The sequence below is a fragment of the Microlunatus panaciterrae genome (assembly GCF_016907535.1).
Classification (GTDB): Bacteria; Actinomycetota; Actinomycetes; order Propionibacteriales; family Propionibacteriaceae; genus Microlunatus; species Microlunatus panaciterrae.
Genome location: NZ_JAFBCF010000001.1, coordinates 1,546,503 through 1,604,173, shown reverse-complemented (window position 1 = coordinate 1,604,173; position 57,671 = coordinate 1,546,503). Strand labels below are relative to the sequence as shown.

Below are 57,671 nucleotides of genomic sequence, written 5' to 3'. Positions count from 1 at the left end.
GGTGACGGTGACCCCGTTGCAGCCGTCCGTGACTCCGGCGGCGACGTAGCTGCTGCCGTCCGCCCCCAGTGCCGAGGCGCCGGCAACGGTGCCGATCGTGTTCCAGGACTTGCCGGAGTCGGCGGTCGTCAACACCGAACCGTTCGAGCAGAGCACGGCCGCGTGCTGGTCATCGGAGGCCGCAAGGTCGTTCAGCTGGTCCTTGCACGGCCGGGAGCGGTCTCCGCCGGCCGCGTGCACCTGCGTACGGTCCCGCGGGGTGAGATACCAGGAGCCCCTGAGGTTTGCGTTGCGGCCCTCCCACTCGGCCCCGTTGGAATAGGAGATGAGGAACTCGGCCTTGCAGTCGGTCATCCCGCCGATCGCGAACAGGGTGTTGCCGTCGAGCGCCTTGATCCGGGTCACCGGACCCAGCTCGGGGCTGGTGGTCCTCGTCCAGCTCTGGCCACCGTCCTCGGTGACCTCGACCCGTCCGGGGGTGTCGCAGTCGCCGATCGTCGCCCGCCAACCCTGGCTGTCGCTCGCGACCGAGATCAGTCGCTTGGTCCGAGCAGTGGGGGTGGCGCCGTCCGACGGCTCAGCGGCCGCACTCGGTTGAGGGCTGGGGGAGTCGCTCGGCTCGGCCGACGCGCTGTCGGACGGATCGGACGAACTCGAGGGGTCCGCCGGACCGGCGGACACGGGAGCCGCGGGGCGCCCCAGCAGGAGCGCGATCAGTACAACGTTGAGGAGCAGCAGCGCAGCAATGGCGATGATCGGCCCGACGTTGTCCTTGGCCCAGTTTTTCACAGGGGTGAGCATAGCGGGGTGGGATCTGGCTCGGTCGCGCCTTGCGGCCACCTAAGGTTAATACGGTCACGTATCGTGACGCCGCCGACGACCGCAGAGGAAAGCCTTGTCCACTGGAACTGACCTGGAGCCCGAATTCTCTGTCCTGACCGTCTGCACCGGCAACATCTGCCGGTCTCCCGCGGTGGAACGTCTCCTCGCGGCGTCGCTCGGACCCACGGTGTCGGTCGGCTCCGCAGGTACCCAGGCGATGGTCGGTCAGCCCGTCTCGCCTCCGATGGTGCCGTTGGTCGAGGCCGAGGGCGCCTCGACGGCCGGGTTCGCCGCACGCCAGCTGACCGAGCAGCTGATCCGCCCGGCAGGGCTGGTGCTGGCGATGACCCGGGCCCATCGTGGAGCCGTGGTGGAGATCTGGCCGGGCGCCGTCCGGCGCACCTTCACCCTGCGCGAGTTCGCCCGCCTGCTCGAGGGCGTCGATCCGGCCGCGTTGCCCACCGGAAGCGTCGCCGAGCGGCTGCGGGCCGCCATCCCGCTCGCCGCGGGCCAGCGTGGCCGCGTCAAGGTCGCGCCCGCCGATGACGACGTGATCGACCCCTACCGTCGGGGCGACGAGACGTACGCCCAGTCATTCGCCCAGCTGCTGCCCGCGGTGCAGACCATCGCCCGCATCATCGCTGGCTGAACAGGCTGGTTCGGTACGCTGCGGCCCGTGGCGTTCGTACGACATGGATAGGTCCTCGGACCCACTCCCTCCACAGCGAGGGTCGGCCGATCCTCGGGCGGGCGCCGCCCCAGGAGCGGATCCATCTGTCTTTCGCCTCCGGCCCTCAAGCCCTGTGAGTCCTCACCGCTGGTATCCAATGGCGTTCTCCCCCTCAGCAGTCCGCACTCTGCTGACGTTCCTCATCCCGGTCGGGCTGGCCACCACCTTGCCGGTCACTGCGCTGACGGGGCAGACCGAGCCCGACTCGCCTTCGCAATAGCCGCACTCGTCGTCGTCTTGGCCGCCCTGACCCTGACCCACTGGCTGGTGGCCATCCGTCGCTACGCCAGCGCCAGTTCCTAGGTGAGATCCTACGGTCGTGGAAGACCCTGTGATCTCGACGTTCGCCGAGCGGCCCGAGTACATCGAGCGGGTCGCCCAGATGGCCGACGCCTGGCCGGGGTTCATGCGGCACGGCATCGTGTCCAACGCCCTCTTGTGGCAGGTGGTGCCGTCGTTCCCGGAGCTGTGTGTGGTGGCCACCGTCGACGACGTCCCGATCGCCCGGGCGCGGGCCGTGCCGTTCGCGCTGCGGGCCGCGGGCCGGGGCGAGCTGCCGGACGACGGCTGGGACCGGGTACTGAGCTGGGCGTTGGCCGACAAGATCACCTCGATCCGGCCGGACACCGTGAGTGCTCTCGAGATCGCGGTCGACCCGGCGCATCTGGGTCAGGGTCTGTCGATGGCGATGCTGGCGGAACTGCGTACGGCCGCCGCCCGAGCCGGCTTCAACGAGCTGGTCGCGCCGGTCCGGCCGACACACAAGCACCGCCAGCCCACGATGCCGATGGACGTCTACGCCGCACAGCTGCGTGGTGACGGGCTCCCGCTCGATCCGTGGCTGCGGGTGCACGTCAGGGCCGGCGGTCGGATCGAGCGGGTGGCCCATACATCGATGGTGATCGCCGGTTCACTTGCCGCCTGGCGTGGCTGGACCCGGCTCCCGTTTGACCGCTCCGGTGAGGTGGTGGTGCCGCAGGCGTTGGTGCCGGTGCGGTGCGAGGCGGAGCACAACTATGCCGTCTACGTCGAGCCCAATGTCTGGGTCAGGCACACCCTGATCAACGGTTGAGGTGTGATCAACAGGCGAGTTGATCAACAGGCGAGTCGATCAACAGGCATGGCGAGCGGCGACTGAAGGACAGGTCAGCGTGCTGGCTCAAGGCCGTTCCAGACAAGGCAGGACCAGCCGGACGAGTCCACCTCGATCATGACCGTCGCTCCATCTGCCAACGGATGTCGCTGCACCAGATCCGGCGAGATGTTGCGGCACCGGCCGGTGAGGGCGCGGGTGATCACGCCTCGGTGAGTGATCAACACCACCGTCTCACCACGGTACTGGTCGGCGATCTCCTCGACGAGCGCCGCCACTGGCACAGGGTCGCCGTACGGCACGTCGCGGTGGTCGTCGCGCTCCCGGAGCCGGTCGTCAGCGTGCACCGGCAACTGCAGGACCTCCGACACGATGGACGCCGTCTCCGCGGCCGGCGAATCGGGGCCGGCCCATAAGCCGGCCACCGAGGTCGGACGCAGCGACTCCGCCAGCTGCCGAGACTGGACACGTCCACGCTCCGACAACCCGCGTTCCCCTCCGCCTGGTCCGAGGACTTCGCCGGGACAGCCGAAGATGATCTTGGCAGGACATTGCAGGTCGCTCATCGGTCGCCGCCCGACCGGCTGCGCATCATGCGCCCATCATGACAGGTGGGCAGTGCGGGACCGATCATGCCGCCCGTCCGGTGCTCGCAACTCGCGCGGCGGCTAGCCTGGTCCGCTATGGAGCAGATCTCGTGGCCAGGCCGGGGGTTCGACACGCTCGTGGGGCGCGCCACCGCGCTGCTGCAGCGCCCCGGCCGCGCCGTACTGGGCATCGCCGGCGCCCCGGGGAGCGGGAAGTCCACGCTCGCCGACGAGCTGACGGCCGCCATCGATGACGACTTCCCCGGCCAGGTGGTGCAGGTGGGCATGGATGCGTTCCACCTGGCGCAACGGGTGCTGAACCGACACGGACTGGCCCACGTGAAGGGTGCACCCGAGACGTTCGACTGCTACGGCTACATCGACCTGCTGGAGCGGATCCGAGAGCACACCGACCATCCCGTCTATGCGCCGGAGTTTCGTCGGGAGATTGAGGAGTCGATCGCCCACGCGGTGGAGATCGCCCCCGCGGTGCGGCTGGTGGTGACCGAGGGCAACTACCTGCTGCTCAACGCCGAACCCTGGGACGGGGTGCGGTCCCGACTCGACGAGGTCTGGTTCGTGCACCTGCAGGACTCGATCCGGCGGAGCCGCCTGCAGGCTCGGCACACGCACTACGGCCTCGGAACCGATGCGGCCGAGACCAAGACCCTGGGCAGCGACGAGGCCAACGCGCGGCTGGTCAACTCGTCCCGCGGCAACCCGGATGTCTGGGTCGAGGTCAACGCCGATGCCCCGGTCGACCTCTGAGCCTCTCCGCGCCCTGAGCCTCTCCGCGCCCTGAGCCTGTCGAAGGGCTCTTCGTGGTGCCTTGGGGGAGGGACGCTTCGACAGGCTCTGATCCGAGCACAGTGGCGTGCCGTGCACCGAGACGCCCGCGGCCGTGAAGGGGATGCTCCTGGCGTCATGTTGTGGGGTAGGTCGGGCATTGGAGGACGGCAGCCTGTCCGGCGACGTTGTGCAAAAACTCGCGTTCTGTCGAGTTCTTGGTCGGGATCGGCGCTTGGGTTCAGGGGGTCAACGCAACGCTCTTTCTGTTGGGGGTGTTGTGATGGCTGGTGTTGGGCGTCCGAGGATTGCGGTGGAGGTGCAGCGTCGGTTCTGGCGTCTGGTGCGTGGGGGTGTGGCGGTGGAGGTGGCGGCGGGGAGTGTGGGGGTGTCGAGGGGCACTGCCGGTCGGTGGTTTCGTCATGCTGGCGGGGTGATTCCTTCGGTCGTCGGGGAGCCTTCGGGGCTGCGGTTGTCGTTTGCTGAGCGTGAGGAGATCGCGTGTCGTCGGGCGGCTGGTGGTGGGGTGCGTCAGATCGCTCGGGAGATCGGGCGCGATCCGGCCACGGTCAGTCGGGAGCTGCGCCGTGGTGCGGGCTGGTCGCGTAGTGGTTATCGTGCCTCGGTGGCTCAGGGTCAGGCGGATCGGCGGGCGGCTCGGCCGAAGGTGGCGAAGCTGGCAGCCGGGGCGCGGCTTCGAGATGAGGTGCAATCTAGGCTGATGGCCAAGCACAGCCCGGCCCAGATCGCGGCCCGGCTGCGGGAGGACTTTCCCGACGATGCGGAGATGCGGGTGTCGCACGAGACGATCTACCAGTCGCTGTATGTCCAGGGCCGTGGGGCGCTGAGGCGAGAGCTCACCGGGTGTCTGCGGACCGGGCGGGCGCTGCGGAGGCCGCGCCGTGACCCGTTGGTGCGGCGTGGCCGGATCGCGAACATGGTCAACATCAGCGAGCGGCCCGCCGAGGTCGCCGACCGGGCCGTGCCGGGCCACTGGGAGGGTGATCTGATCATCGGGGAGAACTCCGCCTCGGCGATCGGCACCCTGGTCGAGCGGATGACCGGCTTCGTGTTGTTGCTGCACCTGCCCGGCCGGCACGGCGCGGTGGAGGTGGAGCAGCAGATGATCGCCACGATCGGGCAGCTGCCGAAGCTGCTCGCCAAGACCGTCACCTGGGACCAGGGAATCGAGATGGCCAACCACGCCAACATCACCCTCGCCACCGACATCGCCATCTACTTCTGCGACCCGGCCTCACCCTGGCAACGCGGCAGCAACGAGAACACCAACGGGCTGCTGCGCCAGTACTTCCCCAAAGGCACCGACCTGTCGGGCTACCACCCCGACTACCTCGACTACGTCGCCAACCAGCTCAACGACCGCCCCCGCAAACGACTCGACTGGAAAACCCCCAAAGAAGCCCTCAACGAACTACTCTCACAACCGATCGATCCACACGGTGTTGCGTTGACCAGTTGAATCCACCGCGCTGTTGGGCTGCAGAAGTCGCGTTCTGCCGAGTTCTTGGCCGGGATCGGCGCTGTTGGGCAGAAGTCGCGTTCTGTCGAGTTCTTCGTCGGGATCGACGCTGTGGGCCGGCAGAAGTCGCGTTCTGCCGAGTTTTCGATCGGGATCGACACCTTGCCGGTCCAAGGGTCGGGCCAGCGCAGGGCCGCCCGTCCGTGGGGCGTCGGACGCGACCCGCACGAGCTGAACACAGGTCGGCAACGGACGAATCGGCGCGTCAGCGGGGTGCCCGTCAAGTTCCGCCGCTCAGGGACGCTGGTTGCTCCGGCGATGATGCGCCGATTGGTGTGTTCGTCACCGTCCAACAGGTGGTGCCTGCCCACGCACACAGGGTGAGGCTGTCGAAGGGCTCTTCGTTGGTGCTTGGGAGCCGCTCTTCGACAGGCTCAGAGCTCGTGGGTTGAGTCGGTGCCCTGAGCTTGTCGAAGGGCTCTTGGTAGAGCGGGGGTCGCTCCTCGAGGGGCTCAGAGCGCGTGGGGTCGCTCCTCGCCGGGCTCAGAGCGCGTGGGTTGGGGTGTGGCGGTGGTCACTGGCGAAAATCTGGAAGATTGTGTGGGGCGCCTACATGAGGGCGTATCGGTTTGGTAGTGTTCAGTTCTGTACCGGTGAGCCATTGGGTACACATTCGGGGGAATTCGGGGGAATTCGCATGATCTGCGGTTATTTGGCACGTTCTTTTGACCTGCTGAACGTACGCGACTTGGATCTGATCGCGCAGTCGAGGTCTCTCTGCGACAGTCTGACGCTGGCAGTGCTGCGCGACGACACGGTCGAGAGATATCTGGGGCGCCCGCCGGTGGTGCCACTCACTGAACGTCTTGAGCTGGTCCGCCACCTACGTGGCGTCGACGAGGTGGTCGTCCACCATGATCATGAGTTCGTCGAGAATCTCGACCGGTTCACGGTCTTCGCTGTCGAAGGGGAGCCGGTCTTCATTGACCACCCGGTCGCCCCGGTGCTGCTCACCGCTGAGCGCCAGACCGACAGCTGGATGTTGCAGGACGCGCTCCGGGTCGACCCTCAGTCTTCGGTCGCATGATGACCGCCGAAGCAGCAGAAGCGACCGGCTTCGTCGCCGCGCTCGACCAGCTGCGCAGTGCGCAGAAGGGGTCGAAGGGCGCGCCGCCCTACTCGCTCTACGTCAACCGGCCGCTGGGACGCTATCTCGCGGCCGCGGCCTACCAGCTCGGCATGACGCCGAACCAGGTCACCGCGGTCAGCGCCCTGTTCACGTTCAGCGCCATCGCGGAGCTCGCAATCTTCAAGCCGACGTTGTGGACCGGGCTGCTCGTCTGCCTGGGTCTGGTACTCGGCTATGCCCTCGATTCTGCGGATGGGCAGCTGGCCCGGCTGCGCGGCGGGGGCAGCACGGTGGGTGAGTGGCTGGACCACATCATCGACTCGGCGAAGGTCTCCGTGCTGCACCTGGCCGTGCTGATCACCGCCTTCCGGCACTTCGACCTCCCGGGTGAGGCCTGGCTGCTGGTCCCGATCGGGTTCACGCTCGTCTCCGCGGTGCACTTCTTCGGCATGATCCTGAGCGAGCAGCTGGCTCGGGTGCACCGCGCCAAGCTGGGACTTCCGGCCCCGGCGAAGGTGGCCACGACACCGCTGCGGTCGCTGTTGAAGCTGCCGACCGACTACGGCGTGCTGTGTGCGCTCTTCCTGCTGTTGGCGGTGCCGACTCTCTTCCTCTGGGTCTACACCGCGCTGGCGGTCGCTTCGGCCGGGTACCTCCTGCTCGTACTGGTCAAGTGGTACCGCGACATGGTCGCGCTGGACGGACCGAGGAGGGCCGCCTGATGGACTCGACAACACCGGTCACCGGCTACGTCCCGGGTGCGTGGGACATGTTCCACATCGGGCACCTCAACATCCTGCTGCGCGCCCGTGACCTCTGCGACCACCTGGTGGTGGGAGTCGTCACCGACGAGGTGTTGCACGCGGCCAAGGGCAAGTGGCCGGTGGTGCCGCTGGCCGAACGGATCGAGGTGGTGGAGGCGCTCGACATCGTCGACAAGGTCGTCACCGACTACTCCAGCGACAAGCTGGACGCCTGGCGCCGCTACGGGTTCGACGTGCTCTTCAAGGGAGATGACTGGCGTGGCACGGCGAAAGGGGAGAAGCTCGAGCGGGACATGACTGAGGTTGGAGTACGGGTGTGCTACTTCCCCTACACGGTCCATACCTCCAGTACGGTGCTGCGCAGCCTGATCGCGGATCGCAGTTGATGGAAACTTAGGTACACTCTTCCCCGACCGCACACAATTGATCTCCGCGGGTCGGCGGAAAGGACTCAACCATGCGCATCGCGCTCATCGGTACGCGAGGCGTGCCCGCCCACTATGGCGGCTTCGAGACGGCTGTCGAGGAGGTTGGACGGCGTCTGGCCGATCGTGGACACGAGGTGGTCGTCTTCTGCCGACCGACCGGTGACGGCGACCGGGCGGATGAATATCTGGGCATGCGCCTGGTGCACCTGCCCGCCCTGCACCGCCGTTCGCTCGAGACGCTCAGCCACACCGCCCTGTCGGTGGTGAACCGCGCGATGCGCGGGGTGGACGCTGCCGTGCTCTTCAACGCCGCCAACTCCCCCCTGCTCCCGGTCATCCGGGCCCGCCGGATCCCGGTCGCCACCCACGTCGACGGGCTGGAGTGGAAGCGCGCCAAGTGGGGGCCGGTCGGCCAGCGCTACTACCGGGCGGCCGAGTCGCTGGCGGTCCGTTGGTCCGATGCGCTGATCGCGGATGCGCAGGGCATCGCCGACTATTACCGCGAGGAGTTCTCCGCGCCCACCAGTCTGATCGCCTACGGCGCCCCGATCCTGACCGACGGCGAGAGCGACCGGTTGGAGGAACTGGAGCTCGCCCCGGGCAAGTACCACCTGATGGTGGCCCGGTTCGAGCCGGAGAACCATGTCCACGAGATCGTTGCCGGCTACTGCCGCAGCTCGGCGACGCTGCCCCTGGTCGTCGTCGGTTCAGCGCCCTACTCCAACGAGTACACCGCCAAGATCCACGGTGCCGCCGACGGCCGGGTGCGGTTTCTCGGCGGGGTCTGGGACCAGGCCCAGCTCGACCAGCTGTACGGCAATGCGCTCACCTACCTGCACGGTCACTCGGTGGGCGGCACCAACCCGTCGCTGCTGCGGGCGGCCGGCGCCGCCACCTTCACCATCGCCTTCGACGTGGACTTCAACCGCGAGGTGCTTGGTCAACCGGCGGCCTACTTCAACTCCGAGGACGACATCGCCGAGGCGCTGGTGGCAGCGGAGGAGGACCCCGCCGGCACGCAGCAGCGAGGCAAGGCCCTTCAGGAGGCGGTCAGGCGCTACGACTGGGACGACGTCGCCGGCCGGTACGAGGAGCTCTGTCGGCTGCTGGCCGCCGGCGAGTTCTCCCGCCGCCGTCCGAGCGGCCGACGCTCACACACTGCCCGCGGGCATGCTGCCCAGGGGGAGCTCCGGCCACGTCGCCGGTCGGACGCCCGCTGAGCGTGGTGACCGTTACCTGTTCGTTGCCGAAGCGGCATAACGAAGCAGGTTTACTACGATAGGCTGACTTTCGTTCCTTACATCCACGAGCAAGGGGTAGGGAACGTGTACGGGGGAATCTTAAGAAGTAGGCGTCTCGATCGTGTCCAATTTTGGGCGATCGACGAGTTCGACTTACCCATTTCGGCTTCGCCCGGCGGCTGAATCAGGCCCGCTGCGAGCGGGAAGCGACATCGGGGGAAGTCGAATGACCGGGAAACCAAGCACGACTGTGCTGATCGCCAACCCTGCCGCCGATGTCTACGGCTCTGACCTGCAGATGCTGGCCAGCGTGTCCGCGCTGCGTGCCGAAGGCTGGCGAGTGGTGGTGGCAGTTCCCGCTGACGGCCAGCTCGTACCGCGCCTGCGCGACCTGGGTGCCGAGATCGAGTTCGTGGACTTTCCCGTGCTGCGTCGCGCCTCTGCCAACCCCACCGGACTGGCCAAGTTGGCAGCCGCGGTGACGAGGGCACTGCCCCGCATGCGTCGGCTGATCAAGCGGGTCGACCCGGCGCTGGTCTACGTCAACACCACCACCCTTCCCTGGTGGTTGCTGGCTTCCCGCTCGATGCGGGTGCCGGCCATCTGCCATGTGCACGAGGCCGAAGACAAGGACAGCCGCATGGTCCGAAAGGTCATCACCTGGCCGCTGCGGCTGGCGTCGGCCGTCGTCGCCAATGGACGTTCGGCCTTCGACACGATGGTGGCTGTCGAGCCCCGGCTGAGCGGGAAGGCCCAGATCGTCTACAACGGTGTCCCGGCGGCGTCGCACGAGCCGGAGGAGCCGGCTCGAAGGGACCCGGCCCGGATCGTCGTCGTTGGCCGGCTGTCCCCTCGCAAGGGCGTTCATGTCGCCCTGGAGGCCGTCTCCACCTTGCGTGCCCAGGGCAGGGACGTGGAGATCGAGCTCTGCGGGTCCGCTTTCGAGGGCTACGAGTGGTACGTCGACCAGTTGCGCGCCCGGGCGCGCGACCCGCATCTCGCCGGAGCCGTCACGTTCTCGGGCTACTGTTCGCCGATCTGGCCGGCGCTGGCCCGTGCCGACCTGGTGGTCGCACCGTCCTTCGGTGAGTCCCTGGGGAACGCGGTGGTGGAGGCGCAGTATGCCCTGCGCCCCGTGGTGGCGACGTCGGTCCAGGGGCATCTCGAGACCGTGACCCACGAGCAGACGGGTCTGCTGGTCCCGGTCGATGACGTGGACGCCCTGGCAGCAGCCATAGCCAGACTGTTGGACGACAAGGAGCTGGCGGGCAGGCTGGCCGCCGAGGCACTCAGGCAGGCGCGTCGCCGGTTCTCCACCGAGCGTTACGACCAGGAGATCACCGGGCTGGTACGCCGGGTGGCCGACAGCCGGAGGGCGCTGGCGCACTGAAGCGACAGCACAAAGACGTCAACGAAGAGCAGTAACAATCTCATGGGGGTAAGGATCATGGCAGTACACGAGGCCGCGGGTGCGAGCACACCCGGTCAGGCAAATCTGAGGGACCACAGCGTCATCCTGGGGCTGGGCTACGTCGGGCTACCGCTCGCCCAACAGGCGGTGCGGAGTGGGGTGAAGGTCGTCGGCCTGGACCTGTCCGAGCGCGTCGTCAACGGACTCAACGCGGGTCGCTCGCACGTCGACGACCTGAGCAGCGCAGACATCGACGAGATGCGCGAGAAGGGCTTCTCGGCCACCACCGACCCGAGCGTCATTGTCGACGCCGACACCGTGGTGATCTGCGTGCCGACGCCGCTGTCCGACGACGGCGGCCCTGACCTGTCGGCCGTCCAGTCGGCGGCCGAGACGGTCGGTGACCATCTGCGCAGCGGCACACTCGTCGTGCTGGAGTCGACCACCTACCCGGGCACGACCGACGAGTTCATGCGACCCATCCTGGAGTCCCGCTCGGGTCTGGTGGCGGGCCGTGACTTCTCACTCGCCTTCAGCCCGGAGCGGATCGATCCGGGTCGGCAGGACTTCGGGGTCAAGAACACGCCCAAGGTGGTCGGTGGCTTCAGCCCTGAGTGCACGCGGCAGGCGACCAAGTTCTACTCGCGCTTCATCGACACCGTTGTCGAGGCCCGTGGCACCCGCGAAGCGGAGATGGCCAAGCTGCTCGAGAACACCTACCGGCACGTCAACATCGCCATGGTCAACGAGATGGCCCAGTTCTGCCACGAGCTCGACATCGATCTCTGGAACGTGATCGAGCTGGCCAAGACCAAGCCGTTCGGGTTCCAGGCGTTCTATCCGGGGCCGGGTGTCGGCGGGCACTGCATTCCGATCGACCCGAACTACCTGTCGCACCGGGTCAAGCAACGGCTGGGCTATCCGTTCCGGTTCGTCGAGCTGGCGCAGGAGATCAACGCCTCGATGCCGAACTACGTCGCTCAGCGGGCGCAGAACCTGCTGAACGCGGACAAGCTGGCTATCAACGGCGCGACCGTGCTGCTGCTGGGCGTGACCTACAAGGCGAACATCGGTGACCAGCGGCAGTCTCCGGCGGTCCCACTGGCCAAGCGGCTGCAGCACCTCGGAGCCCAGGTCGTGTTCCACGACCCGCACGTCGAGCAGTGGAATGTCACCGGGGTCACCAAGGCCGACCCGGACCCGATCGCGGCCGCAGCAGCCGCCGATCTCGTCATCCTGGTCCAGAACCACCGTGAGTATGACGTGGATGCCCTGGAGGCGGCATCGACCCGCTTCCTCGACACCCGAGGGGTACCGGGCAGTTCCAGCCGGCTCTGAGACGACAGAAGAGGGCCGCGACCAGTGTCGCGGCCCTCTCCAGCCGTTACCTTTTTCGTGTCCGAAATGTGACCTAGCCGGCGACCCTCAGGATCCGGATGGCGCGGCCGTTGGCCTCGAAGACATTACCGGAGGCAGTCAGCTTGACCTCCGGCGGCGCGAGGAAGACACACTGCTTCTCGTGCCGGTTGGGTCCGAACTTGTTGTTGCGCACCGTCGCCGCCAACGAGTGGTGGTTCCGAGTCTGCAGCTTCAGGCTGCACCAGCCGCTGTCGAGGTAGTTGCCCTCGATGTTCAGGTCTGGGATGGACGCGGTCGACGCGGAGCCGAGGATCGGGAAGTTCTGGATCCCGCGGATGGTGTTGCCCACGATGTCGATATTGCGACCCTGGAGGATCTGGATGCCGTCGCTGTGGGTCGGGCCACCGTTCTGCATCGGGTGCGACGCATACCAGTCGGTCTTCTCCAGCAAGGACCGCTCGATCCGGACGTTGTCACCGTGGATCATGACCGTGTCGACGTTGCCGATGATGTGGATCCGGCGCGCGGTGAAGTTCCAGCCGCGGAGACCGATGAACCACTTCGACGGATGCTCCGCCTTGATCTCGCTGTTCTCGATCACGAAGTTGGCGTAGCCGAAGTTGCTCACCAGCCCCTGGTTGTTGCCGACGGTCTCCCTGCCACCACGGATGATGGAGTTGCTGATCGTGACGTTCTTGGCCTTCACGTTCACGAAACCATGGATGTCGAGGCCGTTGAGGTGGGTGCCTGCCTTGGTGATCGTGATGTTGCCACGATGCTGCTTCAGCTTCGTCCCAGCCGGAACGCCGGTGTTGGCCGCACTCGGCTTGCCGCCGATGATCTTGGTGACAGTGGTCTTGGTGACTACCTTCTTCTTGGGGGCCACCTTCTTGGGCGCCACCTTCTTCTTGGCGATCACCTTTTTCTTGGCCACAGCCTTCTTGGCCGGCGTGGCTGACCTGCTCGTGACGATGATCTTGACCGACTTCGCTGCATTGCTGGGCAGGTAGGCCCAGGTGTTCGCATAGCCCGAGCGGGTGACCCGGCTGGCAGCCCGGTCGTTGATCGTCTTCTGCCAACCCGGCTTGGCCTTGCCGACGACCCAGGCGCGGACGGCCACCTTCACGGGAGTGCTCCCGCTGGCCAGGCCCTCGACCCGGATGGTCTGGCCCGGAAGGGCCTTGCCGGTGATGCTCTGGCTGAGCAGCACGGTCTCGCCGCGGCTGATGCCGACTCGGAGAGTGCCGTTCTTCGTGATCAGGACGCGAGCTCGGTAGCCGGCGGACTTGCCGACCGTACGCAGCTGGACACCGACGTACACGTCGCTCTTGTGCTGCGGGACAACGAACGAGGCGCCCGCGATGCCGTTGGTGAACTTCGGTCCGTACTTGGCGGTTACGGACTTGCCAGGCGCGACGCTCAACCTGGATGCAGCTTCACTGGGAAGTGTGCCTTGCAGCAGAAGTGCTGCGCTGCAGATCGCGGCGAGGAGGACGGCTAGCGTGCGACGCACGGTCCTGGCGACTGCGGGTTGTGGAACTGGTGGGACGGTCTGGGCGGCAGGGGGGCCGTCGAGCATAGGGGGGACTCCTTTATTGGGCAGGCGACTCCCCGAAGTCACCGATACGGCTGCCGTTCCCCCCCGGCAATCTGGACTCCCAGAAGATACAACACATAACGAAAGTGTCACAAACCGCGCGGTTCGCCGTCCCAACCGGCGGGATTTCGGTCACCGTGACCGCTTCCCGATCACGGTTGTGCGGACTTTTCCTGAAATCAGGCCTTCTGCCGTTACCCTTATCTCGCGACGTTAGCGTCGCCAGTGCGTCACGGGGGTGTCGGCATGGGTTCGACAAGCATGAGAGCAGACAAATGATCGAGAATGAGACCGATTCACGCATGCGTGGAAAGTCGCGCCGAGGGTGGATCGCCGGCATCAGCGTACTGATCGCGGTACCGCTGCTGGCGCTCGCCATCTGGCTGACCAACTCCAGCGGCCAGCTGGTGGCACAAGGGGGGCCGACAGCAGCGTCGGCCAGCCCGACGGAGGGGGCATCCTCCGGTCAGCCGACCGCGACAGCCGCCGGATCGAGCAAGCCGAAGACTTCGGCCAAACCGACGAAGGCGCCGACGGCGGCGAAGGCCACCTCCTCGGCCAAGGCCACCAGCCGTCCGAAAGCGACCAAGGCTCCGACTGGGTCGAAGACGACCGCCGCTCCCAGGGCGAAGCCGACTGGCCAGATGAGCACGGTGCCGCCGGGCAAGCCGGCGCCGACCAGGCGCGCCCCGCTCGGCAAGACGGGCGACCTCGGCAATGGGGTCACCGTCACCGTCAGCAAGGTCGAAAGTGTGAAGGGCCAGGCGCACGGGCCGGGCGAGATCGCTGGTCCCGCGCTGCGGATCAGCATCACCGTGGACAACAAGACCAAGAAGGCGGTCCCGATGGAGCTGGCACTGGTGAACCTCTACTACGGCAGTGACCGGACTCCGGCCGGGCCGCTGAGCGGCCCCGGTGCCGATCCGCTGAGCAAGCCGGTGGCCGCCGGCAAGGCCTCCACCGGCACCTACGTGTTCGCAGTCCCGAAGGACCAGCGCGGTGCCATCGAGGTGGAGTTCACCTACACCACGGCAGCGCCCAAGGTCGTGTTCCGGGGTGCAGTGTGAGCGCCCGGTACGTTCGGCGATCGGAAACCGGCCCGCAGCGGACGGCAGGGGAGTCGCATTCCCCGTTCGTCGACCTCCGTGAGCATGCCCGCGCGATCCGCCGGTTCTGGCGCTCGGTCGCGTTGCTGGTGCTGCTGGGCATCGGGGTGGCTGCACTGATCACCTTCCGGACCGCCCCGGTGTACGAGACGCAGACGACCTACTTCGTCGACGCCTCTCTCGGCGGCACCGACTCGGCACTACAGGCTGACGAGTTCGCGCAGCGACGGATCAACTCCTACGTCGGGCTGGTCACCAGCGAGCGGATGGCCAAGGTCATCATCGACGACACTGGTCTCGACCTGCAGCCGGCGGACGTGAGTGCGATGATCACGGCGACGGTCCAGCCGGAGACCGTGCTGCTGGCCGTTGTCGTCGCCGACACCTCCCCGGACCGTTCGCGGCTGATCTCCCAGTCCATCGCCCGCAACCTCGACGAGCAGATCGGGCAGTTGGACAACCGCGGCAAGACGAGCAAGGTTGACGTCAGCGTGCTGTCCGGACCGACGCTGAACCCGACACCGGTGTCACCGCGCACCAAGCTCAATCTGGCGATCGGGCTGTTGCTGGGGCTCGGTCTGGGTGTCGCCCAGGCGATCCTGCGCCAGCAGCTGGACACCAGCTTCCAGACCCGGGACCAGCTGGCCGCGGTGACCGGCGTACCCACGCTCGGCCAACTCAGTTATGACCGGAATGCGAAGTCCTCTCCGGTGCTGACAGCGACGACCGGGCACTCGCGGCGCGCCGAGACCTTCCGGCAGCTGAGGACCAACCTCAGGTTCGTCGACGCGGCTAGCCCTGTCTCAGTGTTGGTGGTGACGTCTGCCGTCGAGAGCGAGGGCAAGACCACCACAGCCATCAACCTGGCGTTGACCTTCGCAGAAGCGGGGAGCCGGGTGCTGCTCATCGATGCCGACTTGCGCAAACCCAAACTGGAGAACTACCTCGACCTGGAGGCGTCGGCCGGGCTGACCAGTGTGCTCATCGGGGAAGCCAACGTAGACGATGTCGTGCAGGACTGGGGTGCCCAGGGGCTACAGGTGCTGGCCAGCGGGCCGATCCCGCCCAACCCGAGCGAGCTGCTCGGCAGCCCGACCATGGAGAAGGTCGTCGCCGAGCTCCGGTCCAGCTATGACGTGGTCGTGATCGACTCACCGCCGCTGCTGCCGGTGACGGATGCCGCCGTCACCTCGGTGCAGGCCGACGGCGTCCTGTTCGTCGTACGTCACGGCAAGACCCGGCGGGACCAGGTGCTGCAGTCGATGAGCCAGCTGGACGGGGTCGACACACGCATCCTCGGCACGGTGCTGAGCATGGCTCCCGGATCGCGCCGCGACAACCTGCCGAACTACTACCAGGAACCGGCCTCCTAGAGGGGGATTGGTGACACATCTGGTCCTGTGGATCGCCGCTTGCGGTCTGCTGGCGTGGTTCACCCGGCACCGCCCGGTGCGCGGTGTCGCCCTGGTCCTGGTGCTGTGGGCGGCCGTGCCGGCCATAGCGGCGCACGTGCTCACCGGGTTGTCCCGCGGGCCGGTGGCCTTCCACCCGGCAACCTGGTTGGTGCTGAGCATTGTCGCCGTGCAGCTGATCTTCGGCCTGCCCCAGCTGGTGGCTGCGCTCAATCGGCACATCTATGTGGTGGTCGCCGTCGGTACCTTCATCTGCGGCGCCTTCGCCACCAACATGGCGTTCAACAGCGGTGGCACCAGGTTGCTGGTCGACCAGGTGGTAGCGCCCTTCCTGGTCTTCTGGATCGTCGTCGCGTTCGGTGACCGGGACCGGCAGGCGCTGCTGCTGCTGCGCAACACCGTGCTGGCGGTCATTGCGGCGCTCTGTGCACTGGCCTTCGTCCAGTTACTCGCAGGCCGAATCCTCTTCTACACCGCCGACTATGAGGCGCTGGACTGGTTCCATCCGGAGAAGTTCGACCGCTGGATGGGGACCACTGACAGCCCGTTGGTGTTGTCGTTGGGCATCTGCATCGCTGCTCCGTTGACGGTCAGCCTGAGGCGCGACCTGATCCGGTTCGCCCTGCTGGGGTGCTACCTGGTCGGCGTCATCATCACCCAGTCCCGTACGGGTGGGGTGATGCTGGCCGCCATCCTGCTCTACATCGTCATCCGCGCGCCGATGCGGCTGTGGGCTCGGACGCTCTACGCGATGCTGATGGCGATCGCCGGGTATGTGGCGCTTACGTCGACGCTGGCCAGTGGGCTGAACGCGCGCATCGCCAATGACACCGGTTCCGCCGAGGCACGTGCCACCGCGCTGCGTTTCTTCACCAACCACTGGCTCGACTACGCGTTCACCGGACAGGGACTCACCTCGAGCTATCAGATCGCCCGGAACGCTGGATTGATCACCAGCCTGGAGAGCTCATATCTGATGTATGCCGTGGACACCGGCATCATTCTGGCGACCGTCTACTTCGGCGCGCAGCTGTGCCTGATCCTCCGGCACGCCGGACAGAAGGGACTGCGCGGAGTCACTGTGGCGGCCCTGGTCGGGTTTGTCCTCCAGCACACCTTCAGCGCTGTGGCCGGAGCCAACCTGAGCGGCACGCTGATCTGGGTCGTGATCGGTATGACGGTGATCGGCTCGTCCTGCCCCGCCGCCCGCCGCCCCGAGCCGTCCCGCCGCCTCGAGCCCTCACTTCGGGCCCAGCCCGTCAACGCGCCCTAGCTTGGTGCCGCGCCCTGAGCTTGGTGCCGCGCCCTGAGCTTGGTGCCGCGCCCCGAGCTTCATGACGCGCCCCGAGCTTCATGACGCGCCCTGAGCTTGTCGAAGGGCCTTGGTTCGGGTGTTCGTGTACGCCCTTCGACAAGCTCAGGGCGCATACCGGGCGGTCTCAGGGCGCGTACCGGGCGGTCTCAGGGCGCGTACCGGTCGGCCTCAGGGCGCGTACCGGGCAGGCTCAGGGGGTGTGACTGAGCCCTGACAGCAGGGCGACGTCATCGGGGGTGTAGAGGTTGGAGATCCATTTGTCGTTGCCGCCCTGACCCACATTGGACGCGACGAGTGTCTGTTCCTGGGTCCCCGGAATCACCGGGAAATGGACGGGCGTACGAGAGATCTGCCGGACCGGAATCCCGGCGCGGAGGGCGACCCAGTGCAGCCAGATGTCGTCCGCCGCGGGGCAGACGTCCATGAAGGCGGCACCGCGCCGAGCGAGCTCCGCCAGCATCCTGACCGGGTAGAGGACGCCGGAGACGCCGGTCGCCAGCAGGTCGGGGCCGGGCAGAGTCGTCTTGCACATCGGCCAACTGTTGTAGGGCGCCAGCGCCTGTCCCGAGGTCAGGATCCGGGCAGCGCGATAGCAGCTGACGAGGTCTGGGCGCGCCGATGCTGCCCGGTACAGCCGGGACAGCCAGTTCGGCGGATAGAGCACATCGTCGTCCGCGGTCACCAGCGGCAGGCGGTGCTCGGCCTCCGACTGGACGTAGGGAAAATACTTGGTGTGCGGGCCGTAGTTCTGCGCCATCCGGATCTCCAGGCCACGCTGCTCGAGTCGCCGCAGGGACGCCGGCCGGCTGTCGAAGACCGCCTGGTTGTCCAGCCACAAGATCAGCCGGCGTGGCTTCAGCCGGCCGCTGGCGATGGACTCGATGGCGTAGGCGACGCTCTGCACCCGCCGCCCATAGCTGGTCAATGAGACAACGACATCGGCGTCTCCGGTCACGGTGGCCGACGAGTGGCGGTTGCGGACCTTCAGCGCAGCCAGCCAGACATGGCTGAGCGCGCGCTTGGACTTCTTGCGTAACCACCGATAACCGCTCCGCCCGGTGCGGATGACAGCCCAGTCAGGCAAGGCGGGAGAGCTCATGACTTCTTTCCCCGTCCGTACTCGGTGTAGACGACGCCCCAGGCGCCGCAGAGCATGCCGAAGCCCTTGATCATGGTCCTGCTGCCGCGCGCGTGATGAACCTTCGACCGGCTCAGCAAACCGGAGGCTGCCCGCAGGCCACCGAAGGCGATCCGGGCCAGGCCGCCGGCTGTCAGCTTGAGTCGGGTGACCATTTTGCGGACTGGGTTGGTCTGCCAGGTGAGCTCGATCCGGCTCTGGCCGTTACCGTTTCGAAATGCGCGCTGCAGCACCCAGGCGCGAGTTGAGCGCTTGCTGGGGACCTTGTCGACGACGGCGGCGCCCTCACTCCAGATGATCTTCCGGCCGCTCCGGGTGATGTGGTAGGTGAAGACGGTGTCGGAGCCTCCGGTCAGCCCGAACTCGGGGTCGAAGCGGAGCGGTCCGAGCTCGTTGAGCTGCCGGACGTCCAGCAGCAGGTTGCCGGAGCCGGCCGCGGGCCGCTCGGCTCCGTCCGGGAACTGCTTGCGGACGAAGAACCCGCCGGCGACGATCCACGGGTCGGGCTCGGTCTCGTAGTCGGGCAGCACTGGGCCGGCGGCGCCGGCGCAGCCGGTGCGCCGGTAGGTCTCGATCATCGACTGCAGCCAGGTCTCGGTGGGGCGCTCATCGTCGTCGAGGAAGATCAACAAGTGTGCATCGGCGGCCTCGTCGAGGGCGCGATTGCGGGCGTAGGCGATGCCCGGCGTGGGCTCGTGCACGTAAGTGACCAGCGACGCGTCGTCCAGCACTGCGGCGAACCCGGCCACCGTCTCCCGGGCGCTCGCAGCGGGGTCGTTGTCGATCACCATCACCGAGACCTGCTCGTCAACGCCGTCCATCTGCTTGATCAGCAACGGCAGCAGCTCTGCCAGATCAGCCGGCCGCTTGTAGGTCAGCACGGCGATCACGACATGGCCGACCTGATCGACGACGGTCATCTTCTCTCCATTCAACGATCCACTCAGATCATGCAGGAGCAGCCTAAGGCCGACTCCGCACGATCGCTATCCGACGCCCAGGATTCCCTTCGCCGCGACGACCGTACGTCGCAGCGCCTTGCGGTGCGCCAACCACAGCACGGCCAGTCCGACGACCAGGTAGCTCACGATGCCCAGCACCAGCGTCCAGGCGTCGTGCCAGCCGATCAGCCTGACCAGCAGGTAGGCCGCAGCGGCCCAGAGGCTGCCGTGGACGGCGGGCAGCATGGTGCGGAGCTGGTCGCGGATCCGCACGGCGGAGAGGTTCCGCTGGATGAGCAGCATCACCGGCGTCAACAGGAACCCTGCCGTGGTCAGACCGACGGCGACGCCGAGCAGACCGAACTGCAGCCCGACCACGATGCCGGTGAGCTGGACGCTGGTCGCCACGATCTCATAGCGCATGATCAGCTTGCCGCGGCCCATCGCCCGCATCAGGGACTGAGTCGTCGACATCACGGTCTCCCGTGCGCCGGCGATCGCGAGCACCGACAGGATCGGCGCGGTCGGCAGCCACCGATCGCCCAGTACCACCGAGATCATCTCGGGTGCGGCGACGGCGACCAGCACCATCGGCGGCACCGCAGCCATCGCCAGCAGCTCGGTCACCTTCACCAGAATCGCAGCCACCCGCTGTCGATCCGCGGCCACGCGTGCGAGGGTCGGGAAGGTGACCCGATTGACCGTCTGTCCGAGCATCTGCACCGGAATCACCAGCACTCGATAGGCCATCGAGTAGTAGGAGAGTGACGTGACGCCCAGATAGCGGCCGACCAGGATGTTGTCGCAGTTCCTGGAGAAGAAGGCCAACCCGTTGCTGGCGAAGATGCGCAGGCTGAACGGCAGGATCGGGCCCAACAGGCCGAGGTGCAGATTGGGTCGGGTGCCGCGGGTCTTCGCCAGCAGCACGACGGCGATCACGACGTCAGTGGTGATCACCTGCCACGCCATCGCCCAGTAGCCGGCGCCGAGCAGGGCGGCGGTGATGCCGACCACCGCGCCGACGACCCCGCCGGCGATGTCGCCGACACCGATCACCTTGAAGCCGAGCCGCCGCAGCTGCATCGCCCGCGGGGTGATGGCCAGGGCCTTGATCAAGAGGCCGAAGGCCAGCACCCGTAACAGCCCGGTGAGGTCGGCAACGTGGAAGAAGCCGGCGATGAGGGGAGCGCAGACGAAGGTGATCACGGCCAGCACTAGGCCCGCGAGCAGGTTCATGGTCGCCACTGCGCCGGGAGACCGGGGGTCGAGGGTCGGTCGCTGCACCAGTGCGGGTGCCAGCCCTTGATCAAGAAAGAGAGTGGTCAGGGTGACGTAGACGCTGGCGGCGCTGATCACGCCATAGCTGTCGGGGCCGAGGAGGCGGGCGAGCACGAGGGCGCAGATCATCTGCGAGGCCTGCCGGCCGACGACCGCCATTCCGCTCCACCGGACCGAGTGGTGGCCGCGCCCGGCGACCTCTCCAGGTCGCTGCTCTGTCTTCATCCCCGAATTCACCTGCCGATGGTAACGGGGCCGGGGAGGCGCCGCTGAGGTCTGTGCGATTGGTGGACCACAGTGTAACGATCTTGGTCTGATAACGGCTTGGTAACCATTGTCTTCGACTCGCCGGGCGGGCCCGGCGTCCTCTAGACTCTGGGCTGCCGGCCTATTACATGGGTGAGCATCCGAATGGCCGGTGTTGCAAGCGCTAGTGGGTCGGGGGACCCAGAAAATGGGATCTGCTATGCCGCACGTCATCGACACGTCCATCCTGGGCAGCGCTATGTCCGGTGGACTCTGCAGACCTCTCACGACGGAACCCTTCACGCCATGCACTAGTGGTGCTCGACAGTTCCCATTCCGCCAGTGCGGAACCACCGTCAAGATCGAGGTCCACTCATGACCGGTAAGTTGCTTCACCGAGTGAAGGCGGCCGCAGTCATCGCTGTTGCCGCCATGTCTGTCTCCCTACTTCAAGTGCCGGTGTCTGCGTACGCGGACACCGCCCCGCCCGATCCCACGGATCCGAAGACGCCGGTCTCGGTGGCTGCGGATCCGCTGCCGACTGTGCAGATCGACGGTGTCGCCTGGGCCCAGCTGGTGGTGGGCAACACCGTCTACGTTGGCGGGAGCTTCACCACCGCCCGGCCGGCCGGTTCGGCACCGGGGACCAACACCACAGCGCGAGCGAACTTGCTCGCGTACGACATCCGCACTGGCGAGCTGATCTCCTCGTGGGCGCCGACGACGAACTCCGACGTCCGGACGCTGGTCGCGTCACCGGACAAGACGCGGATCTACGTCGGCGGATCGTTCACCCAGGTGAACGGCGGGAACTATGCGCGGATTGCCGCTCTCGATGCGAAGACGGGAGCGGTGATCCCGACCTTCCATCCGCGGCCCGATGCAACGGTCCGCGCCATTGTCGCGACCTCCGACACGGTCTATTTCGGCGGTCTGCTGTCCCAGGTGGACGGCGTGACCCGCACTCGTGCTGCGGCCGTCCGCGCCTCTGACGCGGCGCTGCTGTCCTGGTCTCCGGTCCTGACCGGCGGCTCGGTGCACTCCATGGTGATGTCACCGGACGGTTCCAAGATCGTCATCGGCGGCTCCTTCACGGCAGCGAACGGCTCCTCCAACCCGGGCTACGGCCTGGTTATGGTGACTCCGGACACGGCGACCTCACTGCCGTTGCCTGCCAACAACAAGGTGCGTAACGGCGGTGATAGCTCCGCCATCCTGTCGCTGACCACGGACGCTGACAGCTTCTACGCCTCCGGCTTCGTGTTCGGTGCCGGCGGCAACCTGGAGGGGGTCAGCCGGATCCGCTGGGCCGACGGTGGCCTGGAGTGGGTCGAGGACTGCCATGGCGACAGCTACGGCACGTTCCCCAAGGGCGACCTCATCTACGTCTCCAGCCACTCTCACTACTGTGGCAACCTGCCCGATGGCTTCCCGCAGACGGACCCCTGGACCATGCACTACGGCACCGCCTTCACCAAGGCGACCACCGGCGTGCTGACCGCTGACCCGCTCGGCTACGCGAACTGGGCCGGCACGCCGTCTCCGTCGCTGCAGAAGTGGCTGCCCAAGCTGGTCAACGGTACCTACACGGGCCAGGGCCAGGCCGGCTGGAACGTCGTCGGCAATGCCGACTACGTCGCTATCGGCGGCGAGTTCCCGACGGCCGGCGGCATCGCCCAACAGGGTCTGGTGCGCTACGCGGTGAAGTCGATCGCGCCCAACAAGGTCGGCCCGGAGGTGACCGGAGCGAAGTTCAACCCGAACGTCACCTCCTTCGCCCGTGGCACGGCCCGGATCAGCTGGCAGGCCAACTGGGACCGCGACAACGAGCTGCTCCGCTATGAGGTGATCCGCGACGGCGTGATGATCAACGAGTCGACCCAGCTGTCGTCGGAGTGGACACGCCCCGCGATGGGCTTCCTGGACACCGGACTCGTTCCGGGCAGCACCCACAAGTACAGGGTGTTCGCGATCGACCCGTTCGGCAACTACGCCCGCTCCGACTACGTGAGCGTGGTGGTCTCGGAGGACGGTGACATCAGCACCTATGCCCAGGGTGTGCTCGACGACAAGGCGACGAACTACTGGCGTCTGGGCGAGCCCTCCGGGGACACGGTCTATGACTGGGCCGGCTACGGCGACGCCACTGTGCGGTCCGGCGTGACCCGTGGCGCCGACGGCGCCATCATCGGCGACACCAACAAGGCGGCGAGCTTCTCCGCGAACGACAACGGCCTGGTCTCGCAGTCGATCACCCAGAAGGGCCCGGACACGTTCACCACCGAGGCCTGGATCAAGACCACCACGAGGAAGGGTGGCAAGATCATCGGGTTCGGCAGCAACCCGACAGGGGACAGCTCGAGCTATGACCGGCACGTCTACATGGGCAACGACGGCCGGATCAACTTCGGCGTCTACCCCGGGGGCGTCCGGCTGGTCACGTCGCCGTTGTCCTACAACGACGGTGAGTGGCACCACGTGGTCAGCTCGCTGAGCACCAGCGGGATGCAGCTGTTCGTCGACGGCCGCAGGGTCGCCAACCGGACCGACACCACGACCGGGCAGGCCTACATGGGCGTGTGGCGGATCGGCGGTGACAACATCGGCGGCTGGCCGAACTCGCCGACGAGCAAGTACTTCGACGGCGTGATCGACGATGTTGCGGTCTACCCAACGGCGCTGACGGCTACCCAGATCCGCAAGCACTACGTCGACAGCGGTCGCTCCCTGGCCGGCTCGGTCGCGCCTGCTGACGACTACGGCAAGGCGGTCTACAACAGCGAGCCCGACCTCTACTGGCGGCTGAACGAGGCCACCGGAACGGCGGCCGCGGACTCTTCGCCCAACTTCCAGGCGGGCACCTACAACGGTGGCTATACCTTGGGTTCGCCGAGCGGGGTCGGCCTCTCGACCGACACGTCGGTGACGCTGGACGGCACGAACGGTGCCGTGGCCTCGAACAACACGTTCGTGAACCCCACGACGTACTCCGAGGAGCTGTGGTTCAAGACCGCCACCACCAACGGTGGCAAGCTGATCGGTTTCGGCAACGCCCAGTTCGGGTCGTCGTCCGGGTATGACCGGCACGTCTACATGCTCAACAGCGGCCAGCTGCGGTTCGGTGTCTGGACCGGGCAGACCAACGTGATCGACAGTCCGTCGAGCTACAACGACGACAAGTGGCACCATCTGGTGGCAAGCCAGGGTGCCGATGGCATGAAGCTGTATGTCGATGACCAGCTGGTCGGCACCAACCCGCAGACCGGGGCCCAGGACTACACGGGGTACTGGCGCGTGGGTGGCGACAACCAGTGGGGTGACGCCAACAGCAACTACTTCGCCGGCAGCATCGACGAGGTCGCCGTCTACTCCAAGGTGCTGACCACAGCGGAGATCCAGGACCACTTCCTCAAGGGCGGCGGCACGCTGCCCAACGCGAAGCCGGTGGCTGCGTTCTCGTTTGAGGTGTCTGATCTGTCGGTGGCGTTTGATGGGTCGGGGTCGTCGGATTCTGATGGTTCGGTGGCGTCGTATGCGTGGGACTTCGGTGATGGTGGGTCGAGTGATGTGGCCAAGCCGAGCCATGTGTTTGCTGCGGCGGGTGACTATCAGGTGAAGCTGACGGTGACTGATGACAAGGGTGCGACCGATTCGGTGACGAAGACGGTGACGGCTGTTGCTCCGCCGGCGAATGTGAAGCCGGTGGCTGCGTTCTCGTTTGAGGTGTCTGATCTGTCGGTGGCGTTTGATGGGTCGGGGTCGTCGGATTCTGATGGTTCGGTGGCGTCGTATGCGTGGGACTTCGGTGATGGTGGGTCGAGTGATGTGGCCAAGCCGAGCCATGTGTTTGCTGCGGCGGGTGACTATCAGGTGAAGCTGACGGTGACTGATGACAAGGGTGCGACCGATTCGGTGACGAAGACGGTGACGGCTGTTGCTCCGCCGGCGAATGTGAAGCCGGTGGCTGCGTTCTCGTTTGAGGTGTCTGATCTGTCGGTGGCGTTTGATGGGTCGGAGTCGTCGGATTCTGATGGTTCGGTGGCGTCGTATGCGTGGGACTTCGGTGATGGTGGGTCGAGTGATGTGGCCAAGCCGAGCCATGTGTTTGCTGCGGCGGGTGACTATCAGGTGAAGCTGACGGTGACTGATGACAAGGGTGCGACCGATTCGGTGACGAAGACGGTGACGGCTGTTGCTGCTCCGGTGGGTGGTCCGCTGGCTGCGGATGCGTTTGGTCGGAGTGTGACGGGTGGTTGGGGTTCTGCCGATACGGGTGGGGCCTGGACGACGTCGGGTTCGTCGACGTACTACTCGGTGTCGGGTGGGGTCGGTCATATCCGGAGCCCGTTGGCGGCGCGTGGTGGTGCGGTGACGCTGAAGTCGGTGTCGTCGACGGATACCGATGTGTCGGTGACGGTGTCGTTGGACAAGGTCGCTGATGGTGGCGGGACCTATGTTTCGCTGGGTGGTCGGGCGAATGATGCCGGTGACTACCGGGCGAAGGTGAAGGTGCTGTCGACCGGTCGGGTGGTGTTGTATCTGGTGAAGGTGGTCGGGTCGACGGAGACGACGTTGAAGTCGTTGAACCTGCCGTCGTCGTTGACCTATGTGGCTGGTAGCCCGTTGCAGGTGCGGTTGCAGGTGGCGGGGACGTCGCCGACGACGGTGCAGGCGAAGGTGTGGCAGGGTACGGAGCCGTCGGCGTGGCAGTTGTCGACGACGGACTCGACCAGCGGGTTGCAGGATCCGGGTGGTATCGCCCTGGTGACCTATGTCTCCGGGACGACGACCAACACCCCGATCGACATCACCTTCGACAACCTGTCGGCGAACGCGCAGGACGCGCCTCCGCCGGCGAATGTGAAGCCGGTGGCTGCGTTCTCGTTTGTGGTGTCTGATCTGTCGGTGGCGTTTGATGGGTCGGGGTCGTCGGATTCTGATGGTTCGGTGGCGTCGTATGCGTGGGACTTCGGTGATGGTGGGTCGAGTGATGTGGCCAAGCCGAGCCATGTGTTTGCTGCGGCGGGTGACTATCAGGTGAAGCTGACGGTGACTGATGACAAGGGTGCGACCGATTCGGTGACGAAGACGGTGACGGCTGTTGCTGCTCCGGTGGGTGGTCCGCTGGCTGCGGATGCGTTTGGTCGGAGTGTGACGGGTGGTTGGGGTTCTGCCGATACGGGTGGGGCCTGGACGACGTCGGGTTCGTCGACGTACTACTCGGTGTCGGGTGGGGTCGGTCATATCCGGAGCCCGTTGGCGGCGCGTGGTGGTGCGGTGACGCTGAAGTCGGTGTCGTCGACGGATACCGATGTGTCGGTGACGGTGTCGTTGGACAAGGTCGCTGATGGTGGCGGGACCTATGTTTCGCTGGGTGGTCGGGCGAATGATGCCGGTGACTACCGGGCGAAGGTGAAGGTGCTGTCGACCGGTCGGGTGGTGTTGTATCTGGTGAAGGTGGTCGGGTCGACGGAGACGACGTTGAAGTCGTTGAACCTGCCGTCGTCGTTGACCTATGTGGCTGGTAGCCCGTTGCAGGTGCGGTTGCAGGTGGCGGGGACGTCGCCGACGACGGTGCAGGCGAAGGTGTGGCAGGGTACGGAGCCGTCGGCGTGGCAGTTGTCGACGACGGACTCGACCAGCGGGTTGCAGGATCCGGGTGGTATCGCCCTGGTGACCTATGTCTCCGGGACGACGACCAACACCCCGATCGACATCACCTTCGACGATCTGCTGGCCAAGGGCTCGCAGAACTGACCTGGTGACGAAAGCCGGCTGTCGACGGACCTGAGTGTCCCGTCGGCAGCCGGTCTCGTTTTCGGCCCCTGACACCGGCCAGGACATGGGCTGCCGCCCAGGCTGACCTCCGGGCTGAAGGAGGCCCTGGCGGTTATCCTCACCGCAGGTCCTCGAAGGAAGGGATGTGGACTGGATGTCTGCTCAGAACGACCCGGAGACAGAAGCCCGCGGCCGGGGGGTGAGCCGCCGCGCCGCCCTAGGCTCGATCGGGCTCGGCGCCCTGGCCGGTGCGGCCGGGGGTGCAGGGGTCTACGCACTGCAGACCCGGGTGAGCGGTGCGCCCGGACCCGACGCGGTGGGAGAGCCGGCCGCGGCGACCAAGATCAGCGTCGGCAGCTGGGCCGCCGTACGCGGGGACCACTACTACATCGCCCATCGTGGGTCGGGAGACGTCTTTCCCGAGCACACCATGGAGGCCTACCAGGCGGCGTTCCAATGGGGGGCCAAGTGCCTGGAGGTCAGTGTCGGCAGGACCTCCGACAATGTGCTGGTCTGCATGCATGACGCCAGCTATGACCGGACGACCACAGCCACCGGCAAGCTCGCCGATCTCCCCTCGACCATCCTGCGCGGCGTGAACGTCCGTCAGGCCCGCCTCGGCCCGGCGTGGCTGCGCGAGCCGATGCCCGCAGTCCCGCTGTTCGAAGATGTGCTCCGCCGGTTCGGCGGACAGGTGGTCCTCTGCGTGGAACCCAAGGACAACCTGGCCTATCCGCTGATGGTCGAGATGGTGGAGCGATACGGGCTCAAGGCCTCGGTCATCTTCAAGCTCTTCTATGAGAGTCCCCGGATCGACGAGGCGAAGGCCGCCGGATATCCGGTGTTCGTCTATCTCGGTCGGACCGCAGACCTGGTGCCGTCGATCATCGACCCGATCGTGGCGAAGCTGGACCGGGACCGGGACTATCTGGTGATCCCGGCGTTCGGAGCCGACGCGGTCACCTTCACCGATGACGCGATCGTCCAGCGGTGCGTGGCGACGAATGTGCCGGTGTGGGTCTACCCGGTTCACCGGCGCTCGGATGCCGACCACTTCTTCGGTCTCGGTGTCGCAGGCGCGATCTGCTCGAGCTATGGCTACGTCAGCCGGCGGGAGCCGACCGCCACCACCGACACCTGGCGCTACAAGGCGATCGCGTCCGGGGAGATGACCAAGGATCCTGCCTCGGACGCCTTCGCCCTGACGTGGACCGGTGAGGACGAGCTGACGCTTGGACTGCAGGGAGCCCAGCATTTCGTCACTCTCGGTCAGCTGTGCCCGCTGCCCAACGCCAAGGCGTCCTACACGATCGACTTCCAGGCCCGCTGGACCACCATGCCGAAGGACTCCACCTCCAACATCACGCTCGCGTTCGGGCACACCGACGACGCCTACTACGAGCACCGCAGGGGCGGCACCGACGGGTACCACGCCATCATCCGGCGTGACGGCCGGCTGGATCTGTTCCGGCATCGCCCGAACAACCAGACCGGCGCCCAGCTGGGAAGCGTCCAGACGAGGGCTCCTCGAGTCAACGAGTGGATGAGCTTTCGGCTGGAGGTCCAGCCGCAACAGATCCGGTGGAGTCGTCTGGACGGGACCCCGGCCACGGTGACGACTGAGGATGCCGCCGTGCGCGGTGGGTACCTGCACGTCGGGCGCAGTGCCCTCGACGGCGGGCTGTCCCTGCGCCAACTCAGAGTCAGCTGAACCCCCCCACGTGCCCTGAGCCTGTCGACGTGCCCTGAGCCTGTCGAAGGGCGCACCCTGAACCCCTCCCACGTGCCCTGAGCCTGTCGAAGAGCGGGCCTTGCGGGGGAGGCGTGCAAGAATTCGACCAGTCATCGGGTTCAGGCAGGGACGCTCAGCCGGATGGCGATGTGGCATCCACCATGAGTGGTCGATTCCTTGCATGGTCCGGGCGGCGCGTCCCTCCTTCGTTCGCCCTTCGACAGGTTCAGGGCGCGTTGGAGGGTTCAGGGCGCGTTGGAGGGTTCAGGGCGCGTTGGAGGCAGAAGCGCGCGTGGGCCGGTTCAAGCGGCCAGGCTGCTCAGGTTGTCGAAGCGAACGACGATTGGGAAGTTGGTGGCGCTGCCCGACAGGTAGGCCCGGAGGGCGACCCCGCCGGCTGACTGCAGGCCGGACGTGGCGTCAGATGCCGATACCAGCCAGCCGGAGGGTTGGGTGGTGCCGACTCGCCATACCTTCGCTGCGATCGTGGTCGGCGAGGTGCCGGTGACCTGCAGGCGCACCTGGAGCTGCTGGCCAGCGCTGTAGGTGAGGCCGGTGGCGGCCGACTTCAGAGTCGTCTCCGTGCCGCTGACCATCCGCGTCACGGACAGGGTGACGGCGCCCGCGCTGGAGATCCCCACCTTGGCGAGATACTCCGAAGTGCCGACCTTCCGCCCGGTGACACTGAGGTAGGTTCCGCCGCCGTTGCCGACCTTGTCCATCGACAGTGTCACCGTGGTGTCGAGGGCGGTGGCGGAGACGCCCAGAAAGGCGTTAGGGCCGATCCCTGCCTTGGTCAGGTTGATCAGCCCAGTCCCGTTGTTCACCGCGAAGTACCCGGACGACCCGTTCAGAGCCCACGGACCGCCCGTATCCGCAGTGCCCCAGCCGCCCGTGACGATCCGACCGAAGCCGTCCTGGGCCACCACCCCCTGGGTACCCCCGACGGTGACCGACCTGGAGGTGGAGTTGACCGCCCCGCCGTTGTCGGTCACCTTCAACGTCACGGTGTAGGTGCCGTCGGCCGCATAGGTGTGGTTGGCCGTGGCCCCGCTGGCCGTGGCGCCGTCACCGAAGGTCCAGGCATAGGACGCGATGGTGCCATCGGGGTCGGAGGACCCGGAGCCGTTGACGCTGACGGTCCGACCGCTGACGCTGGAGGTGAACGATGCCGTCGGAGCCGTGTTGCCGGCGGCGCCCTGGATCGTGATGCTGACCGTCGGGCCGGCCACCGAGTTGTTGAACGGGTCGGTGACGGTCAGCCGATAGCTGTGCGTGCCGCCGGCCAGTCCGGTGTTCAGATAGCTGAGGCTCGGCCGCTGCCACCAAGTCGAGGCCTGGGTGACGGTGTAGATCGGCGTTGACCCACCGTCCCGGTAAACGCGATAGGTCAGGATCGAGTTGTCGTAGTCGAAGTTGCTGACCCAGTTGACCCGCACCTGACCCGGCTGCGGGGAGGAGAGGGTGGGCTGGAAGTTGGTGCCGGTGGCTCGAGGCCCGAACTTGTTGGGGGCGATCTCCTTCACGGCGAAACGCACCATGCCCTGTTGCGGGACGTTGTTCACCGACGGGAACTCGCCCGCCATCACCACATAGCTGCCGGTGCCGGTGACGGTCCAGGCGGCCTGGCCCTGTCCACTGGCGGTGCCCTGGGTCATCTGGGGGAACCAGTTCTGCAGCGACGGTGCCGGTTGGCCGGTGAAGCTGGGATAGCCGCGAGTGTCCTTGGTCAGCACACCGGTGGCGGCCTTGCTGAACGCAATGGCCCGCTGGGCAGTGCCCGACGGCATCTCGCCGTAGCCCCCGAGGTTGAGGCAGTAGTGCGGATGACCCGCTACATAGACCGCGGTGTTGGTCGGCCAGACGCCGTAGCTGTCGCCATGGCAGTCCTCGATCCACTTGATGGCGCCGTCGGACCAGTTGGCCGAGAAGGCACCCTCGAGGTTGCCGCCGGTGCCGTAGATGTAACCGGTGCCGTAGACGTTGGTGCCGTCCGAGGCCAGCGACAGGATTGCCGACTCGGTGCCGGCGTTCCGGACCACGTTGTTTGCGGCGAAGGGCAGCAGTCCCCCTGTGGTGGCGCTCACCTGGCCGAGCCCATAGCCGGGTCGGTCGGAGCCGTTGAGTGTGGTGAAGGCGCCGCCGACCACGATGCGGGTGGCGTCCGGTGAGAGTGCCAGTGCGTTCACCTTGCCATTGGCCGCCACCGGGGCCCAGGAGAGCAGGGCGCCGTTGGAGGCCTGTACGGCGGCGAGGCGGCCGCGTGAGCGGGAGTTGACCGAGCTGAAGTTGCCGCCGAAGTAGACGGTGCTGTTGGTCGCCACGATCGCCCGCACCTGACCGCTCACATTGGGGGCGAAGGTGGAGATGACGGCACCCGTGGACGGGTTCAGCGCGACGATCCGGTTGCGGGTGACCCCGCTGACGCTGGTGAAGTCGCCACCCACGTACAGCCGCGTCCCGTCGGGGGAGGCGGTGATGGCCAGGGCCTGGCCGTTGAGGCTGGGGGCGAAGGTGGTGATCAGCGCGCCCGTGGTCAGGCTGTAGGCCAGGATGTTGTTGCGCACAACGGTGTTCGTGTTGGGCGCTGCACCGGCCGGACGTGCGGTGGTGAACTTGCCGACGACGTAGACCGTGTTGCCCACGATCGTCTGGTACCAGGCCACGCCGTTGTGTTGCGCCGTCGGCAGGGCGTCGCCGGCAACGGTGAGAGGGGTCTTGGGGTCGTTGGGGTTCAGTGGTGCCGTGTCTGCCGAGGCGGGCAGGGAGCCCATCAGGGCGAGACAGGCCAGCAACGCGAGCGAGACGACCTGGCCCAGCAGGCGGCGTCGTCTAGCGATCAGGACATGGAGGACGCTTGGGGCGCAACCTGGTGCGCGGCGTGGTGGCTGAGTACGTCTCACTTGGACTCCCCCCGGAAAGTGAGGTCAGGGCGCCAGCCCGGACATTCCCCGTCGAGCAGCCGATCGGCTGGAGGCCGGGGTTTCCCACAGCATAGGCACACTCGCCTTGGCCACGTGGGGGATATCACGAATCCCGATCAGAACTTTGCGCGTCGTCCAGCCGGCCAGCCGACCGGGCTGCCACCCAGCGCAGTGGAGAGCAGGTTCAGCGCGGGAAGCATCTGCGTCACGGCCAACTGATGAACTTCAGCCGACTGACCGTACGGGTCGATGACGTTGTCGGCGGAAGGATCCAACCGATAGCGGAGGCCTCGACGACGCATGACGAACGACAGCAGGGCGTCGACCCGCTCGTTCGGTGGCAATGAGTCGACGGTGGGAAGCTCACCCCGATCCGCGCCCTCCTCGAGGATGCGGCCCAGCTGTCGGATGGTCAACGCGTACTTCACCGCACGCGGATGGAGACGGACCACGGCACTGCGCTGGTCTCGGTTGGCGGTCAGGACCAGCGATGCCTCGCGCAGATCCTGGCTGGTGACCTGGTGCGCCAGGTGACCTGTGGGATCGACACCGAGCTCGCGGGCGATCTCTGCTGTCATCTCATCCATCGGCTCACCGACCCGGGCGCGGGTGCCGGCGCTCGTCACGGCGATTCCCTGGTCGACTCCCTCCAATGCCTTCGACAGAACCCGCTCAGCCAGCGGGGATCGGCAGATGTTCCCTTCGCAGACGAACATGATGGCAGCCAACGTGGTCTCACTTTCCAGATGTCACACAGGTGGGGAAGAGGTGTGGAAACTGAGCTCTCAGTAGGCTCCGCGCTGTGCCAGCACAGCGAAGACCGTCTTCCACAAGATCAACAAATCGAAGGTGAGGGTCCAGTTCTCCACATAGCGGAGATCGAGACGGACCGTCTCCTCCCAGCTCAGCAGGGAGCGTCCGCTGACCTGCCACAAGCCGGTCAGACCGGGCTGGACCAGCAGCCGGCGGTGCGCCTCGTCGGCGTACTCGTCCACCTCGGACTGGAGCGGCGGCCGGGGCCCGACTAGCGACATGGTGCCGTTGAGCACGTTCAGCAGCTGGGGCAGCTCGTCGAGGGAGTATTTGCGCAGGAACCGACCGACCCGGGTGATCCGGGGGTCCTCTGTCATCTTGAACAGCGGCCCGGCGCCCTCGTTGAGCGCCTTGAGCTCGGCCAGTCGCTCCTCGGCGTTGAGCACCATCGACCGGAACTTGTACATGGTGAACGGCTGCCCGTCGATGCCCACCCGGGTCTGGCGGAACAACACGGGGCCACGATCCTGGCACTTGATCGCCAGCGCGATCGCCAGCAGGACGGGGGAGATGAGCACCAGGCCGACGCCGGTCAGCACCAGATCGGTGCCACGCTTGACGATCCGGCGCCAGCCGGTGAAGTGCGGCTGCTCGATGTGCAGCAACGGCAGACCGACATAGGGACGGATATGCATGCGCGGTCCGGCCACCTCGACGAGCCCGGGATGCACCAGCAACTCGACGTCCATCCCCTCCAGTGACCAGGCGAGCTGGCGCAGGAAGCTGTTGCGGGTGGCGTCACCTGTCGTGACGGCGACGCCGTCGCAGCCGAACTCGGAGACGACCGCGGTCACATGGTCGAGGTCACCGAGCACGTTCAGGCCGAGCTCGCGGGCCCGGGCGATGTCGGCCGCCGGCACGCAGACGCCGGCGACCGTCATGCCACACTGCGGCTCGCGCTCGACCAGCGCGGCCAGGTGGGCGGCGGCGAACGGTGTGCCGACGATGATCACGTTGCGTACGCTCTCGCCCTGACGCTGGCGGCGATGCAGATACTTGCGGGCGGCGTAACGCATCGCGACGCTACCCACGGTGGCCAGCGGTACGGAGGTGACGACCAACGTCAGCAGGACCATGTTCTCCGCGATGCCGGCGATGAACGCGCCACCGACGACGACGCACACGCCGGCCCGGAGCACGGCGCGCATCTCGTCGCTGCCGACCCCCACCGACCTCCGCTCGTACCCACGGGAGGCGGCGATGAGCAGGGGCCAGAGCACGGCCCCGGCAGCGGCGCTGGCGATGATCGCGGCGGTCGGCGCGAGGTCGATGTCCCAGAGGAGGCCGGAGAGCGCGAGGAGAACCGCGGCCAGGCCGACGACGGCATCGAGACCGGTCAGGGCCTGGACGTAGCGCCTGCTCCAGTCACTGAACCGCGTACGCGCCGTCCCGGCGAGCTGGCCCTCGGTGGACGGTCGACGCTCGATTGGGCGCTCCGGGCGGGGGTCCGACCGCGGTGAGGGTCGCGTCGTCGGTTCGCTGCCGGTCCGGACCCGGCTGGGCCCGGTGTCTCCTCGGACCAGACCCCGGTGCAGCTGATCATGAGCCGGCTGCCCGGTGCGGTTGACATGCTTCGCTCCAGCACCCGAAAAAGAGGTGCCCAAAGGACGTGCCATCTGTGATTTCCCCCGAAATCCCCCGAATCCCGTCTAGGACGGGCCTGCTTCCCCCGCCGGCGAGACCGTCTGATGACGTCTCTACCAAGCACGCACAGCGTAGCGCTTCTGTTATCTGGGCCTGGGCGCCGAGATCAAATCGTGACGTCGTGTGTCGGAGGCTGCTCCCCGCCGGCCGGCGAACGCCGGGATGTCCGAATGACACTTTTGTGCGTACTGTTGCCAAACACTCTTTCCAGTGCGGGTCAGGCGTGGGAAGATAACGCTCGACAGGCAGTTGTGCGACACGCAGTGCGACTGGTCGAGCGTTTGCGGATATGAAGATCCCAAGTGTTGTCGGGGGGCGACCATGGTGGGACTGGACGGTGTCTCTGTGCACCCGAGCGGGCTGTGCGAAAGCACGGACGTCGGGGCTGGCACGCGGGTTTGGGCGTTCGCCCACATCCTGTCGGGAGCGCGGGTCGGCCGGGACTGCAACGTCTGCGACAGCGCCTTCATCGAAGGCGGAGTGGTCGTCGGCGACCGGGTGACGATCAAGAACCAGGTGATGATCTTCGATGGGGTGACCATCGCCGAGGACGTCTTCCTCGGCCCAGGCGTCATCTTCACGAATGATCTACGGCCACGTGCCCACATCAAACGTAGCGGCGACGCGCTGTCGCGCACCGAGGTCAGGAGAGGCGCAACTCTCGGGGCCGGCGTCGTCGTGGTCTGTGGGACCACCATCGGCGAACACGCCTTCATCGGTGCCGGCGCAGTGGTGATCACGGACGTCCCGGCGCATGCCTTCATGGTCGGCAACCCGGCTCGACAGATCGGTTGGGTCTGTGAGTGCGGCGAGCGGCTCGACCCGGACCTGCACTGCGTCTGCGGTCGGGAGTACGCCCAGTGCCAAACGGTGTTGAGGGAGCTCGTGTCGAGTGAGAGCCGGGGGAGCGACTGAGCGAACTCACTATCGAATGGCGACGCGACCACAGCTGTACAGAGCCTCGACCCGGCGCTGACCGGGACTGAGACTCTGAGACCAAAGGGGGGTTCGAGGGTGATGAGGACTACGTCTTCTGTCCGGACGGGAGCGATGGGGACATCGTCGTCCCGCAAAGTGCGGCTCGGATGGGGGACCATCTCGTGGGGGCGGCATGACTGAACGTGGCTTTGCTCCGCAGCGTCCATCCGACGTTGCGCCCGACGGCAGGCGTGCTCTGGGCGCCCATGTCCTGATCATCGTGCAGAACCTGCCGGTCCCACTCGACCGACGGGTGTGGCTGGAGTGCCATGCCCTGATCGCTCGGGGGTATGACGTGAGCGTGATCTGTCCCAAGGGGCCAGGCGACCCTGATCGGCAGCAGATCGATGGTGTGCACATCTACAAATACCGTCCTGCACCCGAGGCCCACGGTCTGATCGGCTTCGTCGTCGAGTTCGTCTACAGCTGGTTGTGCACGGCGTGGCTCTCGACGCAGGTGTGGCAACGCCGCCCGATCGACATCATGCAGGCGTGTAACCCACCGGACACCTTCTGGTTGCTGGCCAGGCTCTGGCGCGGTCGAGGCGTCAAGTTCGTGTTTGACCAACACGACCTCAACCCCGAGCTCTTCCTCTCGCGGTTCGGTGCCCCGAAGGGCATGAGGGAAAAGATCGAGTATCACGGGCTGCTGTGGCTCGAGCGGATGACCTATCGGACGGCTGACAGGATCATCTCCACGAACGAGTCGTACAAGGCCATCGCTCTCAGCAGGGGCAGGCGTCGTGCCGAGGAGGTTACGGTCGTCAGGAGTGGTCCTGACACCCAGGAGATGCGGCCCATATATCCGCAGGCCAAACCCGCCGGTCCCCGTCAGTTCTCCCTGGTCTACCTCGGGATCATGGGTCCGCAGGACGGCGTCGACATCGTCCTCGACGTGATGCACGAGCTCGTCCATCGGCGTGGGCGGACAGACGTCCATGCCACGTTGCTCGGTTTCGGGGACTGCTTCGAGGAGTTGCGACAGAAGGCGATCGCCCTGGACCTGGAGTCGCACACGGTCTTCACCGGTAGAGCGGACAAGAAGATGATCGCCGAGCATCTGAGTGCAGCGGACGTCGGCCTGTGCCCTGATCTCAAGACGCCGCTGAATGACGTCTCCACCATGAACAAGACGATGGAATACATGGCCTATGCACTTCCCTCGGTCTCCTTCGACCTGGTGGAGACACGGGTGTCAGGTGGCGATGCTGTCCTTTATGTCGAGTCCGGAAATGTGAACGCCTTCGCCGACGCCGTCGAGCTTCTCCTCGACGACCCCGACCTGCGTCTCGAGATGGGGCTGCGGGCGCGAGAGCGCGTCTCCCGTGAGCTCGACTGGCGGCCGCAGTCGGAGAAGTACCTCAACGTCTATGACGCCCTGTCGGGGCGCGTCCCTCAGGCAGCGGAGACCGATGAGCCCGAGAGGTCGCCCCAGGCCGCATCGAACAGCATCGAGAACCGCTATGTCGATCTCGCCGACAGCGCAGAACTCAGACGATTCATCCTTGAGCGGAGCCCTCGGTGACGCCGAAGAGGCCGCAGCGCGATCGCACGAGGCCGAAGCAGCTGGACATGACGGGCCGAGACCATCCGGCCTGCCGCATCTCGGTGATCGGCTGCGGCTACCTCGGGGCTGTGCACGCGGCATGCATGGCCACCCTCGGACACGAGGTGGTCGGGTTTGATGTCGACGCTGCCAAGATCGAGAGGCTGTCGCGTGCGGAGGCGCCCTTCTTCGAACCACAGCTACCTGACTTCCTTGCCGATGCCATGAGCACGGGGAAGCTGACGTTCTCGAGCGCACCGTCGTCCGTTGCGCGGGCAACCGTTCATTTCATCTGCGTCGGAACGCCGCAGAAGCGGGGAGAAAACTCGGCCGACCTTCGCCATGTTGATGCTGCGGTGGCCACGTTGCTGCCCTATCTGAAGCCGGGAGATCTGGTCGTCGGCAAGTCCACGGTTCCTGTTGGAACCGCTGAGCGGCTGGCGGCTCAGATCACCGCCACGGAGCCTGCCGCCACCCTGGTCTGGAACCCCGAGTTCCTGCGGGAGGGGCATGCGGTTCACGACACACTTCACCCGGACCGGCTGGTGTACGGGGTGCCTGAGGATGAGGCTGGTGCACAGGCTGTGGCCACTCTCAACAAGGTGTACGCCAAGACCCTGGCCGAAGGCACTCCGCAGGTGATCACGGACTACACCACCGCGCAGCTGGTCAAGGTGGCAGCGAATTCCTTCCTGGCAACGAAGATCTCCTTCATCAATGCCATGGCCGAGCTCTGTGAGGCAACGGGTGGCGACGTCACGCAGCTGGCCGACGCGATCGGCCACGATGTCCGCATCGGTCGGCAGTTCCTCAATGCCGGACTCGGTTTCGGCGGTGGCTGCCTGCCCAAGGACATCCGTGCCTTCATGGCCAGAGCCGGCGAGCTGGGTGTCGACCAGGCCCTCACCTTCCTCCGGGAGGTGGACTCAATCAACATGCGTCGCCGGGTGCGGATGGTCGACCTGGCTCGTGAGGTGTGTGACGGATCCATCGTCGGGCGTCGGATAGCCGTGTTGGGCGCAGCCTTCAAACCCGAGAGCGATGACGTCCGTGACTCGCCGGCCCTGAGCGTTGCGGCACAGATGTCGCTGCAGGGTGCTGACGTCGTCGTCACGGATCCGCAGGCGATCGACAACGCCTCAGCAAAGTGGCCGGACCTCACCTTCGTGAGCACTGTCGAGGAGGCGGCCGCAGGCGCTGAGCTGGTGCTTCTGCTGACGGAGTGGAAACAATACGTCCGCCTCGACCCGGCCGCCCTGAGGCAATGCGTGAAAGTGCCGAGAATGCTCGACGGTCGCAACGCCCTGGACCCGGCACTCTGGCGTGCGGCGGGCTGGACCTACCGCGCGCTGGGCAGGAAATAGGCAGGGGGTATGAAATGAGAACAAAACTCCACCATCTGCTCGAGGAGTCGGCGGTCCGGCGCGGCAACGCCAACGCGCTGACCTACAAGGACCGTACCTGTAGTTATCACGAGCTGTGGCTCGAGGTGAAGACCGTGGCCGCCGGCTTGACCGGCATCGGGTTGCAGCGCGATGACCGAGTGGCGGTCTATCTGGACAAGCGGATCGAAACTGTGGTGGCGATCTTCGGAGCCTCGGCTGCGGGGGCGGTCTTCGTGCCGGTCAACCACCTTCTGCGTCCGCCCCAGGTGGCCTACATCCTCGCGGACTGCGACGTCCGTGTCCTGGTCACCAGTCCTGAACGGTTGGCCTTGCTGGGCGATTCGCTCAAGGGATGCCCGGCGCTCGAACACGTGATCTTGGTCGATGCTCGTGAGGAAATGGGTCAAGCGTTTGCAGCTGACTATGCCGTGCACGGCTGGTCGGAGATGTGTCAGCCGTCCTACAGTGATCAACCGTCCGGCAGCGCCGGCGTGGACCTGGACATGGCGGCGATTCTGTATACATCGGGCAGCACCGGCAAGCCCAAGGGAGTCGTCCTCAGTCATCGGAACCTGATCGTCGGTGCCGAGAGCGTGAGTTCCTATCTGGAGAACACCGAGTCGGACGTGATCTTGTCAGCGCTGCCCCTGAGCTTCGACGCCGGGTTCAGCCAGTTGACGACCGCTTTCAGCGTGGGCGCGCACACGATCCTGATGAACTATCTGGTGCCGGGCGATGTGGTGCGCCTGTGTGCAAAGCACCAGGTGACGGGGCTGACGTGTGTGCCGCCACTCTGGATCCAAATCGCTGACCTGGCCTGGCCAGCTGAGGTGGCGCAGACGATGCGCTATTTCGCTAACACCGGGGGGCGGATGCCGAAGGCCACGCTGGACCGGCTCAGGAGTCACTTCCCTGCAGCCAAGCCCTACCTCATGTACGGGCTCACTGAGGCTTTCCGTTCGACCTTCCTCGATCCTGCGGAGGTCGACCGCCGGCCGGACTCGATTGGCAAGGCCATCCCTAACGCGGAGATCATCGTGGCACGCGCCGATGGATCACGATGCGAGCCCGGGGAGGAGGGCGAGCTGGTTCATCGGGGACCGTTGGTGGCGTTGGGTTACTGGAACAATCCGGAACGGACCGCTGAACGGTTCCGGCCGGCTCCCGGCACGACGACCGACTGGCGCACGCCCGAAATCGCGGTGTGGTCCGGTGATGCTGTGGTCGAGGATGAGGAAGGATTTCTGTACTTCGTCGGTCGCAAGGACGAAATGATCAAGACCTCGGGCTATCGGGTCAGCCCGACCGAGATCGAAGAGGTCGCCTACGACACGGGGATGGTGCGTGACGCTGTCGCGCTAGGGCTGGACGATCCGCGACTGGGGCATCGCATCGTGTTGGTTGCATCGCCGGCGAGCGGCGCAGAGCTCGATACCACCGGTCTGCTCGCTGCCATGAAGCGGACGTTGCCTCTCTATATGGTCCCTGCCACGGTGGTCGTGCGCGAGCAGCTGCCTCGCTCGCCCAACGGAAAGTTCGACCGTGCTCTCTTGAAGCGGGAGCTCACGTCGTGAGCGCCGTCATTGCCGCCTTCGGTACAGTCGACGGACAGCTCGCTCTCGGTGGCCAGCCCATCAGTCGTCTAGCGGCAAGAGTCGGCTCGACACCCTTCTTTGCCTACGATCGCGGCTTGTTGACTGAGCGGATCGGCCTGCTGAGGTCGACGCTGCCGGAGCGGCTGAACCTCAGTTATGCCATGAAGGCCAACCCCATGCCGGCCGTTGTCCAGCACCTGGCCGGTTTGGTCGACTCGATCGATGTGGCATCCGCCGGGGAACTGCAGGTGGCGCTGGACACGCCCATGCCCGCATCCCACGTCAGCTTCGCCGGACCGGGCAAGACGGTGCCTGAGATCCGCCAAGCCGTCGCCGCCGGCGTGACCATCGAGATGGAGTCGGAGAACGAAGCCCGTCGCGTCGTCGAGGCGGGAGATCATCTTGGGCTCAGACCACGAGCGGCGATCCGGGTGAACCCTGACTTCCGGGTGAAGGGATCAGGAATGCGGATGGGCGGGGGACCACAGCAGTTCGGGATCGACGCGGAACAGGTGCCCGACCTAATGGCCAACCTGGCGGCCGCGGATGTCGACATGCTCGGATTCCACGTGTTCGCTGGCTCGCAGAACTTGAGTGCCGAGATCCTCGTCGCCGCGCAACGCAAGACGGTGGACCTCATCCTTTCGCTTGCCGACAAGTCGCCCTGGCCGGTGCGCTACGTCAACCTGGGCGGCGGCTTCGGTATCCCGTACTTCGAGAAAGACCAACCTCTCGATCTGGGTGCGATCGGTGCCAACCTTGCTTTTCTGGTGGATGGCGTGATTGCGACAGAACTGCCGGAAGCCCGGACCGTGATCGAGCTGGGCCGCTACATCGTCGGTGAGTGCGGTGTGTATGTGACCCGGGTCGTGGACAGGAAGACGTCCCGCGGTGAGGAGTACGTGATCGTCGATGGAGGGCTGCATCACCAGCTTGCCGCATCGGGAAACTTCGGTCAGGTGATCCGTCGCAACTACCCGTTGGCGATAGGTAATCGGATCGATGAGCCAGCCGACGCGAAGCAAACGGTGGTCGGGTGCCTGTGCACCCCCCTCGACCTGCTCGGCAGCGGCGTCCGTCTGCCGCCGGCCGAGATCGGGGATCTGGTCGTCATCTTCCAGGCCGGCGCCTACGGCCTGACCGCGAGCCCTACCGCCTTTCTCGGGCACCCGGCTCCCGCAGAAGTACTTGTCTAGCTGGAAATGAATGGAAGGAACATCATGACTGTGACCACCGAAAGCCTCGAAGGTGTTAAGGCCGTCCTTGCCGAGACGCTAGGAATCGAGGACCGGATCGGCACTGTGGATGAGTCGACGCCTCTCTTCGGCAGCATGCCGGAACTCGACTCCCTTGCGCTGCTCGATCTCGTGTCGGGCCTGGAAGACCGCTTCGGCATCGTGGTCGACGATGCCGAGTTCACCGGAGACATCTTCGAGACGGTTGGTTCGCTGACGGCGTTCGTAGACACCAAGGTCGACAGCGAATCATGAGCCACGACGAAGAGAAAGTAGTCATGACGTGAACATTCCATTGGTGGACCTCGCAGCGCAGATGCGAGAGATCGACGCTGAAGTCCAGGAGGGCCTGGCCGAGGTGTTCGCCGACACCGCCTTCATCGGCGGCAAACCGGTCGCCGAGTTCGAGAACGGTTACGCGGAGCAGACGGAGGCCGCCTACTGTGTCGGGGTTGCCAACGGGACAGACGCCTTGGAACTCGCGCTGCGTGCTGTCGGCGTCACGGCAGGAGGCGAAGTTGTGCTCCCAGCCAACACGTTCATCGCCACCGCCGAGGCGGTGTCGAGGATCGGCGCAACCCCCGTGCTAGTCGACGTCGACGACGAATACCTGCTGATCGATCCGGCCCGGGTCGCCGAGGCGGTCAACAGTCGGACGCAGGCCATCGTTCCGGTCCACCTCTTCGGGCAGGTGGCACCAGTGGAGCAGCTCACCGAGATCGCCGAGTCCGTCGGTGCGGCCATCGTCGAAGACGCCGCTCAGTCCCAGGGAGCGACACGGTTCGGGCGGTATGCGGGAGGCTTGGGCAGAGCCGCAGGAACCAGCTTCTATCCGGGCAAGAATCTCGGTGCCGCCGGCGATGCCGGCGCTGTAACCACCCAGGACGCGGAAATCGCGGAGCGTGTCCGGCTGATCGCTGCGCACGGATCGAGCAAGAAGTACGTCCATGAGGTTGTGGGGATGAACTCCCGCCTGGACACCATCCAGGCTGTAGTGCTGAACGCCAAGCTCAAGCGGCTTGCTCGTTGGAACGAGGCCCGGCGGGTCGCCGCCGCTCGCTATGGCGATCTGCTGTCAGAGGTTGCCGGCGTTCGGTTGCCCAAGTCGATGCCCGGAAACCTCGATGTCTGGCATCTGTACGTTGTCCGTGTAGAGGAACGTGATCGCCTCCTCGCCGAGCTGCACAACGCTGGCATCGGAGCCGGGATCCATTATCCGCATCCGCTGCACCTGACTCAGGCCTACGCCGCAATGGGGCTTGGCGAAGGATCCTTCCCCATCGCAGAGCGGGCGGCCAGGCAGATACTTTCATTGCCGCTGTTCCCTCACATCTCGCAATCACAACAGGAGCAGGTCGTCCGAGCGCTGACACCCGCGCTGGGCTTCCACGACGGCGTCTGCGAATGAGTGCTTGACATGTCTTTGGCCAAGACCGTCCTCGTCCAACTGAGCAGTCTCGCGTTAGGCGGGACACAGATCAACGCCGTCGATTTTGCGATGGCAGTTGAGGATTACGGGTATCGCAGCGTCCTTTTCGGGCCGGTGGACACTCTGCCCCCAGGCGGCCCCAGCCTGCTTGATGTCGCTTCAGCGCGAGGGGTAAAGATCGAGACTTACCAACGGGCTCGGGGAGTCCTGATCAAGGGAGCAGAGGAGCTAGAGCAACGCGCTCGATCCATAGCCGCGGACATCATCCACGTATACGGAGCCGACGCGGAGCCTCGAACTGCCTTCTGGGGCCCCTGTCGCTGGGGACGCAGACCGTTTATCCACACAGTTTATGAAATGTTTGTCGAGCCCGATACCTATCAACACACGTCGTTGATCATCGGTACCGGGTATCTGCAGGAGGAGTTGAGGAATCGGCCAGGCCCGACGACGCTGATCAGCCCGCCAGTCGACGTTGCCTCTGACGCTCCGAACGGTGACCTTGCCGAGCAGTTCAGGTCGGGGCTCAATCACCTAGGGAAGCACCTCATCGTGATCGTCTCGCGGCTTGACAAGTGGATGAAGGCGTACCCGGTTGAGACCGCGATTCGTGCGATGACCTACCTCGCGGACTATGACGCGACCCTGGTGGTCGTCGGAACGGGCACAGAGGAGGCCCGCCTGATCGAGCTGGGTCGCCGCGTCAATCGAAGTGCTGCGAAGACGCTCGTGCATTTCCATGGCGCAATGGCAGATCCCGGACCTGCCTACGCAGGCGCGGACATCCTGCTGGGAATGGGCGGTTCCGGGGCACGATCGCTCGCATTCGGTCGTCCGCTCGTTGTTCAGGGCGAGTGGGGTACGTCTGAGCTCTTTTGCCCCGAGTCATCGAAGAGTCTTTTCCGGAGAAGTTTCTGGAGTGCAGAACCTCAATTGGATGCACCAGAGAATCTGGCTGACCTGCTCAAGGACCTGATCGACTCCCCGGAGCAACGTGAAGAACTGGGGCGTTTCGGTCGCGAATTCGCCGTGAAGAGTTTCAATCTGGACGCCATGTCGAGGCAGTTGGCGTCGGTCTACGAGCAGTCGTTCAAACGGTATGGTCGTCTTGCCTGGTTGCGGGACGTCCACCGCGAGGTGCCAGAACTGGCGGATTCGATGCGTCGGCGGATGGATCCGGCGCGATATCGACGCTGCCCAGCGGGGGAGGCATGACTTCTCAAGTGACCATTTGGGGTGGTGCGGTGGCCCTGCGCCTGCGCCGCCTCGCCTTTAAGGTGCAGGCTGTCGTCCTTGGGCGGGTGACTGCAGTCGTCGATGCAGGCCCGGATCCACTTCGTTTCGGGGTGGGCCGCTCGCTGCGCAACCGTATTCTGTCGACACCGCTCGCCAGTCTGCAGGATGACGTTACGACAAGCCGAGAGTCCGTAACGTCTTCGGCCAGCGCATTGGACAGCCAACAAGACCTGGTCCTGCTGGTCACACGCACGCTGGGCACGGGAGGCGTCGAGACCGTGGTGGCGACATTGGCCCGAGAACTCCCTCAGCATGGAGTACGGACCGTCGTGCTTTGCGAGGCTGGAGGCATGACAGCCGATAGCCTACGCCGTGACAAGATCGAGGTCGTCCAGGCACCGGATCGCGAGACGGCCAGAGACTTCATCGCTGGACTGCCCGAGAATGCTCTGGCTCAGCTCCACAATGCCCCTGACCACCTCATTGAAGAGTGCATCGGTCGAGGCCTTCGGGTTGTGCCGGTGATCCACAGCACCGACATCAACCTTTCTGCAGATGGCTGGGAGCGCGAAGCGTGGCTCACCGACATGGCTACCGTGACCATCGCGGTGAGTCAGAAGGTTCGTAGCTTCCACACGCGCAACATGCCTCGCCCCGCGGGCGCACCCATCGTCGTGATTCCGAACGGCGTCAAGCTTGCCCCTCTCGATCCAGCAGAGAGAGACCTAGCACGGGCCAAGCTCGCCTCCGTGCTTAAACTTGAACTCAGCGGCGCTATCGTGTTCGTCTGCTTGGCGAGGTATGACTTGCAGAAGAACATCCCGGGCTTGGTCGCATCGTTTCTTCGTGCTGCCGAGGTTCGCGACGACATTCACCTGGTCGTCGCGGGGCCTATCGAGGATTGGCTTGAGCATGCTCTTGCCAACTCCATCCGATGCTCCCACCCTGCAGCAAGCCGCATCCATCTGATGGGCCTCGGGGCGTCTCGGGCCATCTTGGCAGCTTCAGACGCCTTCATTCTCGACTCGTTCTTCGAAGGCTGGCCGGTGGCCGCAACCGAGGCCGCGATGGCGGGTCTTCCGTTGATCCTTTCCGATGTCGGAGGCGCCGTTGAGCTGGTCGGGGTGAGTGGGGAACGAGGCCGCTTATGTGAGAATCCGGCAGCCCCAGCGGAGAGCATCACCCTCGCGGACATCCGGCGCGCCCGGCGTCGCGCAGCGAGTCAGACGAATCAGCCACAGATCGAACAGGCGGTGCTCGACATATGTCGGGAGATCGATGATTGGCGAGCTCGTCGTGTCGCTATGTCGGCGAGCGTCAGTTCCTGGCTGAGTTCGGACGTGATGGTTGAGGCGCATGCCCGGCTCTTGAGGCAGGTTGCCGGGTCGAGGCCGGTGCGGACATGAGCGGGGCGGCGCCGGACGTGAACGATGGAACCTCGTACTCACTGAGCGGAACTGCCGACGGTGTGGGAGTCGATGAGGACTTGGCTAGACAAGGTGATCCGCCCCGAGCGACGGTCAGCCAGCAGGCCGCTTCAGGGGTGGTCTGGCTCACGATCCAGAAGTGGGCGACGCGACTCTTGGGGTTCGTCACTATCGCGATCCTCACGCGACTGTTGAGCCCAGAAGACTTCGGTGCGGTCGCCGCGGCGACTACGGTGTTGCCCTTCTTCTACCTGCTCGCAGATTTCGGCTTCGCTGCCTACATCGTTCAGGCCGACCGAGCAGACCAACGTCTGCTCAGCACAGGCTTCTGGTTTTCGACGGTCGCCGGATTTGGCCTGGGTGGAGCACTTGTCTTGATCGCCCCACTTTTCGGCCTCGTCTATCGCGGCTCTCAAACGGTGCCGATCCTGCAAGTTCTTGCCTTGAGCATGCTGATCACCGCGCTGTCGTCAGTGCCGAACGCGCTACTGCGAAGGTCGATGCGATTTGCGACGATCGCTAGTCAGGGGACAATCTCGGCCGTTATTGGCCAAGTTGCCGCCATCATTATGGCCGTCGCCGGGCTCGGGGCCTGGGCCCTGGTTGGCCAGACGTTGGCGTCCGGATTGGTCGGGTCCGTCCTGGCTTGGATCGCGGCCAAGTGGCGACCGAGTTTCGTCTTCTCACGCGGAGACTTCATAACGATGGCCCGATACGGTGGTCAGGTGCTGGGCGTGGAGTTCGTGGCTGTGCTCCGCGCTTGGGCTGAGGCGGCGATTGTTTCAGCCTCTCTCGGAATGGCCGCGCTTGGCTACTTGAGCATCGCTCAGCGGCTGGTGCTCATCGTTCAGGAGCTGACTGGTGGTGCCCTCATTCCAGTCAGTACGGTCGCGTTCGCGAAGATCCGCGACTCACGCGCCCGCCTGACTAGTGCGTATCTGCGAGCCTCAAGGGTCACGTACACTGCGCTGTCGCTGCCGCTGATCATGGTAGCAGTGGCAGCGCCACTCATCGTCCCGATCGTCTTCGGTGATGGGTGGTCGCTCAGCTCTCAGCTGGCGCAGATCCTTGCTCTCGCGGGAACGCTGACCGTAGGTGCGTCACTTGATCACGGCTTGTTTTATGGGACGGGCAAGCCCGGAGTCTGGTTCGTCTATGCCGTGATCATCGATGCCGTCACCGTGAGTGCCACAGCCATTGCAGTCCACTGGGGGCTGCTGCCGGTTGCGTGGGCCTTCCTCGCCGTCGCCTTTGCTGCTACCAGTGCCCGTTGGTTCCTCGTCGCACGTCTTCTACAAACCCACTTACGGACCGTCACCCGTCCGTTCATCTTCTTGTGTCTTGCCCTCGGGGTGACGGGTGCCTCCGGGTGGGGCATGGTGTCTCTGACCGCCGCACTGCCGCCGATGGGTGGCGTGGCTCTTGTCGGAGTCGTCGTCTTTTCGGTGCATCTGATTCTGGTTCGACTCGTTGCGCGCGATGTCATTGAAGAGGCGACCCTATTTGTCAGGAGATCGAAGTGGGCCAGGTTTCTCGCTCCTCCGCGAGTGAAAGTGGGAAGAGATCGGTGATTTCCGTGAGTTGCGTCGAGTCTGACAGCGCCAGTCAGAGCGCCGCCTCGGCGCCGTGGGGGTCACCGTAATGCGCATTCTCCTCGTCACGCACGAGGCATCTCGGACAGGGGCGCCTCGCATCGCGCTACTAGCGGTCAAGAGCTTGATCGACCAAGGTCACGAGGTCAACGTGATATCGAGGGCGCCCGGACCTCTGCTGGCCGAATTCGAGCAAGTGGCGCCGACATCCATCGAGTTTCTTGGCCGAGTTCGGCGCCGCCTCTGGCGCATGAATCGGTTTCGAAGACTCGCCTGGATTGTTGACAGCGCACTCGTTGTGGTCACAATTTTCCGTCATCGACCCGACTTGGTGTATGTCAACTCCTCGTCCGCGGCGATCTATCTCGTCGCTACACGTTGGCTTGGCCGCACCGCCCTCCTCCATGTGCATGAGTCCGGTCCTTTGACACAAGATTTCCTTGAGGCCGCGCATGTTCCGGTCACACTGCCAGAAGTGTTGCTGATCGCCTGCTCACCGAGCGTCCACACGGCCCTGTGCGAGCTCTCCGGCAGATCCGCGACCAGTGTCGCCATGTTGCCCTCAGTGCCGGCGGATAGCGACGTCATCCGACTGTCAAACGAGATACCTGACCGCACATACTTCGATGAAGAGCTGGTGGTCGGTTGCTGTGGAACAGTGGAGTATCGCAAGGGGGCCGACTTATGGGTTGAGGTGTCCGACAAGGTTCGCCAAGCCCTGCCGAGTAGTCGTATCCGCTTTGTGTGGGTAGGAGACATCGTTCAGCCCGTGAGTTCAGAGGTTCAGAACTGGGACGTCGAATTTCTGGGCCCGAGCCCCAATCCATACGCACACATGCGGCGCTTCGATGTGGCCACGCTCACGTCCCGCGATGACCCGTTTCCCTTAGTGGTGCTAGAGGCCATGCTCGTGGGTACGCCCGTGGTGGCTTTCGGGGTTGGCAGTGTGGCCGAACAGGTTGGCGAGACAGGCTTGGTCGTCCCACCTGGTGACACGGACGCATTCGCGAGCGCTGTGGTCCGGCTGCTGTCCGACGACCAGGAGCGCGAGAGGCTCGGCAGGGCCGCCCGCGCACGCGTGATGGACCACTACTCCACTTGCGCCTTCGCCACAACGCTTGCGGACGTGGTGGAGCCGATCAGCTGCATGACGAGGCGGTGAGCTGACTTCAGGACCTGGTTCCACCGAAGGCAAGGGGTACTGCCTCGGGCCGGGACCACTCGCGCGGCAGCTCATTCGCACCTGCGCCGCCGAGCAGCCAAATCTCGGCCGGATGGATGCCCACAAGCCAGTTGCGCTCGCGACCGCACCCCGTCACGAAATCGGCCAGGTCGTCGAGACCGACGCCCACCACCAGGGTCCGCGCCGATTCGGGCAGCTCGCTCACCCTGGCAATCACGTCCGGCAGGGACGATCCGGTACTCATGATCACGGGCCGCCCGTATCTGGTCAGCCGCAAGGGTGCTGAGGAGTACTCGGCAAACCCTCCGGCGTTGTCCAGGTTGAAGAGGTAAAGCGGAGAAGTGCGAGAGAACGGCACGAGATCGACTTCATGCCGGATGTCACTCAGCACTACGGGGACATCGATCCGACGGCGAACCCTGGCCGCGAGTAGTGAGTGCCGCAGCCAGCGCAGGCGCCATCCGTGCTCGCGAACCATCCGGAGGCTGCGCCACCGGGCCTTGGACGATCCGATAACTCCACAGGTGGTGTGGATAGGTAGTTCCCGTGGATAGGTGCTGCCCACACGGCGATGGGCTACGTCCAGCTTGGCCAGGTTGACGGTGAGGCTGTTGTGCGTGATGCCTAGATCGACTGCGCCTACCCGTTTCCCGAACCGGCGGAGACGCAGTCCGTACTCGACGGCGTAGGCATGCCAGGCTAGTTCGGGTTCCTCGGTCAACGGATGCTTGAGAACGAGATCGCGTGGTGCGAGGAAGAGAACCTCGTCCACGCTGTCCACATCGACGGGCGTCGGCCGATGGTGACCGATGACCTGCGCGCGATCACGCATCCGACCGACATTCTCTCCCTGGTGTGTGACACCGTTTGCGCCCAGCAAGCCCCAGACCCCATCCTCGAAGGCGGCCCCAGCATGGACCAGGCGCTCGATCGAATGCAGGTATACGTCCTGATGCACGAAGGCCACCAGCTCGTGGCATGCCATCCGGGCGCCATGGTTGAGAGCGGCACCGGCTGAGGTGAAGGCGTGCCCCGTGTTGTCAACGGCAACGAAGTCGATGTCTAGGTCGCCCGAATACCTCTCAATGGACCGGTCGAGGCACTCCCTACGAACCTCCAGGTCGTTGTAGACGCAGACGATCGAGATTCCTGGTCCGACTGCGCGTTCGGTTGAGCTCATTCTTCTTGCCCTTCCTTGCTTCGGACGGATCCCGGGCCCGCGGTCGCCCGAAGATACCGAGGAGTCATGAGCGCCCGGGCGGCCGCACGACTGTTCTGACGGCCAAGCGCGGCCCTGGTCGACTCTCGGACGAAAGTAGCCAGCCAGAACATCACGGTCGCGAGCCGACCGTGGCGGCGCCGATAGAACCTGACCCGGTTGACCACCTGCAGGCTCCACAGCGTGTCGGAGATGCCTGATCCCCCCTCAAGGTGGATCGCGCCGGCCGATGGGACAAAGATTGTCGAAAAGCCCAGATCACGGGCGCGAAGGTCATATTCCGTCTCTTCGGAGTAGAGGAAGAACGATTCGTCCCATGGCCCGCAGACCCGCCAGCACTCTGCACTGATCAGTTGGGTCGACCCTTCGGCCCAGTCGGTTGTTTGCTCTTGTTCATACTGACGGCGATCGGTGATCACCTCGCCCAAGGCCCTCCGTCCGGCACGTTCCGCGCCGATGATCGCATCACAGAATGCGCGAAAGACCGAAGGCTCGCGCCGCATCGAGTCGATCACTTGACCCTCACCGTCCACCAAGCGCGGGACCGCAATCCCCACTCCCGGGCGTCGTAGCCTGGTCAACAGCTGAGCGACACAGTTGCGTCCGAGACGAACGTCGGAGTTGACCACCAGAATCGCCGTGTGCGGCCCGGCGGCGGCGACGCCCAGGTTTATGCCGGCCGCGTACCCCCCGTTGCGCTGCGCACGCACGATCGTGGCGCTCGGGGCGATCGTTTCCATGATCTCGGCGCTGTCGTCCGGAGAGGCGTTGTCGACCGCCACGAGCTCAAACTCGACCCCAGCCAGACCCTCTTCAAGTGAAGTCACGAAGTCCGCGAGCAGAGGCCCACTGTTGTACATGACAACAACGACCGTCACACGCTCGTGGGTCAGGTCGGTGGAGTCTGGTGGCGAGCCGGCCTCTACCCTCCATGCCTGATGAGCTGCCTGCTCTGGGGTCATGGCGTTTCCCCTCCCGCAGTCTGGTCGGAGCTCAGGCCGATGGGGACCTTGCTGTCAACAACTACTGAGGCCACAACTTGGCCTTGGGTCAGCCGCCACAGCGCGCCGGACAGTCCAAGGAGGAGGAAGAAGCATCCCGCGGACTGCGGAAACCCGAAGGTGTCGAAGAAGGCGAGTCCGGCGGCCCCCGATGCAATCGACGCCAGCAGAGCTTGCGCAAGAGCGCGGTCGAAGTCATCGACGGCCATCCGGCGTGCCTGCCTGGCCGCGATAGCGGCAGCGACGATGAGCACCAGCAAACCTCCAAGTCCGAGTATCCCGCCCTCGATCAGCATCCCCAGGTAGCCGTTGTCGAGGATCCAGTACTTGGGCAGAAACGTTCCAAAACCGCGCCCCACAATTGGACTGTGGCTGATGAACTCTCCAGCAAGGTCATAGCTCCCCGTCCTTGAGGCAATGCTTGGGTCCTGCGAAGCGCCGGCGAAGAGATCGATAACCGTGCCTAGCACGCCAGGAACAAAGAGGTAGACCACGAGAGCCATCGCGATCAATGCGATGAGCCCACGGACACGCGCGGCAGCACCCCAGGACGCTGCCAAGACCACGAGTGCCACCGCAGCGCAGAGCATCGCCGACCTAGAGATCGAGAGGAAGATCGCGAAGCCGATCGCCACGAGAAAGGCTCTGTACATCCACCGTCGGGAGGGTGCCTTGAGCGCGTAGGCGATGGCGATGGGGAGGACCATGGTCAGCACGACGCCGTACTCGATGGGGTGTGTCGAGGTGCCGCTGGGTCGGGGGTGCCCATTGCGTTCAATCAGCCCGCCGCCAACCGTGCTTTGCGTGAGCCCGGGCACCTGGAGTCGGTCAACCCAGAGCTGTCGGGTTGCATACTGAAGCAGGCCGAGTGCAGCGATCAGACCGACCCCGATGACCAGACGTCTGAGTGCGGCACGGTGGCGCTGCAGGGTAGGGGCTCCATCGTTGGCGATGAGCAGGATGCCGGTGAAACCGACCAATTTCAGCAGCCCGTTGTCGGCGGGGCTGATCTCGTCCCCGGGAAGCGGCGAGGACATGGCGTGGGCGTAGACCACGACCATGATGAGCAACCATGCAAGTGCCGCGGCACGTACCGGTCGAGCCACTCTGACAACCTGGCTGCTGCGCCGGACCTGAAACCAGACCCACAAGAAGAATGCCCCGATAGCGAAGATCGCCGATGGGGCGCCCGCGCTGCCGAGCGGGCCGACGACCATCGCCGACGGTATGGCCAGCAGCAGGCAGATGTAGATCGTCAGCAGGGTCGTCGCATCGATGCCGGTTGGCAGTTGGTCTGAAGTGGCGGCCACGGGCGGATCTAGTCTCGTGCGGCCGCGACGCTGCGCAAGTCAGGGCTGTGATCGAGCTGGCTAGATCTGCTGCTGGCAGGCTGCGTTCGGTCAACACCGCCGGCACGAGCAACCTTCAGGTCAGCTCCCGTTCTCTCTTGGTTCTCCGCGGTGCTAGTCGGCCGCGGGCTGGTTGCTAGCCCGCGTGCCCGCCGGGGAGTGCGCTTGGAGGCAACCAGTCCCTCCCCTAGGGCGATCAAGAGAAGGCCGAAGCCGAGCGTGGCGGCGCCGGCAGCGATCCCCGCTCGGATCTGGGTCTTGTGCACGGCATCCGGATGGTCGTCGGACACCAGCGGGATTGACGTGATCTCAGCTCTGGGCCTGAGACCCAGATCTGACTGCAGTTGGGTCAGAGTGGCGGGCACTCGTTCCATCACGGCATGCAGTGCGGTGACTGCGTTGGTCGAGGAGTCTGCTTCAACGGTGACGAGGATGACCGGCGCGCTACTGGTGAAATCGGGAGTGGCCTGGTACGAGACGCCGGGGCGGCTCTTGCACAGCTCCACCCGCATCTGCTCGTAAGAAGAGTCACCCTTGTGGTTGCATAGGTCCTCATACACCGACTTCGACGCCATCGTGTTGACCACGATGTCGCGTGCCTGGTTGAGGCCGCCGAGTGAAAGGAAGGGGTTGCCGAGCGTACCGGAGGGGTTGGCCTGGGATACCGTTGTACCCGGTGGGATGAGCAGCACCGAGCCCTTGGCCTCGTAAGTCGGCCCGACGAGGAAGACCACTGCCGACGAAGCGCCTATCGTGATCATCACGGCGACCAGAACGAGGTACCAGCGACGCAGCAGCGTCGCCCACAAGTCTTTGAATTGCAACTGTTCCCCCTCGACAGCGCAGATACTGTGCGCGGCCCCCGAGTCATCATCTTTTCACACCGCGTGGGCCGACGTGGGGGATTGACCAATTCTAGCCCAGCCTCGGGGGGCTGTGGAGTAGTATCGTCCAGGGGTTTCGATCTTGACGGTGCGCGAGCTGATCAGACTGCTGTTCCGACGGTGGTACTTTGTGTTGCTGGGCGCTGCCCTGACGATGACTGCTCTTTATCAGGCGACCCACCAGCCCGGTGTCTATGCGACTCAGTTCAACGTTGTTCTCCTGGCGCCGAACGAACAGTACTACCCCAACAAGCTCGAGGATCCTCACCATGCTTTGGCGCCGCTAGCGGGCGTACTGGCGTCGGACTGGAACGGCACGAACACGCCATTGTTCACTGCCTCCGGAGACACCACCCTGTTTGGTGAAGGTCGACGGCGGGGTGTCCAGGTTCGCGTGCCGAACCAGGGTACTCAGTGGCAACCTCAGTACTTCACGCCCAGCATCAACGTACAAGTCGTGGACAGCGCGCCCGAGGCTGTCGAACTGACCGCACATCAGGTGGCAACTGAGCTGAGCTCTCTCTTGCGACAGCGTCAAGACGCCGCGGGCGTACGACCCTCCATGAGAGTCACGACCCTCGCTTCTCCAGCGGAACCGAGCGTGGCGTACATATCCGGGAGCAGGGCTCGTGCAGCAATGGCTACCGGGCTCGCCGGGGCTGCTTTGACCATCATCGCCATTTGCTGGTTCGAGCGCCTCCTCGTCTGGGGGCGCCCCGCTCGGGCCGGACAGAGACCAACTCGTGGTCTTCGGTGATGTCGCGAGACTACTGCCTTCTGCGTCGGCTCCGTAGAGCCCCGATGAGTAGGCTGGCGCGCTGCGCTGCGACGCGAGGGTAGGTGAAGTCGTCCGCCTTTCGCCGAGCCTGTTCACCACAGGCCTCGCGCAGGTCAGCTTTGGAGCCCAAGACGTTCAGCGCCTCGGTCAGCTGGGAGACGGACCCAGGGTCGACGACCATACCCGTAATTCCGGTTTCCACCAGCCGGGCAGCCCCCATCGGTGTGGTGATCACCGGCAAGCCGCACCCTGCGGCCTCATAGGTGACCTGTGGTCCGCCCTCTTCGAGAGTCGGGAAGGCAAAGATGTCGGCGCCTCTGAAGAGGTTGGCAACATCCTTCACAAAGCCGGGGGTGCGAATCGTGCCTGACTTCGCATGATCACGCACCAGTTCCGCCACTTCCGGAGTCATCGCCCCCGCTAGGACGAGCTCACCGTCCACGTTGGATGCTCGCCAGGCTTCGAGCAGTTCGGGGATACCCTTCCGGACACTCAACGTGCCGACAAAGAGCACGCGGACCCCAGAATGTGGAGTCGTTGTGCCCCTGGGCGCCAACCGCTCCGGAGTCCAGCCGAAGGTGGTACGCAGAATCTGCTCGGGCCTCACTCCGACCCCGGACAGCGAGCTCTCCACTTCAGGGTTGGAGGCAAAAAGGAAGTCGTGCAACCGCAGTTCCTCAGTCTCGACTGAGATCTTCTCAGCGGTCACCGAATGGGACCCGGGGATACCTAACCGCGCGTAGGCAGCGTCCAGGATGGGGCCTGACGTCGCACAAGCGGTGTTGATCATCTCGCGGACGGTGACGATGCCATGATCTTTCGCAATACGGACGAGTTCGATTGGTGGATCGGGCCAGAAGTAGGCGATCGTTCGAGTAGGGTCGGCGGTCATCAGGGCCCGTGCGAAATCCTGGTTCAGGGTGGACATCGCCTCGTCGGCGACCAGACGCCAGGGGACGTGGCGCTTCAGCCGCGACAGCGACGGGTGCAGTTCCACAGGCGGAGAAATGTGCTTCCTGAACCGGCCACCGAAGATCTTCGTTCGCAGGCCTGACTCAGCGAACCCAGAAACAATTGAGGCGCAGCTCTCGGCTGGCCCTCGACCATTGAATGAGAACGGAGCATAAACCAATACGGTCACGCCGGATGGCCCAACAAGCGACTTGTCCGCTCGGCCCTCACGACCATGGCCATCGTCCGCCTCGAGCGAGTTCGTGGAAACCTCTGCCACATCGAGACGCTATCACCCATTCGGGTGAAAGATGCCGATTGTGCGGCCGCGGCCACAACTGCCTAGTCAACCCTTTTCCCCGCGTTGGGGCCGTCGTACCAGGTGTTGCCTGAGACAACGACGGGTGAGTCGGTTGATGTGAGGGGGCCGTAGGCTCCCGACTTCGGGAAGATCTGCGTGGTGAACTGGTTGTTGGTGATGGAGATGTTCGAGACCTTGGACAGGTCGTCGGTTCCGGCCAGGTATCCGCCGTAGACGGTGTAGGCACCGCCACCGAGCAGGTTGCTGTCGATCAGCACGTTGCGCATGTTCGAGGCGGACCCAGTCGAGAGGATGATGGCCGAAGTTGAGCCTGCCTTGATGATGATCGTGTTGTGCACGATGCGCAGGCTGGTGGTTCCGAGGGACTGGATGCCGTCGTTGTGGGAGCCGGACGTCATTGACAGGTCGTGGATGTAGGAGTCCTGGATCACCACGTTGCTGCCGGCCTTGGCACCGTCGACGGTGCCGTGCAGGTCGCACCGCAGGCAGCTGAAGTTGCTGCCGTTGATGGCCGAGTCGCCCGAGGTGTTGCCCTGTCCGTCGATCTCGACGTCGGTCAGCTTCAGACCGGTGTTTCCGTTGTCGGACAGGACGTTGAAGAAGCATCCGCCAGACTGGATCAGGGAGTTCTTGATGGTCACGTTGTCGGCCTTGATGTTCAGGCACCCGGTGATCTTCTTGGAGTCGATGACCGTGCCAGCTGTCGTGATGGTGGTTGGCCCGGTGTACGAACTGAGAGTCGTCCCAGCCGGAACACCCGTATTAGCGGCATTCGGTCTACTGCGCCGAGCAGCGTTGGGCTTTCGATCGTGTGTGGTCTCCCCGGCGGGGGATGCCGATGGAGATGCTGACGCGGAGGCGAGCCGGGCCTCAAGGCGCTTCAGTGCGGCATCCTGACGATCCTCACGGCAATCCATATAGGCTTTGAGCCTTGCGCCGGTAACGAAGGGCCCGGCGAAGTGTGCATCGCAAGGCTCATTCGACCTCCGAGGACCCGATACCAGCAGGCCGGCAATGAACGCCATCAGCATCAGAGCGGTGACCAATAGCCAGCGTCGCGTGTAGCCTCTCCCGCGCATCTCGCTCCCCCCGGAGTCCGCGACCGTGATCTTGCTCAGCCACACGATAGTTCCAACTAACGCTATCACCGGTCGGATGACGGCCGCAGAGTTGCGCATTGGGCAGACACGTGGGAGTTCATGAAAGCGCAACGGCGCACCCAGTCCTATAGGACCGGGTGCGCCGTCGCTCGCGCTACAAAGCGCGAGACCTCAATAGACGCTCTTGCCCGCGTTGGGGCCGTCGTACCAGGTGTTGCCTGAGACAACGACGGGTGAGTCGGTTGATGTGAGGGGGCCGTAGGCTCCCGACTTCGGGAAGATCTGCGTGGTGAACTGGTTGTTGGTGATGGAGATGTTCGAGACCTTGGACAGGTCGTCGGTTCCGGCCAGGTATCCGCCGTAGACGGTGTAGGCACCGCCACCGAGCAGGTTGCTGTCGATCAGCACGTTGCGCATGTTCGAGGCGGACCCGGTCGAGAGGATGATGGCCGAAGTTGAGCCTGCCTTGATGATGATCGTGTTGTGCACGATGCGCAGGCTGGTGGTTCCGAGGGACTGGATGCCGTCGTTGTGGGAGCCGGAGGTCATCGACAGATCGTGGATGTAGGAGTCTTGGATCACCACGTTGCTGCCGGCCTTGGCACCGTCGACGGTGCCGTGCAGGTCGCACCGCAGGCAGCTGAAGTTGCTGCCGTTGATGGCCGAGTCGCCCGAGGTGTTGCCCTGTCCGTCGATCTCGACGTCGGTCAGCTTCAGACCGGTGTTTCCGTTGTCGGACAGGACGTTGAAGAAGCATCCGCCAGACTGGATCAGGGAGTTCTTGATGGTCACGTTGTCGGCCTTGATGTTCAGGCACCCGGTGATCTTTTTGGAGTCGATGACCGTGCCAGCTGTCGTGATGGTGGTGGGCCCGGTGTACGAACTGAGAGTCGTCCCAGCCGGAACACCCGTATTATCGGCATTAGGAAAGGTTCCGCTCGTGGTCGACCCAGCGGTGTCTGCCGGCGGTGGCTCAGTCGCAGTGGGCTCCGGTGCCGCAGAGGTGGTGCTGACGACCGGATCGATCCAGTAGTTGCTCGCCTTGTAAGTATTTGTGGGGAACTTTGCCGTGTCACCATAGGCATATACGCCCGGCGACGCGGCTGCCGAAGTGACGAGGCCGCCGGCACTCAGCGGGTCGCCGGTGAAGAAGCCGGTTTCTGCGGCGTACCCATCCGACACATGGTAAGACGCGACGTACGTCTCATTGGCGGAAATGGCGACCGGCGAGGCGAAGCTCGCGTACTGCCAGCCAGCAGTTGACCGCGCTGCGAAGGTGAGGGTGGTCAGGACCCGGCCGGTGGAGCTCCACAGGGTCGCCTGGTGTGCCTGGACGTCTCCACCAGCGCGGAAGAAGCGCAAGCCAGTGAGGGTTTCGTTGGCGGTTGCCGAGAACCGCAGACCCAGCTCGACCGAGTCGCGATCAGGATCGCGGGTGGTGCTGGTTGGGCCGGTGGTGGCGAGGAGCGAGGTGGTGCCGGTCGGCGGGGCAGTAACAATCCGAGCGGTCTCAGCCGAAGCTGTGGTCGCGGAACTCACCGATAGAAGCAAGGCAGACAAGCCTAAGAGCAAAGCCGCGGCGGAGCGCCACTGCAGGACCGCCGGAAGCCATTTGAAGCGGCCTCTAGGGCGTGCGGACGTGCGTGTCTGAGGTTGCATAATGGGGGGACCTCCTGGGCGCGCCCGAACAGCGATCTCGGCGGACCGACCTCGTCGTTCTGGCTGACCGGTTAGATGCGGTGTGCCCCCCACGTGACGTTCACGATGCACTGGTCACGGAACGATAACGGAGCGGTACGTCAGGACGCAAACCGACTCGTCATGTTGTGCTGGCCTCTGGACTACCAGGGAACGCAGGTCAGTTCGCTGTAGAGGTAGTCCACCTGCTCCTGGGTCAGGTGCCGCGACTTGAACATCTTGGCGCGAGAAGTCCGCAGTCGTAGGGCCCGGACCGGACGTCCGATCGACCGCACCTCGACGAGCGTTGCCGGGAGCCGATCGTGGATGAGGATGTCGGAGACAACCGCTGGGATGGCCCGATGAAGGAGAGGAGGGTTGCTGGCGTAGATGATCGAGGCAAACAGCGGCAGTCTCTTACGTCGGTCCCGCCGGTAGATCAGATAGCAGTGCTCATCGCCCTCCACGACGAGGAGATGGCGAGCCGCCAGAGCTCCCTGATGATCCTGAAAGATGGAAAGCTCTGGTGCGGTCAGGACGTCTTCGATGATTCGATGATCACGGATGACCCGAATGCCACCAAACCCAGGCCGTCGCGGCAGATTCGGCACCAACACCGTCTCAGTGTCGATATCCGTGAACTTCAGCCGCCGGTTCAGCTCAACGACGTTGCCGCTCGGAGAAAGATCTGTGAAATTGTAGTCGCGCTGTGAAAGGAGTGCCCGAAGGAGCCGAAGCCCTTGCGAGCGGTAACCATCCCGGACGCACCAGGCACCAAGATTGCAGAACCGCTCCTGCTGGCCGTTGATCAAGCGCTGGGAATAGAAAGCGAGATGGACACCGATGATCTGATCATGCTGCATGAGCATGAATCCATGGTTGGGTGACTCCCCCGGCCAGGTCGGCAGAATGGCGGCAGCCCAGGTGGCAGTGCTGACCTTGGAGTTCAGGTGCTCATGCAGGAACCTCGCCACCTCGGGCACCTGGTCAGGCTGGATCGGACGCAACTCGACCTCATGGTCTTCCCCCA

General features: G+C 65.2%; 44 protein-coding genes (2 of these 44 cut by a window edge). 26 read left to right on the top strand and 18 right to left on the bottom strand.

Annotated elements, in window-relative coordinates; translation table 11 throughout:
* Nucleotides 1–789, bottom strand: the 5' portion of a protein-coding gene (locus tag JOE57_RS07275; protein WP_204917060.1) for a beta propeller repeat protein. 162 nt of this gene lie to the left of the window's left edge; the window shows 789 of its 951 coding nt (coding positions 1–789); its start codon is at nt 787–789; the stop codon falls past the left edge of the window.
* Nucleotides 790–895: 106 nt separating this feature from the next.
* Between JOE57_RS07275 and JOE57_RS07270 the strand changes: the two genes are divergently transcribed.
* Both JOE57_RS07270 and JOE57_RS07265 read left to right on the top strand, forming a co-directional pair.
* Complete coding sequence (locus JOE57_RS07270) at nt 896–1,471, top strand: arsenate reductase/protein-tyrosine-phosphatase family protein (RefSeq protein WP_204917059.1); 576 nt, start codon at nt 896–898, stop codon at nt 1,469–1,471.
* A gap of 400 nt (nt 1,472–1,871) precedes the next feature.
* Complete coding sequence (locus tag JOE57_RS07265) at nt 1,872–2,624, top strand: GNAT family protein (protein WP_338041210.1); 753 nt, start codon at nt 1,872–1,874, stop codon at nt 2,622–2,624.
* Nucleotides 2,625–2,698: 74 nt separating this feature from the next.
* Here the strand turns inward: JOE57_RS07265 and JOE57_RS07260 are convergent, their stop codons facing one another.
* A complete protein-coding gene (locus tag JOE57_RS07260; protein WP_204917058.1) occupies nt 2,699–3,211 on the bottom strand; it encodes a histidine phosphatase family protein in 513 nt (170 codons plus the stop codon).
* A 117-nt stretch (nt 3,212–3,328) separates the two neighbouring features.
* Between JOE57_RS07260 and JOE57_RS07255 the strand changes: the two genes are divergently transcribed.
* The 8 genes from JOE57_RS07255 (at nt 3,329) to JOE57_RS07220 (ending at nt 11,809) form a co-directional block, all read left to right on the top strand.
* Nucleotides 3,329–4,000, top strand: coding sequence for a nucleoside/nucleotide kinase family protein (locus JOE57_RS07255; protein WP_204917057.1), 672 nt, complete (start codon nt 3,329–3,331; stop codon nt 3,998–4,000).
* 301 nt (nt 4,001–4,301) lie between these two features.
* Nucleotides 4,302–5,498: an IS30 family transposase gene (locus tag JOE57_RS07250; protein ID WP_204917056.1), complete on the top strand. Its 1,197-nt coding sequence runs from the start codon at nt 4,302–4,304 to the stop codon at nt 5,496–5,498.
* Between the two features lie 613 nt (nt 5,499–6,111).
* Nucleotides 6,112–6,585 (top strand): nucleotidyl transferase family protein, encoded by a 474-nt coding sequence (locus tag JOE57_RS07245; RefSeq protein WP_338041209.1) that lies wholly within the window; start codon nt 6,112–6,114, stop codon nt 6,583–6,585.
* A complete protein-coding gene (locus JOE57_RS07240; RefSeq protein WP_239578872.1) occupies nt 6,582–7,349 on the top strand; it encodes a CDP-alcohol phosphatidyltransferase family protein in 768 nt (255 codons plus the stop codon). Before JOE57_RS07245 ends, JOE57_RS07240 begins: the two co-directional genes overlap by 4 nt.
* Nucleotides 7,349–7,777, top strand: coding sequence for an FAD synthase family protein (locus tag JOE57_RS07235; RefSeq protein ID WP_204917054.1), 429 nt, complete (start codon nt 7,349–7,351; stop codon nt 7,775–7,777). Before JOE57_RS07240 ends, JOE57_RS07235 begins: the two co-directional genes overlap by 1 nt.
* Nucleotides 7,778–7,848: 71 nt before the next feature.
* Nucleotides 7,849–9,039, top strand: coding sequence for a DUF1972 domain-containing protein (locus JOE57_RS07230; protein ID WP_204917053.1), 1,191 nt, complete (start codon nt 7,849–7,851; stop codon nt 9,037–9,039).
* A gap of 247 nt (nt 9,040–9,286) precedes the next feature.
* Entirely contained in the window at nt 9,287–10,450 is a 1,164-nt protein-coding gene (locus JOE57_RS07225; RefSeq protein ID WP_204917052.1) for a glycosyltransferase family 4 protein, read from the top strand.
* Nucleotides 10,451–10,507: 57 nt separating this feature from the next.
* Complete coding sequence (locus tag JOE57_RS07220; protein WP_204917051.1) at nt 10,508–11,809, top strand: nucleotide sugar dehydrogenase; 1,302 nt, start codon at nt 10,508–10,510, stop codon at nt 11,807–11,809.
* 73 nt (nt 11,810–11,882) lie between these two features.
* Here the strand turns inward: JOE57_RS07220 and JOE57_RS07215 are convergent, their stop codons facing one another.
* Both JOE57_RS07215 and JOE57_RS07210 read right to left on the bottom strand, forming a co-directional pair.
* Nucleotides 11,883–13,253: a right-handed parallel beta-helix repeat-containing protein gene (locus JOE57_RS07215; RefSeq protein ID WP_204920586.1), complete on the bottom strand. Its 1,371-nt coding sequence runs from the start codon at nt 13,251–13,253 to the stop codon at nt 11,883–11,885.
* 640 nt (nt 13,254–13,893) lie between these two features.
* Nucleotides 13,894–14,079: a hypothetical protein gene (locus JOE57_RS07210; RefSeq protein ID WP_204917050.1), complete on the bottom strand. Its 186-nt coding sequence runs from the start codon at nt 14,077–14,079 to the stop codon at nt 13,894–13,896.
* Between JOE57_RS07210 and JOE57_RS07205 the strand changes: the two genes are divergently transcribed.
* From JOE57_RS07205 to JOE57_RS07195, 3 genes are read left to right on the top strand one after another with little or no spacing between them, the layout of a single operon-like run.
* A complete protein-coding gene (locus JOE57_RS07205; RefSeq protein ID WP_204917049.1) occupies nt 14,072–14,494 on the top strand; it encodes a hypothetical protein in 423 nt (140 codons plus the stop codon). The genes JOE57_RS07210 and JOE57_RS07205 overlap by 8 nt on opposite strands.
* Entirely contained in the window at nt 14,491–15,906 is a 1,416-nt protein-coding gene (locus tag JOE57_RS07200; RefSeq protein WP_204917048.1) for a polysaccharide biosynthesis tyrosine autokinase, read from the top strand. Before JOE57_RS07205 ends, JOE57_RS07200 begins: the two co-directional genes overlap by 4 nt.
* 10 nt (nt 15,907–15,916) lie before the next feature.
* Complete coding sequence (locus JOE57_RS07195) at nt 15,917–17,218, top strand: O-antigen ligase family protein (RefSeq protein ID WP_204917047.1); 1,302 nt, start codon at nt 15,917–15,919, stop codon at nt 17,216–17,218.
* Nucleotides 17,219–17,450: 232 nt separating this feature from the next.
* Here the strand turns inward: JOE57_RS07195 and JOE57_RS07190 are convergent, their stop codons facing one another.
* The 3 genes from JOE57_RS07190 to JOE57_RS07180 all read right to left on the bottom strand — a co-directional run bounded on the left by JOE57_RS07190 (nt 17,451) and on the right by JOE57_RS07180 (nt 20,842).
* Entirely contained in the window at nt 17,451–18,359 is a 909-nt protein-coding gene (locus tag JOE57_RS07190; protein WP_204917046.1) for a hypothetical protein, read from the bottom strand.
* On the bottom strand, nt 18,356–19,318 hold the full coding sequence (locus JOE57_RS07185; RefSeq protein ID WP_204917045.1) for a glycosyltransferase family 2 protein: 963 nt from the start codon (nt 19,316–19,318) through the stop codon (nt 18,356–18,358). The genes JOE57_RS07190 and JOE57_RS07185 overlap by 4 nt, the downstream gene beginning before the upstream one ends.
* Before the next feature lie 66 nt (nt 19,319–19,384).
* Complete coding sequence (locus tag JOE57_RS07180; RefSeq protein WP_204917044.1) at nt 19,385–20,842, bottom strand: lipopolysaccharide biosynthesis protein; 1,458 nt, start codon at nt 20,840–20,842, stop codon at nt 19,385–19,387.
* A 480-nt stretch (nt 20,843–21,322) separates the two neighbouring features.
* Between JOE57_RS07180 and JOE57_RS07175 the strand changes: the two genes are divergently transcribed.
* Together JOE57_RS07175 and JOE57_RS07170 are read left to right on the top strand one after the other, a co-directional pair.
* On the top strand, nt 21,323–26,620 hold the full coding sequence (locus tag JOE57_RS07175; protein WP_204917043.1) for a PKD domain-containing protein: 5,298 nt from the start codon (nt 21,323–21,325) through the stop codon (nt 26,618–26,620).
* Nucleotides 26,621–26,795: 175 nt separating this feature from the next.
* Nucleotides 26,796–28,352: a glycerophosphodiester phosphodiesterase gene (locus JOE57_RS07170; protein WP_204917042.1), complete on the top strand. Its 1,557-nt coding sequence runs from the start codon at nt 26,796–26,798 to the stop codon at nt 28,350–28,352.
* 323 nt (nt 28,353–28,675) lie between these two features.
* On the opposite strand, the gene JOE57_RS07165 is transcribed toward JOE57_RS07170, so the two are convergent.
* The 3 genes from JOE57_RS07165 to JOE57_RS07155 all read right to left on the bottom strand — a co-directional run bounded on the left by JOE57_RS07165 (nt 28,676) and on the right by JOE57_RS07155 (nt 33,726).
* Nucleotides 28,676–31,147, bottom strand: a complete 2,472-nt coding sequence (locus tag JOE57_RS07165; RefSeq protein WP_204917041.1) for a PKD domain-containing protein — start codon at nt 31,145–31,147, stop codon at nt 28,676–28,678.
* Between the two features lie 266 nt (nt 31,148–31,413).
* Complete coding sequence (locus JOE57_RS07160) at nt 31,414–32,013, bottom strand: arsenate reductase/protein-tyrosine-phosphatase family protein (RefSeq protein WP_204917040.1); 600 nt, start codon at nt 32,011–32,013, stop codon at nt 31,414–31,416.
* Between the two features lie 69 nt (nt 32,014–32,082).
* Nucleotides 32,083–33,726, bottom strand: a complete 1,644-nt coding sequence (locus JOE57_RS07155; protein WP_204917039.1) for a sugar transferase — start codon at nt 33,724–33,726, stop codon at nt 32,083–32,085.
* 349 nt (nt 33,727–34,075) lie between these two features.
* Between JOE57_RS07155 and JOE57_RS07150 the strand changes: the two genes are divergently transcribed.
* The 11 genes from JOE57_RS07150 (at nt 34,076) to JOE57_RS07100 (ending at nt 47,339) form a co-directional block, all read left to right on the top strand.
* Nucleotides 34,076–34,669 (top strand): acyltransferase, encoded by a 594-nt coding sequence (locus tag JOE57_RS07150; protein ID WP_204917038.1) that lies wholly within the window; start codon nt 34,076–34,078, stop codon nt 34,667–34,669.
* A gap of 196 nt (nt 34,670–34,865) precedes the next feature.
* A complete protein-coding gene (locus JOE57_RS07145) occupies nt 34,866–36,257 on the top strand; it encodes a glycosyltransferase family 4 protein (RefSeq protein WP_204917037.1) in 1,392 nt (463 codons plus the stop codon).
* A gap of 47 nt (nt 36,258–36,304) precedes the next feature.
* Nucleotides 36,305–37,642 carry a UDP-glucose dehydrogenase family protein gene (locus tag JOE57_RS07140; RefSeq protein WP_204917036.1) on the top strand — a complete coding sequence of 446 codons (1,338 nt, stop codon included), beginning with the start codon at nt 36,305–36,307 and terminating at the stop codon, nt 37,640–37,642.
* Nucleotides 37,543–39,237 (top strand): acyl-CoA ligase (AMP-forming), exosortase A system-associated, encoded by a 1,695-nt coding sequence (locus JOE57_RS07135; protein ID WP_204917035.1) that lies wholly within the window; start codon nt 37,543–37,545, stop codon nt 39,235–39,237. Before JOE57_RS07140 ends, JOE57_RS07135 begins: the two co-directional genes overlap by 100 nt.
* Nucleotides 39,234–40,454 (top strand): pyridoxal-dependent decarboxylase, exosortase A system-associated, encoded by a 1,221-nt coding sequence (locus JOE57_RS07130; RefSeq protein WP_338041208.1) that lies wholly within the window; start codon nt 39,234–39,236, stop codon nt 40,452–40,454. The genes JOE57_RS07135 and JOE57_RS07130 overlap by 4 nt, the downstream gene beginning before the upstream one ends.
* A 24-nt stretch (nt 40,455–40,478) precedes the next feature.
* Nucleotides 40,479–40,748, top strand: coding sequence for an acyl carrier protein (locus JOE57_RS07125; protein WP_204917034.1), 270 nt, complete (start codon nt 40,479–40,481; stop codon nt 40,746–40,748).
* A gap of 28 nt (nt 40,749–40,776) precedes the next feature.
* Complete coding sequence (locus JOE57_RS07120; protein ID WP_204917033.1) at nt 40,777–41,901, top strand: DegT/DnrJ/EryC1/StrS family aminotransferase; 1,125 nt, start codon at nt 40,777–40,779, stop codon at nt 41,899–41,901.
* Nucleotides 41,902–41,910: 9 nt separating this feature from the next.
* Nucleotides 41,911–43,137 (top strand): glycosyltransferase family 4 protein, encoded by a 1,227-nt coding sequence (locus tag JOE57_RS07115; protein ID WP_204917032.1) that lies wholly within the window; start codon nt 41,911–41,913, stop codon nt 43,135–43,137.
* An 8-nt stretch (nt 43,138–43,145) separates the two neighbouring features.
* Complete coding sequence (locus tag JOE57_RS07110; RefSeq protein ID WP_204917031.1) at nt 43,146–44,564, top strand: glycosyltransferase; 1,419 nt, start codon at nt 43,146–43,148, stop codon at nt 44,562–44,564.
* Nucleotides 44,565–44,581: 17 nt separating this feature from the next.
* Nucleotides 44,582–46,156 carry an oligosaccharide flippase family protein gene (locus JOE57_RS07105; RefSeq protein ID WP_204917030.1) on the top strand — a complete coding sequence of 525 codons (1,575 nt, stop codon included), beginning with the start codon at nt 44,582–44,584 and terminating at the stop codon, nt 46,154–46,156.
* A 70-nt stretch (nt 46,157–46,226) separates the two neighbouring features.
* Nucleotides 46,227–47,339, top strand: coding sequence for a glycosyltransferase family 4 protein (locus JOE57_RS07100; protein ID WP_204917029.1), 1,113 nt, complete (start codon nt 46,227–46,229; stop codon nt 47,337–47,339).
* Between the two features lie 7 nt (nt 47,340–47,346).
* Here the strand turns inward: JOE57_RS07100 and JOE57_RS07095 are convergent, their stop codons facing one another.
* From JOE57_RS07095 to JOE57_RS07060, 8 genes are all read right to left on the bottom strand, one after another.
* Complete coding sequence (locus JOE57_RS07095; RefSeq protein WP_338041207.1) at nt 47,347–48,345, bottom strand: hypothetical protein; 999 nt, start codon at nt 48,343–48,345, stop codon at nt 47,347–47,349.
* 191 nt (nt 48,346–48,536) lie between these two features.
* Nucleotides 48,537–49,541 (bottom strand): glycosyltransferase family 2 protein, encoded by a 1,005-nt coding sequence (locus JOE57_RS07090; RefSeq protein WP_204917027.1) that lies wholly within the window; start codon nt 49,539–49,541, stop codon nt 48,537–48,539.
* Nucleotides 49,538–50,890: an O-antigen ligase family protein gene (locus JOE57_RS19150; RefSeq protein WP_204917026.1), complete on the bottom strand. Its 1,353-nt coding sequence runs from the start codon at nt 50,888–50,890 to the stop codon at nt 49,538–49,540. Before JOE57_RS19150 ends, JOE57_RS07090 begins: the two co-directional genes overlap by 4 nt.
* A gap of 8 nt (nt 50,891–50,898) precedes the next feature.
* A complete protein-coding gene (locus JOE57_RS07080; RefSeq protein ID WP_204917025.1) occupies nt 50,899–51,753 on the bottom strand; it encodes a hypothetical protein in 855 nt (284 codons plus the stop codon).
* Nucleotides 51,754–52,580: 827 nt separating this feature from the next.
* Nucleotides 52,581–53,822, bottom strand: coding sequence for a glycosyltransferase (locus JOE57_RS19145; RefSeq protein ID WP_204917024.1), 1,242 nt, complete (start codon nt 53,820–53,822; stop codon nt 52,581–52,583).
* A gap of 62 nt (nt 53,823–53,884) precedes the next feature.
* Nucleotides 53,885–54,505 (bottom strand): hypothetical protein, encoded by a 621-nt coding sequence (locus tag JOE57_RS07070; RefSeq protein ID WP_204917023.1) that lies wholly within the window; start codon nt 54,503–54,505, stop codon nt 53,885–53,887.
* Nucleotides 54,506–55,135: 630 nt separating this feature from the next.
* Entirely contained in the window at nt 55,136–56,734 is a 1,599-nt protein-coding gene (locus JOE57_RS07065) for a DUF4082 domain-containing protein (RefSeq protein WP_204917022.1), read from the bottom strand.
* A 71-nt stretch (nt 56,735–56,805) separates the two neighbouring features.
* A protein-coding gene (locus JOE57_RS07060) for a hypothetical protein (RefSeq protein WP_204917021.1) crosses the window boundary here: on the bottom strand, nt 56,806–57,671 show its 3' portion. Its footprint extends 1 nt past the window's final position; only the last 866 of its 867 coding nucleotides appear in the window; its start codon straddles the right edge of the window (only 2 of its three bases are visible, at nt 57,670–57,671); it ends in the stop codon at nt 56,806–56,808.

Bases quoted from the DNA above. Each gene is read 5' to 3' on its own strand.
- JOE57_RS07220 (WP_204917051.1), top strand. From the start codon at position 10,508: ATGGCAGTACACGAGGCCGCGGGTGCGAGCACACCCGGTCAGGCAAAT.
- JOE57_RS07150 (WP_204917038.1), top strand. From the start codon at position 34,076: ATGGTGGGACTGGACGGTGTCTCTGTGCACCCGAGCGGGCTGTGCGAA.
- JOE57_RS07250 (WP_204917056.1), top strand. From the start codon at position 4,302: ATGGCTGGTGTTGGGCGTCCGAGGATTGCGGTGGAGGTGCAGCGTCGG.
- JOE57_RS07240 (WP_239578872.1), top strand. From the start codon at position 6,582: ATGATGACCGCCGAAGCAGCAGAAGCGACCGGCTTCGTCGCCGCGCTC.
- JOE57_RS07135 (WP_204917035.1), top strand. From the start codon at position 37,543: ATGCGTGAAAGTGCCGAGAATGCTCGACGGTCGCAACGCCCTGGACCC.
- JOE57_RS07115 (WP_204917032.1), top strand. From the start codon at position 41,911: ATGTCTTTGGCCAAGACCGTCCTCGTCCAACTGAGCAGTCTCGCGTTA.
- JOE57_RS07100 (WP_204917029.1), top strand. From the start codon at position 46,227: ATGCGCATTCTCCTCGTCACGCACGAGGCATCTCGGACAGGGGCGCCT.
- JOE57_RS07155 (WP_204917039.1), bottom strand. From the start codon at position 33,726: ATGGCACGTCCTTTGGGCACCTCTTTTTCGGGTGCTGGAGCGAAGCAT.
- JOE57_RS07090 (WP_204917027.1), bottom strand. From the start codon at position 49,541: ATGACCCCAGAGCAGGCAGCTCATCAGGCATGGAGGGTAGAGGCCGGC.
- JOE57_RS07235 (WP_204917054.1), top strand. From the start codon at position 7,349: ATGGACTCGACAACACCGGTCACCGGCTACGTCCCGGGTGCGTGGGAC.
- JOE57_RS07190 (WP_204917046.1), bottom strand. From the start codon at position 18,359: ATGAGCTCTCCCGCCTTGCCTGACTGGGCTGTCATCCGCACCGGGCGG.
- JOE57_RS07225 (WP_204917052.1), top strand. From the start codon at position 9,287: ATGACCGGGAAACCAAGCACGACTGTGCTGATCGCCAACCCTGCCGCC.
- JOE57_RS07230 (WP_204917053.1), top strand. From the start codon at position 7,849: ATGCGCATCGCGCTCATCGGTACGCGAGGCGTGCCCGCCCACTATGGC.
- JOE57_RS07205 (WP_204917049.1), top strand. From the start codon at position 14,072: ATGAGCACGGTGCCGCCGGGCAAGCCGGCGCCGACCAGGCGCGCCCCG.
- JOE57_RS07185 (WP_204917045.1), bottom strand. From the start codon at position 19,318: ATGACCGTCGTCGATCAGGTCGGCCATGTCGTGATCGCCGTGCTGACC.
- JOE57_RS07125 (WP_204917034.1), top strand. From the start codon at position 40,479: ATGACTGTGACCACCGAAAGCCTCGAAGGTGTTAAGGCCGTCCTTGCC.
- JOE57_RS07245 (WP_338041209.1), top strand. From the start codon at position 6,112: ATGAGGGCGTATCGGTTTGGTAGTGTTCAGTTCTGTACCGGTGAGCCA.
- JOE57_RS07160 (WP_204917040.1), bottom strand. From the start codon at position 32,013: ATGTTCGTCTGCGAAGGGAACATCTGCCGATCCCCGCTGGCTGAGCGG.
- JOE57_RS07165 (WP_204917041.1), bottom strand. From the start codon at position 31,147: ATGGGCTCCCTGCCCGCCTCGGCAGACACGGCACCACTGAACCCCAAC.
- JOE57_RS07140 (WP_204917036.1), top strand. From the start codon at position 36,305: ATGACGGGCCGAGACCATCCGGCCTGCCGCATCTCGGTGATCGGCTGC.
- JOE57_RS07145 (WP_204917037.1), top strand. From the start codon at position 34,866: ATGACTGAACGTGGCTTTGCTCCGCAGCGTCCATCCGACGTTGCGCCC.
- JOE57_RS07260 (WP_204917058.1), bottom strand. From the start codon at position 3,211: ATGAGCGACCTGCAATGTCCTGCCAAGATCATCTTCGGCTGTCCCGGC.
- JOE57_RS07180 (WP_204917044.1), bottom strand. From the start codon at position 20,842: ATGAAGACAGAGCAGCGACCTGGAGAGGTCGCCGGGCGCGGCCACCAC.
- JOE57_RS07255 (WP_204917057.1), top strand. From the start codon at position 3,329: ATGGAGCAGATCTCGTGGCCAGGCCGGGGGTTCGACACGCTCGTGGGG.
- JOE57_RS07170 (WP_204917042.1), top strand. From the start codon at position 26,796: ATGTCTGCTCAGAACGACCCGGAGACAGAAGCCCGCGGCCGGGGGGTG.
- JOE57_RS07095 (WP_338041207.1), bottom strand. From the start codon at position 48,345: ATGGCATGCCACGAGCTGGTGGCCTTCGTGCATCAGGACGTATACCTG.